At 67.7% G+C, this 56,782-nt stretch carries 52 protein-coding genes (2 of these 52 only partly in view); 38 read left to right on the top strand and 14 right to left on the bottom strand.

All coding sequences use genetic code 11. The features are described from left to right. On the top strand, positions 1 to 68 hold the end of the coding sequence (locus AC0KUR_RS26750) for a flagellar transcriptional regulator FlhD (RefSeq protein WP_226104033.1). The gene continues 205 nt to the left of window position 1, outside the view; only the last 68 of its 273 coding nucleotides appear in the window; its start codon lies off the left edge, out of view; the stop codon is at positions 66 to 68. A 105-nt stretch (positions 69 to 173) separates the two neighbouring features. Beyond that, the gene (locus tag AC0KUR_RS26755; RefSeq protein ID WP_175027328.1) at positions 174 to 482 is read left to right on the top strand and encodes an H-NS histone family protein; all 309 of its coding nucleotides are present in this window, start codon (positions 174 to 176) and stop codon (positions 480 to 482) included. A 397-nt stretch (positions 483 to 879) separates the two neighbouring features. Here AC0KUR_RS26755 and AC0KUR_RS26760 read toward each other — a convergent pair whose 3' ends face one another. Further along, positions 880 to 1,119, bottom strand: a complete 240-nt coding sequence (locus tag AC0KUR_RS26760; RefSeq protein ID WP_473376647.1) for a winged helix-turn-helix transcriptional regulator — start codon at positions 1,117 to 1,119, stop codon at positions 880 to 882. A 234-nt stretch (positions 1,120 to 1,353) separates the two neighbouring features. On the opposite strand from AC0KUR_RS26760, the gene AC0KUR_RS26765 reads away from it, so the two are divergent. Then, positions 1,354 to 2,253: a DMT family transporter gene (locus AC0KUR_RS26765; RefSeq protein ID WP_473376613.1), complete on the top strand. Its 900-nt coding sequence runs from the start codon at positions 1,354 to 1,356 to the stop codon at positions 2,251 to 2,253. A gap of 414 nt (positions 2,254 to 2,667) precedes the next feature. On the opposite strand, the gene AC0KUR_RS26770 is transcribed toward AC0KUR_RS26765, so the two are convergent. Next, positions 2,668 to 5,076 (bottom strand): hypothetical protein, encoded by a 2,409-nt coding sequence (locus AC0KUR_RS26770; protein WP_473376614.1) that lies wholly within the window; start codon positions 5,074 to 5,076, stop codon positions 2,668 to 2,670. Positions 5,077 to 5,115: 39 nt separating this feature from the next. After that, entirely contained in the window at positions 5,116 to 6,678 is a 1,563-nt protein-coding gene (locus tag AC0KUR_RS26775; RefSeq protein ID WP_260435822.1) for an SLC13 family permease, read from the bottom strand. Positions 6,679 to 6,837: 159 nt separating this feature from the next. On the opposite strand from AC0KUR_RS26775, the gene AC0KUR_RS26780 reads away from it, so the two are divergent. Further along, positions 6,838 to 7,578: a GntR family transcriptional regulator gene (locus AC0KUR_RS26780; protein ID WP_034190923.1), complete on the top strand. Its 741-nt coding sequence runs from the start codon at positions 6,838 to 6,840 to the stop codon at positions 7,576 to 7,578. A gap of 214 nt (positions 7,579 to 7,792) precedes the next feature. Then, positions 7,793 to 8,878 carry a sigma-54 interaction domain-containing protein gene (locus AC0KUR_RS26785; RefSeq protein WP_034190924.1) on the top strand — a complete coding sequence of 362 codons (1,086 nt, stop codon included), beginning with the start codon at positions 7,793 to 7,795 and terminating at the stop codon, positions 8,876 to 8,878. A 47-nt stretch (positions 8,879 to 8,925) separates the two neighbouring features. Here the strand turns inward: AC0KUR_RS26785 and AC0KUR_RS26790 are convergent, their stop codons facing one another. Genes AC0KUR_RS26790 through AC0KUR_RS26815 form a run of 6 tightly spaced genes read right to left on the bottom strand, consistent with a single transcriptional unit; the run spans position 8,926 to position 16,564 of the window. Then, complete coding sequence (locus tag AC0KUR_RS26790) at positions 8,926 to 10,035, bottom strand: LLM class flavin-dependent oxidoreductase (RefSeq protein ID WP_473376615.1); 1,110 nt, start codon at positions 10,033 to 10,035, stop codon at positions 8,926 to 8,928. Then, a complete protein-coding gene (locus tag AC0KUR_RS26795) occupies positions 10,032 to 10,757 on the bottom strand; it encodes an LLM class flavin-dependent oxidoreductase (RefSeq protein WP_051701064.1) in 726 nt (241 codons plus the stop codon). Before AC0KUR_RS26795 ends, AC0KUR_RS26790 begins: the two co-directional genes overlap by 4 nt. Next, the gene (locus AC0KUR_RS26800) at positions 10,754 to 11,809 is read right to left on the bottom strand and encodes an LLM class flavin-dependent oxidoreductase (RefSeq protein ID WP_051701065.1); all 1,056 of its coding nucleotides are present in this window, start codon (positions 11,807 to 11,809) and stop codon (positions 10,754 to 10,756) included. The genes AC0KUR_RS26795 and AC0KUR_RS26800 overlap by 4 nt, the downstream gene beginning before the upstream one ends. Next, on the bottom strand, positions 11,806 to 12,828 hold the full coding sequence (locus AC0KUR_RS26805; protein WP_473376616.1) for an LLM class flavin-dependent oxidoreductase: 1,023 nt from the start codon (positions 12,826 to 12,828) through the stop codon (positions 11,806 to 11,808). Before AC0KUR_RS26805 ends, AC0KUR_RS26800 begins: the two co-directional genes overlap by 4 nt. Then, positions 12,825 to 14,198: an LLM class flavin-dependent oxidoreductase gene (locus AC0KUR_RS26810; protein ID WP_034190927.1), complete on the bottom strand. Its 1,374-nt coding sequence runs from the start codon at positions 14,196 to 14,198 to the stop codon at positions 12,825 to 12,827. Before AC0KUR_RS26810 ends, AC0KUR_RS26805 begins: the two co-directional genes overlap by 4 nt. 11 nt (positions 14,199 to 14,209) lie before the next feature. Next, entirely contained in the window at positions 14,210 to 16,564 is a 2,355-nt protein-coding gene (locus tag AC0KUR_RS26815; protein ID WP_473376617.1) for a TonB-dependent receptor, read from the bottom strand. Positions 16,565 to 16,950: 386 nt separating this feature from the next. Between AC0KUR_RS26815 and AC0KUR_RS26820 the strand changes: the two genes are divergently transcribed. The 24 genes from AC0KUR_RS26820 to AC0KUR_RS26935 all read left to right on the top strand — a co-directional run bounded on the left by AC0KUR_RS26820 (position 16,951) and on the right by AC0KUR_RS26935 (position 44,695). After that, positions 16,951 to 18,192 carry an SfnB family sulfur acquisition oxidoreductase gene (locus AC0KUR_RS26820; RefSeq protein WP_124609288.1) on the top strand — a complete coding sequence of 414 codons (1,242 nt, stop codon included), beginning with the start codon at positions 16,951 to 16,953 and terminating at the stop codon, positions 18,190 to 18,192. Continuing rightward, entirely contained in the window at positions 18,192 to 19,823 is a 1,632-nt protein-coding gene (locus tag AC0KUR_RS26825; protein ID WP_226230077.1) for an ABC transporter substrate-binding protein, read from the top strand. The genes AC0KUR_RS26820 and AC0KUR_RS26825 overlap by 1 nt, the downstream gene beginning before the upstream one ends. Positions 19,824 to 19,827: 4 nt before the next feature. After that, on the top strand, positions 19,828 to 20,829 hold the full coding sequence (locus tag AC0KUR_RS26830; protein WP_034190928.1) for an ABC transporter permease: 1,002 nt from the start codon (positions 19,828 to 19,830) through the stop codon (positions 20,827 to 20,829). Further along, on the top strand, positions 20,826 to 21,656 hold the full coding sequence (locus AC0KUR_RS26835) for an ABC transporter permease (protein WP_034190929.1): 831 nt from the start codon (positions 20,826 to 20,828) through the stop codon (positions 21,654 to 21,656). The genes AC0KUR_RS26830 and AC0KUR_RS26835 overlap by 4 nt, the downstream gene beginning before the upstream one ends. Then, positions 21,653 to 23,350, top strand: a complete 1,698-nt coding sequence (locus AC0KUR_RS26840; protein ID WP_034190930.1) for a dipeptide ABC transporter ATP-binding protein — start codon at positions 21,653 to 21,655, stop codon at positions 23,348 to 23,350. Before AC0KUR_RS26835 ends, AC0KUR_RS26840 begins: the two co-directional genes overlap by 4 nt. After that, entirely contained in the window at positions 23,347 to 24,252 is a 906-nt protein-coding gene (locus AC0KUR_RS26845; RefSeq protein WP_034190931.1) for an alpha/beta fold hydrolase, read from the top strand. The genes AC0KUR_RS26840 and AC0KUR_RS26845 overlap by 4 nt, the downstream gene beginning before the upstream one ends. Positions 24,253 to 24,297: 45 nt before the next feature. Beyond that, on the top strand, positions 24,298 to 24,843 hold the full coding sequence (locus AC0KUR_RS26850) for a GNAT family N-acetyltransferase (RefSeq protein ID WP_034190932.1): 546 nt from the start codon (positions 24,298 to 24,300) through the stop codon (positions 24,841 to 24,843). Positions 24,844 to 24,847: 4 nt separating this feature from the next. Further along, positions 24,848 to 26,386, top strand: a complete 1,539-nt coding sequence (locus tag AC0KUR_RS26855) for an MFS transporter (protein ID WP_034190933.1) — start codon at positions 24,848 to 24,850, stop codon at positions 26,384 to 26,386. A gap of 220 nt (positions 26,387 to 26,606) precedes the next feature. Further along, positions 26,607 to 27,164, top strand: coding sequence for a GNAT family N-acetyltransferase (locus AC0KUR_RS26860; protein ID WP_185732904.1), 558 nt, complete (start codon positions 26,607 to 26,609; stop codon positions 27,162 to 27,164). A gap of 3 nt (positions 27,165 to 27,167) precedes the next feature. Next, a complete protein-coding gene (locus AC0KUR_RS26865) occupies positions 27,168 to 28,136 on the top strand; it encodes an ABC transporter substrate-binding protein (protein WP_124609292.1) in 969 nt (322 codons plus the stop codon). Between the two features lie 117 nt (positions 28,137 to 28,253). Beyond that, positions 28,254 to 30,731 (top strand): TonB-dependent receptor plug domain-containing protein, encoded by a 2,478-nt coding sequence (locus AC0KUR_RS26870; RefSeq protein WP_034190936.1) that lies wholly within the window; start codon positions 28,254 to 28,256, stop codon positions 30,729 to 30,731. A gap of 151 nt (positions 30,732 to 30,882) precedes the next feature. Next, positions 30,883 to 31,884, top strand: a complete 1,002-nt coding sequence (locus AC0KUR_RS26875; protein ID WP_034190937.1) for an LLM class flavin-dependent oxidoreductase — start codon at positions 30,883 to 30,885, stop codon at positions 31,882 to 31,884. 43 nt (positions 31,885 to 31,927) lie between these two features. Continuing rightward, positions 31,928 to 33,250: an LLM class flavin-dependent oxidoreductase gene (locus tag AC0KUR_RS26880; protein WP_124609293.1), complete on the top strand. Its 1,323-nt coding sequence runs from the start codon at positions 31,928 to 31,930 to the stop codon at positions 33,248 to 33,250. After that, positions 33,250 to 35,061, top strand: coding sequence for an amino acid ABC transporter permease/ATP-binding protein (locus tag AC0KUR_RS26885; RefSeq protein WP_124670552.1), 1,812 nt, complete (start codon positions 33,250 to 33,252; stop codon positions 35,059 to 35,061). The genes AC0KUR_RS26880 and AC0KUR_RS26885 overlap by 1 nt, the downstream gene beginning before the upstream one ends. A 78-nt stretch (positions 35,062 to 35,139) precedes the next feature. After that, positions 35,140 to 36,189, top strand: coding sequence for an LLM class flavin-dependent oxidoreductase (locus AC0KUR_RS26890; RefSeq protein WP_473376618.1), 1,050 nt, complete (start codon positions 35,140 to 35,142; stop codon positions 36,187 to 36,189). Positions 36,190 to 36,297: 108 nt separating this feature from the next. Then, positions 36,298 to 36,993 carry an energy transducer TonB gene (locus AC0KUR_RS26895; protein ID WP_034190938.1) on the top strand — a complete coding sequence of 232 codons (696 nt, stop codon included), beginning with the start codon at positions 36,298 to 36,300 and terminating at the stop codon, positions 36,991 to 36,993. A 69-nt stretch (positions 36,994 to 37,062) separates the two neighbouring features. Next, positions 37,063 to 38,001 (top strand): MotA/TolQ/ExbB proton channel family protein, encoded by a 939-nt coding sequence (locus tag AC0KUR_RS26900; protein WP_034190939.1) that lies wholly within the window; start codon positions 37,063 to 37,065, stop codon positions 37,999 to 38,001. A 12-nt stretch (positions 38,002 to 38,013) separates the two neighbouring features. Beyond that, entirely contained in the window at positions 38,014 to 38,436 is a 423-nt protein-coding gene (locus AC0KUR_RS26905) for an ExbD/TolR family protein (RefSeq protein ID WP_034190940.1), read from the top strand. Positions 38,437 to 38,448: 12 nt separating this feature from the next. Continuing rightward, positions 38,449 to 38,880, top strand: a complete 432-nt coding sequence (locus tag AC0KUR_RS26910) for an ExbD/TolR family protein (RefSeq protein WP_034190941.1) — start codon at positions 38,449 to 38,451, stop codon at positions 38,878 to 38,880. Positions 38,881 to 39,040: 160 nt separating this feature from the next. Next, on the top strand, positions 39,041 to 40,384 hold the full coding sequence (locus AC0KUR_RS26915) for an LLM class flavin-dependent oxidoreductase (protein WP_473376619.1): 1,344 nt from the start codon (positions 39,041 to 39,043) through the stop codon (positions 40,382 to 40,384). Between the two features lie 363 nt (positions 40,385 to 40,747). Beyond that, a complete protein-coding gene (locus AC0KUR_RS26920; RefSeq protein WP_027785913.1) occupies positions 40,748 to 41,674 on the top strand; it encodes a TauD/TfdA dioxygenase family protein in 927 nt (308 codons plus the stop codon). Positions 41,675 to 41,722: 48 nt separating this feature from the next. Beyond that, complete coding sequence (locus AC0KUR_RS26925) at positions 41,723 to 42,754, top strand: ABC transporter substrate-binding protein (RefSeq protein WP_473376620.1); 1,032 nt, start codon at positions 41,723 to 41,725, stop codon at positions 42,752 to 42,754. Positions 42,755 to 42,821: 67 nt separating this feature from the next. Beyond that, entirely contained in the window at positions 42,822 to 43,811 is a 990-nt protein-coding gene (locus tag AC0KUR_RS26930; protein ID WP_200086203.1) for an ABC transporter ATP-binding protein, read from the top strand. Next, positions 43,808 to 44,695, top strand: coding sequence for an ABC transporter permease (locus AC0KUR_RS26935; protein ID WP_049036684.1), 888 nt, complete (start codon positions 43,808 to 43,810; stop codon positions 44,693 to 44,695). Before AC0KUR_RS26930 ends, AC0KUR_RS26935 begins: the two co-directional genes overlap by 4 nt. 274 nt (positions 44,696 to 44,969) lie before the next feature. On the opposite strand, the gene AC0KUR_RS26940 is transcribed toward AC0KUR_RS26935, so the two are convergent. The 4 genes from AC0KUR_RS26940 to AC0KUR_RS26955 form a co-directional block, all read right to left on the bottom strand. Beyond that, on the bottom strand, positions 44,970 to 45,494 hold the full coding sequence (locus tag AC0KUR_RS26940) for a c-type cytochrome (RefSeq protein ID WP_034190946.1): 525 nt from the start codon (positions 45,492 to 45,494) through the stop codon (positions 44,970 to 44,972). Beyond that, positions 45,487 to 46,743: a sulfite dehydrogenase gene (soxC, locus tag AC0KUR_RS26945; protein ID WP_473376621.1), complete on the bottom strand. Its 1,257-nt coding sequence runs from the start codon at positions 46,741 to 46,743 to the stop codon at positions 45,487 to 45,489. Before soxC ends, AC0KUR_RS26940 begins: the two co-directional genes overlap by 8 nt. Positions 46,744 to 47,064: 321 nt before the next feature. Further along, on the bottom strand, positions 47,065 to 47,235 hold the full coding sequence (locus AC0KUR_RS26950) for a helix-turn-helix domain-containing protein (protein WP_080287969.1): 171 nt from the start codon (positions 47,233 to 47,235) through the stop codon (positions 47,065 to 47,067). A 29-nt stretch (positions 47,236 to 47,264) separates the two neighbouring features. Continuing rightward, the gene (locus AC0KUR_RS26955; RefSeq protein WP_257786220.1) at positions 47,265 to 47,393 is read right to left on the bottom strand and encodes a hypothetical protein; all 129 of its coding nucleotides are present in this window, start codon (positions 47,391 to 47,393) and stop codon (positions 47,265 to 47,267) included. Between the two features lie 370 nt (positions 47,394 to 47,763). Here AC0KUR_RS26955 and AC0KUR_RS26960 point away from each other — a divergent pair, with 370 nt between their 5' ends. From AC0KUR_RS26960 to AC0KUR_RS26970, 3 genes are all read left to right on the top strand, one after another. Further along, positions 47,764 to 48,462, top strand: a complete 699-nt coding sequence (locus tag AC0KUR_RS26960; protein ID WP_473376622.1) for a hypothetical protein — start codon at positions 47,764 to 47,766, stop codon at positions 48,460 to 48,462. A 175-nt stretch (positions 48,463 to 48,637) separates the two neighbouring features. Further along, positions 48,638 to 49,747: a DNA alkylation repair protein gene (locus AC0KUR_RS26965; protein WP_034190947.1), complete on the top strand. Its 1,110-nt coding sequence runs from the start codon at positions 48,638 to 48,640 to the stop codon at positions 49,745 to 49,747. Between the two features lie 89 nt (positions 49,748 to 49,836). Beyond that, positions 49,837 to 50,367 carry a GNAT family N-acetyltransferase gene (locus tag AC0KUR_RS26970; RefSeq protein ID WP_226253839.1) on the top strand — a complete coding sequence of 177 codons (531 nt, stop codon included), beginning with the start codon at positions 49,837 to 49,839 and terminating at the stop codon, positions 50,365 to 50,367. 40 nt (positions 50,368 to 50,407) lie between these two features. On the opposite strand, the gene AC0KUR_RS26975 is transcribed toward AC0KUR_RS26970, so the two are convergent. Continuing rightward, positions 50,408 to 51,286 (bottom strand): LysR substrate-binding domain-containing protein, encoded by an 879-nt coding sequence (locus tag AC0KUR_RS26975; protein WP_034190949.1) that lies wholly within the window; start codon positions 51,284 to 51,286, stop codon positions 50,408 to 50,410. 125 nt (positions 51,287 to 51,411) lie between these two features. Between AC0KUR_RS26975 and argH the strand changes: the two genes are divergently transcribed. The 6 genes from argH to AC0KUR_RS27005 form a co-directional block, all read left to right on the top strand. Continuing rightward, positions 51,412 to 52,845: an argininosuccinate lyase gene (argH, locus tag AC0KUR_RS26980; protein ID WP_034190950.1), complete on the top strand. Its 1,434-nt coding sequence runs from the start codon at positions 51,412 to 51,414 to the stop codon at positions 52,843 to 52,845. After that, positions 52,839 to 53,735, top strand: coding sequence for an amino acid ABC transporter permease (locus tag AC0KUR_RS26985; protein WP_473376623.1), 897 nt, complete (start codon positions 52,839 to 52,841; stop codon positions 53,733 to 53,735). The genes argH and AC0KUR_RS26985 overlap by 7 nt, the downstream gene beginning before the upstream one ends. Continuing rightward, on the top strand, positions 53,732 to 54,535 hold the full coding sequence (locus tag AC0KUR_RS26990) for an amino acid ABC transporter ATP-binding protein (protein ID WP_080287970.1): 804 nt from the start codon (positions 53,732 to 53,734) through the stop codon (positions 54,533 to 54,535). The genes AC0KUR_RS26985 and AC0KUR_RS26990 overlap by 4 nt, the downstream gene beginning before the upstream one ends. A 92-nt stretch (positions 54,536 to 54,627) precedes the next feature. Then, positions 54,628 to 55,461: an ABC transporter substrate-binding protein gene (locus AC0KUR_RS26995; RefSeq protein WP_124609303.1), complete on the top strand. Its 834-nt coding sequence runs from the start codon at positions 54,628 to 54,630 to the stop codon at positions 55,459 to 55,461. Positions 55,462 to 55,468: 7 nt separating this feature from the next. Next, positions 55,469 to 56,338, top strand: coding sequence for a polysaccharide deacetylase family protein (locus AC0KUR_RS27000; RefSeq protein WP_034190952.1), 870 nt, complete (start codon positions 55,469 to 55,471; stop codon positions 56,336 to 56,338). Beyond that, positions 56,335 to 56,782, top strand: partial view of a polysaccharide deacetylase family protein gene (locus tag AC0KUR_RS27005; RefSeq protein ID WP_124609304.1) — the start only. The gene runs 461 nt beyond the window's last position; the window shows 448 of its 909 coding nt (coding positions 1-448); its start codon is at positions 56,335 to 56,337; its stop codon lies off the right edge, out of view. The genes AC0KUR_RS27000 and AC0KUR_RS27005 overlap by 4 nt, the downstream gene beginning before the upstream one ends.

A 56,782-nucleotide genomic window follows, 5' to 3' on the forward strand; every position in this document is an offset into this window, starting at 1 on the left:
ATGAACTCGCGGCCGGCGGCGAACTGGTTTGTGAATTTCGCGCCGAAAACGCGCCGGGCCGCGCTTGATCCGTTTTCAGGCTTTATCGGATGGATGTTCCGGTCGCGCCGTTTCACGAGATCGCATCGTCGCGGCCGTTCGTTTTTTTCACCAACAGAATGTGGAGAAGTTGCATGCCCGGTTATCGCGAATTGAAGGCGCAAGCCGATGAACTGCTGAAGCAGGTCGAGGAAGCCCGGCTCGCCGAACTGGAGGCCGTCATACAGGAGATTCGCACTCGGGTCGCCGAATATGGCCTGACCGCCGGACAGATATTCGGGCGCCGCGGCGGCGCGTCGAAAGCGGCGCCGCGAAAGCGCGCGTCGGCGCCGCGCTATCGCGACCCGAAGACCGGCGCGACGTGGAGCGGGCGCGGGCGCGAGCCGGCCTGGATCAAAGGCGGCCGTCGCGACCGGTTCCTGATCGAGCGCAGTGCCGGTTGAGCGTGAAGACTTTCGACTTTCACTTCGCGGCGGTGGAGCAGTCGCTTGCGAAGTGTTGGCCCGGGGATTCCGCGACGTATGCATAGGAGACCGGCGTTGCCGGTCTTCTGATACATGCTGTCATCGAATATTTGAACACCGGCCTTGGCGGTGTTCGCGCTCGCGTCACCTGCTGAGTGCGAATTCGCAGGACAGGATTGTTTTTCCCGATCACAATCAGTCTTCCTGTGTCAGCCGAAACAAGACGCCAGCGATAGCGCGAATCTTGGACTGTGCGGCTAGCTGGAATGGATAGGCGACGAAGTACGACAGGTGCGACCGCCATAAGCCGCTCACTCAGAGACTCGAACCCGTCTCCCGCCAGGAAAATAAGCAATACAAATCAATAACCGGAAAGCTACGAGTTCGCGTCGCGGTGATGGCTGTCGAAAATCCGCCTTGCTTCTCGGAAGCGGTCCGCATTCTCGGCGATCCAGGTCCACGGCGGGACCACGCGAACGAGCAGGTCCATGCCCATGTCGGATAACTCGTATTCGACTCTAGCGGGCACTTCATCGAAATCGTGACGGAGCACAAGACCGTCACGTTCGAGTTGTCGTGACGTGCGCGTCAACATCGGCTGAGTCACCCCGTGCATGCGCCTGCCGTACACGCCGAGCGTGTGAAAGCAATGTGGCAGCTGCCAGGAGTGACTTGTCGGCGGTCGCTGACGGCGCGGAGGATGAGATAACGGGTTAGGGGCGGCATCAGCCGGTCCGACGCTACCGCGATGCCATTCGACCGGGTTCGGCCAGAACCGGCTCTTGGACAAGCAACGCCGAATCGTTGACAATTCGCTTTCTCACATTGGACTTACCACTGCCGAGATAATATGCGCATCAACGTTGCAGTCTCCGATCGCACCGCCCAGTATCAAACAATTGCGCTGATACTGGTCTCGATGTTTTGTTTTGCGGTCGTCGATGCACTGGGCAAAGCGGTAGCCCTCAACTATCCAGCTAACGAGGTGACATTCTTCCGAATGCTGTTCGGGATTGTGCCGGCTGTTCTCGCCAGTCTTCATGGTGGTTCGCTTGGCCCTCGGATCCGAAGGATCGACCTTCGCGGACAGACAATTCGTGCACTCACGCTTCTCGGCGCCTCAGGACTCTTTTTCGCGGGCTTGCCGTATCTGCCGTTGAGCGAGGCCGTGGCAATCGTCTATTCGGAGGCTATTTTTGTTGTTGTCCTCGCCCCTTTCTTGCTTGGGGAACGCTTACTCGCGCGAAATGCCGTTGCCGCGTCCGTAGGCTTTGTCGGGGTCCTTCTAGTAGTCCGACCTCAGGGCAGCTTGTCGAACTTCCTTGGCCCAGGTCTGTTGCTACTGAGCGCTTTGTGCGGTGCTCTTTCTATGATTCAGATTCGCAAGCTCAAAGCTGGCGATGACTCAAGCATTACGGTGCTTTTCTTCACGGCCTTCGGGACTGCCGTTACGGGTGTTTCTTTATTGTTTGCCTGGAGGACTCCGACACTCAAAGACTTATTTATCTTAGTGCTGCTTGCAATATTTTCGACAGTCGGCCAGATTTTATTTACGGTGGCAGTCCGGCGTGACAGCGCTGCGAAACTGGCGCCCTACACTTACACAAGTATCATTTGGGCAACGCTTTTCGGCTTCTTCGTATGGGGCGAAAAGCTAGATGTCGTTCCAGTCGTCGGAATCATTGGGATTGTCGGGAGTGCAATCGCTGTCGCCATCCGGGAAGAGCCACCGGAGGGACCCGCAGTCTAGTCTGACAAGCAGGCTTGGCTGTGATTGGCCGATACGAGTCGATGCACACGCGACAGAACTGTGTCGACCGCGAACGACCGGGATCGAGGAAATTGAAGGCCCCCTATGGGTCGGCTACAGCCGATCGTGTTGGGCGGAAACCGGCCAAACGCGGAAGTTCGCTATGTCAACGTCAACGTCCGATGCAGCCTGCCAAGAGAAGTTGAGCTCAGGCCATCCGGCGTCCTGTCAGGATAAGTGCATTATCCGAATCATTGAACAAGATTAACGCGCGAACGGACGCCGTTAGCCGTATCTGCGAACTTCAACACCCGCCGCGCGGCTAGCCGGATCGGCAATGCTGGCGTCGTGACAGCTTGACCGGCCCAATGCGATCGAGTTCGAGGCGTCAGATGACCGACGCCTGCAAACGCCTCACTCGAACGTGATGAACTGTGCCGACGACCATACCTTGCTGTCGTTGCGCTGCCGCCCGAAGAAATAGACGGGGCGATACCCGAACGATGCGTTGTCGGGCGCCACGTCGATGCTGCCCGCGAGATCGACGGGCAGCGGCTTGTCTGTCAGCCGTTCGACCGCGACGAAAAGCTCCGTGCCGCCGAGTGCGTGTGTCGCCGATTCGCGCGCGAGCAACTCCGCGCCGCTGATTTCGAAGCGGAACGCAGGGGCGTGCACGAACGGATTGCGTTCCAGCGGGTCGCCGACCTTCGCGAAGCTGTCGATCGTGCCCTCGACCACGATCGTCGCGGCGGCGAGATTGCCGACGTCGAGTTCGATGCTGTCCGCGTCGCCGTAGGTGTCGCTGCGGAACTCGATGTCGGTCGCGCCGGTGCGCCATGCCGACTCCTCGACATGCTCGAACCCGTTCGACCCGAAACGGTGAATCGTGCCGTTGACGATCCGGATCCGGCCGCGCCACGCAGCCCAGCGATAGCGGTCGCGGATGCGTGCACCGCCCCAGCGGACCCGGACCAGCCGCTCCGCGTAGCCGAGTTCCGCGTGCAGGTTGCGTTCCCACAGCAAGCCATCGTGATCATACGCGGCCACGTATTCCCAGCCCGACTGGCCGAGCAGCCGATAGTCGAGCCGCGCCGGCCCTTCGTGCGCAAACGCGTCGCCTTGCCGGTGATCGCCGCAGCGCACCAGCAGCGCACTGTGCTCGCCGGTCGTCGCCCACGTGCGGCGCGCGCGCAGCGCTGCGCCGACGTGCTTTCGATCGAGCCCGGGCGCCAGCACGCCCGTCAGCCCGCCATGCACGCCGAAGACCTGCACGCCGGGTGCGCCGCCGCCGGGCCGGCCGCGATGTTCGTCGCCGCTGGCCGCGACGCCGAGCTGATAACCCCGTGCGATCACGTCCTGGTACAGCCAGCCGAAATGGCCCCACGACGATGCGATCTCGACGAGCCGCTCGAGCTCCGGATGATGCCAGTCGGGGATATAACGACGACCGCCCACGTGCGGCATGACCAGATGTTGCGCGGCATTGTCCGCATACGCATCCCACAGTTCCTCGACGGGCCAGCGGCCGAGTTCGACCGCATGACCCTTCATCTCTTCGTTCCAGACCAGCGTGCGATTGTGCTCGCCGCGCGCGTTGTACGGGAAATCCGGTTGGTCGTCGCCGAGGAACACCACGTTGTGGTCGCCCCCTGCCGTCGAGCTGCCGCACCATTCCTGCACCGGATACACGACAAACCGGCCCGGTTCGTTGAAGCGCTCGACCGCGTCGACGCCGAGCCGCCAGTTCTCGTCGGTGATCTGGAAGTCGTTCGCGGTGTAGCCGAGCACGTCGATACCGCCGATGTCGCGTGCGTAGCGCGCGTTGTACTCCGGACTGTTGGTACCGACGGTGTCATGTGCGTGCACGTGAAGGTCCGCATACAGCGCCCGCGGCACGGGCAGCGACGCGTCGACCGTCAGCCACGCTTCGGCCGCACGCACGTCCGGGTGCCCCGGTACGTCGGCGACGATGCGCAGCGTGCCCGCGTCGACCGGCAGGTCGTCCACCGCCCAACTCGCAAAGCCTGTATCGGGCAGCGCGTGTTCGCGCCGGTAAACGATCTCGCCGCGGGCATCGTACGCGACGACCCTGGCATGACCGCCGACATCGCGGCACGCGTTGCCCCAGCGGTCCTGAAGCGACAGCCGGAACGGTGCGCGCGTGCCGGGCTGCACGAAGCGCGGGCCGTTCAGCAGCACGTCGGACGGCGCACCGGCACGGATGTCGATCGACACGTCGCCGGGCACGGCGACGAAGCGCGACGTGCCGAGCGGGTCGACGTAGAGCCGGAAGCGGAAGTTGTCTTCGGCGAAGGTCTGCACGCGCGTGCCGGGGCCGCGGCGGCGGTCGCCAAGACGGATCACGATCCGGTCGCCGGCATTCACGTAGCCGTCGACGATGTCGACGATCACGGCCTTCTGGAACGGCCGCTCATGCCCCTTCTGGTCGAAGCGCACGTTCAGCGCCTGCACGGTGGCCGGGCTCTGGCCCGGCACGAGCGGCGCCGCGTGGTACTCGGCGCTGATGTAGTTCGCGGCGCTCGGGTCGCTCGTCTGGAACAGCGCCCAGTCGGAATAGAACTTGAAGGTCGCCTTTAGCCAGCCGCCGTCGGCGATGCCGGACGAGCCGACTTCGTAGTCGAGCACGATTTCGCTCCACTCGCCGGCGTCGAGCCGCGTGAGGTTGCATTGCACGCGTCCGGCGAACGGCAGGCGTTTGTGGCGTTCGTAGAGCCCGTCGGGCGCAACGTGCGGGCCCAGGCGGTCGCGCAGCGCGGCGGCGCGTGCGTCAATGGTATCGATGGCGTCGTGGGATGCGTTCATTGTGGAATGCAAAATGATGTCGAGGGAAGGCGGCGCGCGTCAATGCGCGAACGGCCAGGGCGCGCTCGCGTCCCAGACGGGAATGCCCATGTATGCGTACCACGGTGCGATCACGCAGAGGCCGTAGACGATCGCGATCAGCACCGACACCGCGCCGACCTTCGCGTAATCGGCCGTCGAGAACGCGCCGCTGCTGTACGCGATGACGCCGGCGGTGATCTGCGTCGGCAGCAGATAGGCGAAGCTGTCGGTATCGCTGACGAGCATCGTGAACGCGACCGGATGCAGCCCGAGGCGCGGTGCGAGCGCGAGCGCGATCGGCGCGATCATCGTGACGGCCGCGACGTTGGACAGCATGCCGATACGGATCACGTGCGTGCCGAGCATCACGATCGCGATGGCGAGCCACCAGCCGTGCCCGCGCGCGGCGACGTAGACGTGATCGGCGGCCCAGCTTGCGAGCCCCGACGCACTGATCGCCGACGACAGCGACAACGCACCGGCGAGCAGGAACAGCGTGCCCCAGATCGTGCGCTGTTCGACTTCGGCCCAGCCGAAGCGCAGCACGCCGGGCGCGAACAGCAGCGCCAGCGCGATCAGCGCGACGATTTCCGACGGCAGGTGATGCAGCGGCTCGGTCGCCCACAACACGGCGACGGCCGCGAACAGTGCGAGTACGGCCCAGTCGTTGCGCGCCGCGGGTGGTTGCGTCCCGCGCATCGCCGCGATCGCGTCGGGGCCGCCCGGAATCGCGACGGCGCGCGAGCGGAAATGGAATTGCACCCAGGCTTGCGTGATCGCGAACATCCCGAGGTACGGCCACTGCAGCTTCAGCCACGTCAGGTACGAGATCCGGATGCCGAGCTGTTTCTCGAGCAAGCCGGACACGACCATGTTCGGCAGATGAGCCGTCAGGATGCACATGCCGCTGATCATCGCGCCGTACACGAGCGTCTGGATCACGATCGCCTTGCGCGCGGCGCGTTCGCGCGGCGATTCGCCGAACAGCCGGACGATGCCGTTCGTGACCGGCAGCAGCGTCGCGGCACGTGCATTCGCGGCCGGCACGACGAGCGCCATCACGCAGTTCACCGCGAACATTGCCCAGATCACGCCGTTGGCCGTGCGGACCTTCAGCCGGTCGAGCAGCAGCAGCGCGACGCGGCGGTCGAGCCCGCTTGCCTGCATGATCGCGGAAAACAGGAACGCGGCGAGGCAGAGGAACACGACCGGCGCGGCGAAGCCGCTGGCCGCCTTCGGGAACGACGGGCTCGCGTGCGACAGCACGAGCAGCATCGGCAGCAGGATGCCGCTTACGCCGACGGGAATGGCTTCGGTGATCCATACGATCGCGACCCAGGCGACGACGGCAAGCGTCGCCTTCCCTTCGGCCGACAGATGCGCAGGCGCGGGCAGCCACCATGCGATCGCGAAGAACGCGAGCCACGCGGTGGTGAAGCCGATCGCCGCACGCCACCGTGCACCGCGCGACCGACCCGTCGCGTGCGGATCGATGCGCGGCGCAATGGCCGGTTCGGTTCGTGTCGGCCGGCTGGCCTGCGCGCCATCGAGCGGCGGCGTGCCGATTGCGTTTTCAGTCACTGGTATGCTCCCCGGGCGTCGGGACCGCGAAACGCGGCCCCCGAACGTCTGTCGAGATGTGATAATACGTATTAATACAAGTTGGGCGTTCCAATTGCTTTTCATATCGATATCGGGAGACGCGCATAGCGCGGACCCAGCACGACGAGGAAGGACCAGATGACGCTGGTGCGTGACGACACGACATCGCTTTACGAGCAGCTTGCGACGACACTGCGCGACGAGATCGAACGCGGTGTGTACGAGCCGAGCGGCAAGCTGCCTTCGGAGGCACAGTTGAGCGAGCGTTTTCAGGTCAGCCGCGTGACCGTCAGGCTCGCGCTCGATCGGCTGAGCGACGCGCGCATCGTCGAGCGCAAGCAGGGCAAAGGGACGTTCGCCGCGAAGCAGCGGCTGCGGCATCGGCTCGACGTGCTGCGCGGGCTCCACGATTCGATCGCCGATCAGGGCGCCCGCGCCCGGATGACGTTGCTGCGGTTCGAGGCATGCGACGTGCCGCCGGGCCTGCGCCACGTCTTTGCCGACGACGTCGCGCGTTGCGTCTATCTTGAACGCGTGCATTGGGTCGACGACGAGCCGATCGCGCTCGCGCAGACCTGCCTGCTGCCCGACGCCGCGACCGTCACCTTCGAGCAGGCCGAGCGGATGTCGACCTACGAGGTGCTGGAAAGCGTGCTTGGCTGGCGCATGACGGACGCCGACATGTCGGTCACGGCCGTGGGGGCGCCCGAAGACGTTGCGGAGCGCCTCCGGGTCGGCGCGCATTCGCCGCTACTCGTGCTGCGGCGCACGTCGCGCCTGGCGGACGGCCGTACCTGCGAATCGACGGTGTTCCACATTCGGCCGGAGCGTTTCGACCTCCTCGTGCACAGCGGGGTGGAGGCTAGATTCGTCGGCTGACGGGGTATGCGGCCGCCCGTTCGCCGGCCGCCGTGACGCGCACGGCGTTCCGTACGGTACGCCGGCCGCGTTGTGCGACATGCACGGGATTCGTTATCTGCGCGTGACAGCGAAGCATCACAGCAATCGGTATTTTGCGCGCGCCCGAGGTTGACTAAGATCAAACCCTTGGGCGGATGCCAGTATCGTCAACCGTTCCGCCCGCGCCCGGACCATGGATAACCGCACAGATTCCCCTCCGCTCATTGCGCTGCCGGAAAGCGAGCATCGCCCCCTGTCGGTGCGCGCGAAGGCGCTCGTGTTCGCCGATCCCGCGTCGCGTGCGGTACTGCGCTTCGTCGAACAGATCGGGCCCAGCGCCGCGCCCGCGCTGATTCTCGGCGAGACGGGCACCGGCAAGGAACTGGTCGCGCGCCATATCCACCATGTCAGCGGCCGCACGGGCGCGTTCATCGCGGTCAACTGCGGCGCGATCAACCCGCAGCTTGCGGAGAGCGAGCTGTTCGGTCATGAGGCCGGCGCATTCACGGGCGCGCAGGGGCGCCGCATCGGCTATTTCGAGGAAGCGCACGGCGGCACGATCTTTCTCGACGAGATCGGCGATCTCGCACCGCCGCTGCAGGCGAAGCTGTTGCGCGTGTTGCAGGAGGGCGAGGTGACACGCGTCGGCGCGACGCGTGCGCGGCCGGTCGACGTGCGCGTCGTCGCGGCAACCAACGTCGATCTCGAACAGGCCGTGCTGGCCGGCAATTTCCGGATGGACCTGTTCTACCGCATCAATCTCGCCCGCGTGCGCCTGCCGCCGCTGCGGGAGCGGCCGCAGGACATCCTGCCGCTCGCCGAGCACTTCCGCGGGCGCTATTGCGCGCAGTTGAAGCGGCCGCAGCCGATGCTGTCGGAGGGCACGGTCCAGGCGCTGCAAGCATACCCGTGGCCCGGTAATATCCGCGAGCTGGAAAACGTCATGCACCTGGCGCTGCTCGTGTCGAACGGCAACCTGATTCGGCCGGAGCACCTGAAGTTCTCGGAGGCACTCGCCGGCTATGCGCGCGCGGACGACGCGGCGGCGCTGCCGCAGGACGACATCCGCGCGGGCGTGCGCCGCCTGTTTCGCGCGCCCGGCGAAAGCCTGTTGCGCGACATCGAGGAACTGGTCGTGTGCGAGGCGTTCGAGCACTGCCGGTTCAGCCAGGTGCGCACTGCGGCGCTGCTCGGCGTCACGCGCAATACGATGCGCACGTTGCTCGCGCGTCACGGGCTGCTGAACGAGCCGCGCTCCGAATCGGCGTTCGACGACTGACCGGGCGGCGCCGGCGGCCTCCGTCGCCCCGGCGGCGTTCCCGCCGGTTACGGCAGGCTCGCGCGTGCCAGGCGCGTGCGGACGCGCGGCAATACATCCTCTCCCACGCGCGCCGCTTCCTCGAGGTTCGCATAGGACGACAGCAGGAACGTCTCGATGCCGAGCGCGCGGTACTCGTGGATGCGCGCGGCGACCTGGTCGTAGCTGCCGACGATCGCGGTGCCCGCGCCGCCGCGGATCAGGCCAACGCCGGCCCACAGGTTCGGATACACCTCCAGCTCGCGCAACGAGCGCAGCGCGCCTCGGCTTAGCGCGGTCTGGCGCTGCTGGCCGACCGACTCGTAGGCGGCCAGCTTGCGCTGCGCGTCGACATAGGTCTGGTCGGAAATCTCGCTCAACAACTCGTCGGCGCGCGCCCATGCGGCGCGTTCGGTCTCGCGGGCAATCACGTGCACGCGCAGCCCGAAGCGCAGCCGGCGGCCGTGCATCGCGGCCAGCGCGCGCAGCCGCGCGACCCGCTCGCGCACGGCGTCGGGCGGCTCGCCCCACAGCAGGTATGTATCGGCCTGGCTGGCGGCCACCTGCTCAGCGAGCGTCGACGCGCCGCCGAGATAGAGCGCGGGCGGGGTCGCGAGCGGCACGCCGGCATGCGCGGGGCTCAGCATGTAGTAGCGGCCGGCGACGGAATGCCCGCCGCCTTGCCACAGCCGCCGCAGCACCCGGAGGTATTCGGAGGTCCGCTGGTAGCGCGCGTCGTGATCGAGAAAATCGCCGAGCGCGCGCTGTTCGTAAGCGCTCGAGCCGTTGACCGCGAACAGGCGCAGGCGCGCGCCGCTCATGTGCTGCAGGGTCGCGGCCTTGCGCGCGATCTGTTCGGGCTGCTCGAGCCCGGGCCGGAACGTGACGATCAGCGCGATGCGCTGCGTCGCGCGCGCGAGCTGCGCGCTGACGAGCCACGGATCCTCGAAGCCCGCGGCCATCGGCAGCAGCAGGCTGTCGAAGCCGGCCGACTCGGCCGCGCCGGCGACGCCGCGCAGGTATTCGGGCGTCGCCGGCCGATAGTCCTGCATGAAGGTCGACGGGCGCGGCAGCCCGCTGTTGGCCAGATGCGGCCCGTCGCCGTTGGTGGGCAGGAACCATGCGAAATCGACGCTCATGCATCGCCTCGCCCGTTCGCCGGCTGCGCGGCGCGCGCGCGCCGCGCAGCGTCGAACCGGATCATGCGCCGGAGCACGATGCCGGCCGGTGGCGGCGCGAGGCCGCGTGCGCGATACGCGTGTTCGACGGCCGCCGCGAGCGGCGGCGCGCTCGCGGGCATCAGCAGCCCGTCGCACCACGACGCGACGAACGCGATCTCGTGCCGCTCTGCGACCGACCAGTAGACGGGCGGCCGCTTTGCGACGAGATCTGGCAGGCGCGCATGCTCCGCGCGGTAGTAGGTGCCGCGATACTGCAGCGGCGACTCGGCCGCCCACAGCGCCCGCAGGATCGACAGGAATTCGGCGCTGCGCGCGAGCCGCTGGTCGCGGTTCAGGTGCATCGCGCGGTCGGTCGCATCGACGTCCGGCGCATCGGCTTCGAGTGCGAGCCACGCGCGGCCGCGGCTCAGCGACTGCAGGCTCTGCGCGAGATGCGCGGCGGCGACGGGCAGTATCGCGCCCGCCTGGAGCGTCACCATCACGCGCAGAGCCGGCAGCGCGTCGACGAGCGCCGCGGCTGCCATCCACGGATCGGGGCCGGCGCGCTGCACGGGCAGCAGAATCGCATCGCAGCCGGCCGACACGCCGGCCTCGGCGATCGCGATCCAGTCGGCCGCCGGGTCCGGCCGCGCGGCGTTGGCGCTGATGTCGAGCCGCAGCAGCAGACGCGGCACGCTCATGCCGCGGCCCGCGCCGGCTGCCAGCCGAGCGCCGGCGCAATCGTTTCCGCGAGCGTGCGCAGCCGGGCCAGCGCGTCGTCGAGCGACGCGCTTTCCGATTGCACGACCGGCAGGAAATAGTCGGCGAACGGGAACAGCGCCGGGTCGCCGCGCAGGCTTTCGATCACGTCGTCCGGATGCCCGTAATGGACGTTCAGCAGCCGCACGATCTGCTCGGGCTCGGTCACGTCGGGATGACCGCTCGCCGCGAGCCACGGAATGTGCCGCACGACGTCGGGCGCGAGCGCGGCGAGCGCGGTGCGCCGGTCCCGCGCGGGAAACACCGCGCGCACCACGCCGATGCGGGGCCGCGCTGCGTCGGCGTGCGCGCGTTCGCGCCAGGCGTCGAGATACGCGTGCGCGAGCGGCAACTGCACGGTGCGCGGATCGTGCACGGCGGTGCCGAGCAGCAGGCCGTTGCCGTGCCGTGCGGCGAACCGTGCGCCGTCGGGCGATGCATGCGAATGCCACAGGCGTTCGCGCAAGCCCGGCGCCGCGGGCTGCAGCACGAGCGGCGGCGCGTCGGCGGTGCCGCGCGCGACCGGCTGGCCGGCGAGCGCATCCTGCAGGCGTTCGAGCGCGGCCGCGAAGCGCGCCTGGCGCGTGTCGACGTCGAAGCCGAACGCGGCGAACGCGTCGAGGTTCGCGCCGCCGCTGCCGAGCCCGAGTTGCAGCCGGCCGCCGGCCAGCGCATCGAGCACCGCCGCATCCTCGGCGAGCCGCAGCGGATCCTCGAGCGACAGCGTGACGATGCCGGTGCCGAGCTCGATGCGGCGCGTGCGTTGCGCGACGGCGGCCAGCAGCACGAGCGGCGACGGCAGCCGGCCGTACTCCGCGCGGAAATGATGCTGCGCGACGAAGCCGCCGTCGAAGCCGAGTTGTTCCGCCGCGACGAACAGCGTCTCGAGATCCGCGTAGACGCGGCGCGCGTCGCCGGCGCCGTGCACGTGCGTGAGAAAACCGAGCTTGAACGGCCGGCGCGCGGCCGGTGCGGGAGAGGACGAATGGGTCATGTCGGGATCGGATCGGAGGTGAGCGAAGCGGCTTCGGGCCCGGCGGTGGCCGGCGTCCAGCCGAGCGCCGGTGCGATCGCTGTCGCGACGGTTTCGAGTTGCCGCAGCGCATCGCGATGCGAGGTGCTCGCGGTCTGCACTTGCACGACGAGTTCGGTCGCGCCGGGCAGAGCGGGGTCGGCATGCAATGCGGTCACGACGTCGGCGGGCGTGCCGCGCAGCACGCCGAAGCGGTCCAGCAGCGCCGGCACGTCGGCCGGCGCGGGCGCCGGTACGCCGCCGGCCCGCGCGAGCCGCGCGGCGTAACGCAGGATGTCGGGGCCGAGCGCGGTTTCGACGCTCGCTGCATCGTCGCCGGGTACGACCGCTCGTACGAGTGCGACGCGCGGTGCGTGCGGATGCGTCCACGCGCCGCGATAGCGCGCCACGAGTGCCGCTTCGCCGTCCTGATCCGGGCGCGTACGCGCGACGATCAGCCCGTGACCGTTGCGTGCGACCGCCTCGGCCTGGCCGGTCGCCTGCCATAAACGGGCGGCCAGCGTGGGCGCGCCCGGCTGCAGTGTCACACCGGCCGGCCCGAGCGGCGCACCGGCGAGCGCATGCTGCAACGACGCGAGCGCCTCGGCCTGCAGCGCCGCGCGCGCGTCGAAATCGCGGCCGAACGCGGCGAACACGTCCGGCTCGAAGCCGGCGCCGACGCCGAGCTGCAGGCGGCCGTCGGCCAACGCGTCGAGCACGGCCGCATCTTCGGCGACGCACAGCACCGATTCGAGCGGCAGCACGATCACGCCGGTGCCGAGCGCGATGCGCCGCGTGCGGCGTGCGGCGGCCGCCAGCAGCACGAGCGGCGACGGCAGGCGGCCCGTTTCGCTGCCGAAATGGTGCTGGGCGACCCACGCGCTGTCGAAGCCGAGCGCTTCCGCCGCGTCGATCAGCGCGAGCGTGTCGTGCAGCACGCGCGGCGACGGGTCGGGCGCGTACACGCGCGTGAGCACGCCAAGACGAAACAGGCGCGTCATGCGGCACCTCCGCCGACGGGGGCGACCGTATCGCCGCGCAGCGACGACGGGCGACGAAAGAAGGGAGGGCGTGGCAGCCCGAGCTGATCGCGCAGCGTCGGGCCTTCGTACTCGGTACGGAACAGCCCGCGGCGCTGCAGTTCGGGCACGACGAGGTCGACGAAATCGTCGAGGCCGCCGGGCACCCATGCGAACGCGACGTTGAACCCGTCGGCGCCGTACGACCGGAACCATTCCTCGAAGCGATCGGCGATGGTCTTCGGCGTGCCGGTCACGACTCCCGCGCTGGCAAAGCGCTCGTATAGCTGGCGGATCGTCAGATTCTCGCGGCGCGCGAGATCGACGATCAGCTGCTGGCGGCTCTTGCTGCGATTGCTCGGCGGCAGCTCGGGCAGCGGGCCGTCGAGCGGATAGCCGGACAGGTCGAAATCGCCTGCGTTGTCGGCGAGCAGCCGCAGCCCGAGCACCGGGTCGATCAAGTCCTGCAGCGCGCGCAGCTTGTCGCGCGCGTCGGCCTCGGTCGCGCCGACGATCGGCATCACGCCAGGCAGGATCTTCAGGTGCTCGGGGCGGCGGCCGTAATGCACGAGGCGGCCCTTGACGTCCGCATAGAACGCCTGCGCGTCGTCGAGCCGGTGCTGCGCGGTGAAGATCACTTCCGCGCAGCGCGCCGCGAGCTCGCGGCCCGCGTCCGACGAGCCGGCCTGCACGAGCACCGGATGCCCCTGCGGCGCGCGTGCGACGTTCAGCGGGCCGCGCACGCTGAAGTGCGGCCCGTGATGATCGAGCACGTGCAGCTTGCGATGATCGAAATGGAGGCCGGCCGCCTTGTCCTCGATGAATGCATCGTCTTCCCAGCTGTCCCAGAGCCCGGCCACGACGCGCTGGAATTCGTCGGCGCGCGCGTAGCGGTCGGCGTGCGCGAGGTGTGGCGCCGCGCCGAAGTTCGCCGCTTCGTCGGGCACCACCGACGTGACGAGATTCCACCCGGCGCGCCCGCCGCTCAGGTGGTCGAGCGACGCGAACTTGCGGGCGATGTGGTAGGGCGCGTTGTAGGTCGTCGTCGCCGTTGCGATCAGGCCGATGTGGTGCGTGACCGCCGCCAGTGCGGCGAGCAGCGTGAGCGGTTCGAAGGTGTCGGCGCGCGCGCTGCGGCGGAGCGAGTCGATGTGGCTGCCCTGCGTGGCGACCACGTCCGCGACGAACAGCGCATCGAGCTTGCCGCGCTCGGCTGTCTGCGCCATTCGGCGGAAATGGGCGAAGTCGCGGTTGCCGTTCGGCTGCGCGAGGGGATGGCGCCAGCCGACGACGTGGCTGCCGCCGCCGTTCAGCATCGCGTTGAGTTTGAGGGTGTCGGTGCGGTGCGTCATCCGTCGGCTCCTCAATACGTGTAGGTCACGCGCACGCCGACGGTGCGCGGCTGGCCCGCGGCGGCGACGTTGGTGCCGGGCAGGAAGAAGTTCTTCGTCAGGTCGTACTGGCGGTTGAACAGGTTGCGCGCCCACAGTGCGACGTCCCAGTGCCGGTCGGGCGACGTGACGGTCAGGCTCGCGTTGACGAGCCAGTAGCTGTCGACCGTGTAGTTCGGGCCGAGCAGGAGCAATTGCGAATACGCGTCGCGGTAGCTGTAGTTGGTCTCCGCACGCAGTCGGTAGCCGCCCGCGAGCCAGCTGTAGGCGACCTGCCCGCCATAGCTCAGGCGCGGGAAGCTGAGCGTGGTGCCGTTGTAGTCGGTGAACACGTTATGGCCGCTGGCCGCCGACGCCTGCGTGTTGTACGTGACGAACGGCGACGTGTACTTGCCGCTCTTGTAGCCGACGTACTGCGAGATTTCCAGCCCGCGCACCGGCTGCCATTTCAGATCGGTCTCGAAGCCGTCGATGCGCGATTTCGGCGCGTTGACGAACGTGCCGATCAGCGATTGCGAGTTCGGATCGAAGGTGGCCGACAACACCTGCTGGTCGTGATAGTCGTAATGGAACGCCGACGCGTTCCAGCGCAGCGAGCGCGTGAGGTCGGCCTTGAAACCTACTTCGTATGCGGTCAGCGATTCCGGCTTGAACGGTGCGAGCGCGTTCGAATTGCCGGTGTTGTGCGCGGTGAAGCCGCCCGACTTGTAGCCGCGGCTGACGGTCGTGTAAAGCATCGTCGCCGGGGCCAGGTCGAACTCGAGGCCGACCTTGCCGGACGTGCCGTTCGACGTCAGCGACTGGTTCGCGTCGCCGCCCTGGAAGCCCGCGAACGGCACGAACGACGGCGTCAGCATGCCGGACGCGAAGCCGCGCAATTCGCGCTTCTCGTGTTCCTGGCGCACACCGACGATGCCCCGCAGGCGTTTCGTGATGTCGTAGGTCGCCTGGCCGTAGACGCCGAGCGTATCGACCGACTGCCGGTAGCGCGTGAGCGCGATGAAGCCGAGCCGGTCGCTGAAGTCGGAATAGAACTTCTCGTCGAGATCGTCGTGCGAGTAGAACAGGCCGGTGACCCAGCGCAGCCGCGTGTCGCCGCGCGACGACGCGCGCAGCTCCTGCGTGACTTCGTTGACGGTGTCGTCGAAGTATTCGTCGGAGTCGTGGTACTGCGTCGCGTCCCAGTCCGAATACTCGCGGCGGTGCAGGTAGTTGTATGCGGTGATGCTCTTCAGCTCGACCGGGCCGAGGTTCCACGTCGCGGTCAGGTCGACGCCGCCGTTCACGTTGTTGCGCCCCGGCTTCGCGTCGGTCGACAGGCCCGTCACGCGCGAAAACGCGGGACTCACGCCCCAACCCGTCTTCGTGTGATCGGCATCGGCAGGGATCACCTCGCCGGTCTTGGCCGACGTGTACGGCGTAAACAGGTAGAGCCCCGTGTTGTCCGACTTGTCGAAGCCGCCGTGCGCGCCGAAGTGCAACTTGAAATCGCGCGCGACGTCCCAGTCGAGCTGCGCGCGCGCGGCGGCGCTGTCGTGGTTGCCGAGCGTCTGGTTGGTCGCGCGATTGTTCTGCCACGCGCCGAAATCCTGCGTCGTGAACGCGAAACGGCCGCGCACGCGGTCGCTCAGCGGCCCGGACACGTAGCCTTCGGTCGTCAGCAGGTTGTGCGTGCCGTATTCGACGCTCCCGCCGGCTTCGAAATCGCGGGTCGGCTGGTTCGTGATGAAGTTCACCGTGCCGCCCGTCGTGTTGCGGCCGTACAGCGTGCCCTGCGGGCCGCGCAGCACTTCGACGCGCGCGATGTCGAACAGTTGCCCCTGGGTCTGGATCGGCAGCGCGTACGCGACGTCGTCGACGTTGATGCCGACCGTCGACGCGTTGTTCGACGTGTAGTCGTTGAAGCCGACGCCGCGAATCCGGAACTGCGGCTGGCCGCCGCCGAACGCGGGTTCGACTTCGACGCTCGCGGTCGCGTGCTGCAGGTCGTTGACGGTTTCGACGTTCAGTGTCTTCAGGTCGCTGCCCGACAGCACCGACATCGACGTGCCGACGCGCTGCGCCGATTGCCGCCGCCGCTGCGCGGTGACGATCACGTCTTTCAGCTGGGCCTCGGCGACCGGCGCACCGCCGGTCGCGCGCGTCGCGCCGGTTGCCGCCGCCGGGTCGGTCGATGCGGCCGGTGCAGCCGACGCGGCCGGTGTGATCGGTGCAGCCCCGGCCGCCGATGCAGCGACCGGCGCATCGGTCACGGCCGGTTGCTGCTGCGCGTGCAGCGCCGGCGATGCGGCCAGCAGTGCCGACGCGCCGAGGGAGGCGCTCAACATTCTGTATTTCATCCGTAGATCCCCAAATCGAAGCGTTGTTGTGCGTGTGGTCCGGCGCGGTGCCGTGCATCGGATCGATGCCGCCACGGCTCGGCAGTGCGTGAGCGGGCTTTGCAACAGACGTGCCAAGGGGCGGCCGGGCACGACCCGTAAAGGCTCGACGCCGAATGCACCGGCCGGACGACGCAGCGCGCGCGCCTGCGTTCCAGTCGTTTTGCTGGATTTCCAGCAGCGCCGCCGCGCCGCGCGCCGCATGCTGCATTTGCGGCATCTCGCTGGAAATCCAGCGCGCCGCGTGCCGTGCGAAGGCCGCACAGGCCGACAGGGCGGCATTGGCATGGCGCTTGCTGTCGACGGAAGCCATGCTTCTGTCCACGAGGATCTTCATGAACGCTTTCACGTCCGCCGACACGCCGGCCCGCGCGTCGTCCCCGCTGTCCTCCCGTCCACCCGCGAGCCGCATCGCCGACGACGCGCACGCGCTCGAAACCGCGCGCCGGCTCGCCGACGAGCTGGCGCGCGACGCGGCGTTGCGCGACCGCGAGCGGCGCCTGCCGTTCGCGGAGCTCGACCTCTTCTCCGGCAGCGGGCTGTGGGGTATCACGGTGCCGCGCGCGTTCGGCGGCGCGGAGGTGTCGCTCGCGACGCTCGGCGAAGTCGTGCGGACCATCGCGCAGGCGGATCCATCGATCGGTCAGTTGCCGAAGAATCACTTCCACGCGCTCGACGTGATCCGGCTCACGGGCGACGAGGCGCAGCGCCGCAAGTTCTTCGGCCTCGTGCTCGACGGCGCGCGGATCGGCCATGCGGCGTCCGAACGCGGGACCAAGAACGCGCTCGAGATCGGCACGCGGCTGTCGCGGCGCGACGGGCGGCTCGTGCTCGACGGCCAGAAGTTCTATTCGACCGGTGCGCTGTTCGCCGACTGGATCGCGGTGCTCGCGCTCGACGACGACGGCCGCTACGTGCAGGCACTGGTCGAGCGTGACCGGCCGGGGCTCGACATCGTCGACGACTGGAGCGGCTTCGGGCAGCGCACGACGGCGAGCGGCACGCTGACGCTGTCGGGCGTGGAGGTCGACGAACACGACGTGGTCTCGATCCAGGCGGCGTTCGAGCGGCCGACGCTCGCGGGCCCCGTGTCGCAGTACCTGCACGCCAACATAGACGTCGGCATCGCGCGCGCGGCGCTGGCCGACACGCTGGAGTTCGTGCGGACGCGCAGCCGGCCGTGGGCCGACAGCGGGATCGCGCGCGCGTCCGACGATCCGTACGTGATCCGCGACGTCGCGGACGTGCAGGTGCGCCTGCTTGCGACCGAGGCGCTGCTCGACCGTGCCGCCGCGGCGCTCGACGCATTGCCGGCCGAACTCGACGACGCGCAGGTCGCGCACGCCTCGGTGCAGGTCGCGGCCGCGAAAGTGCTGAGCACCGAGCTCGCGATCCTCGCGACCAACAAGCTGTTCGAACTGTCGGGCACGCGCTCGGTGCTGAGCGAATACAACCTCGACCGTCACTGGCGCAATGCGCGCACCCACACGCTGCACGATCCGGTGCGCTGGAAATACCACGCGATCGGCAATTACGTGCTCAACCACGTGAACCCGCCGCGCCACGGCTACCTGTGATGACCGACACGCTCCAGACTCCCTCGCCGTTCGCGCCGAAGGACCCGGCGCGGCGCCGCTATGCGCTCGCCGCCGCGTGGGCCGCGGCCGGGCTCGGCGGCGCGGCCCGCGTGTTCGCGGCGGACGCCGCCGCGGTAGCGCCGGTGCGCGGCGGCACGCTGTCGCTGTTCGCGCAGCCGGAACCGCCGTCGCTCGTCAACGCGCTGACGCCGCACGTCGCGTCGCAATACGTCGGCGGCAAGATCTTCCAGGGTCTGCTCGGCTTCGACCCGCAACTGCGCGCGGTGCCGGTGCTCGCGCGCAGTTGGCGTGCGTCGGCGGACGCGCTGACGTACACGTTCGACCTGCAGCCGGGCGTGCGCTGGCACGACGGGCAGCCTTTCGGCGCGCGGGACGTGGTCGTCACGCTGAAGGAAATCGCGCCGCAGGCGCTGCCGCGCACGAAGGTGACGTTCGACAAGTACGTCGCGTCGATCGACGCGAGCGGCCCGCTGCAGGTGACGATCCGCCTGAAGAAGCCGTACGCGGGACTGATCAATCTGCTCGGCAGCGGGCTCCTGCCGATCCTGCCGGCCCATCTGTACCAGGGCAAGGATCCGCGCGGCAATCCCGCGAACCAGCATCCGGTCGGCACCGGGCCGTTCGTGTTCCGCGAATGGAAGCGCGGCGCATACATCCGTGTCGCGCGCAACCCGGATTACTGGAAGAAGGGGCTGCCGTATCTCGACGGAATCGTGTTCAACGTCGTGCCCGACGCGGCCGCGCGCTCGATCGCGTTCGAACGCGGGCAGATCCATGCGCTGCGCGCGGGTGACGTCGACTACGCGGACATCGCGCGGCTCGCGAAGCTGCCGGGCGTCGCGATCACGACGCAGGGCTGGGAGCTGTTCACCGGGATGGCCTTTCTCGAACTGAACCAGCGCAAGCCGCCGTTCGACAACGTGCTCGTGCGCCAGGCGGTGCTGCACGCGCTCGATCGCCAGTTCATCGTCGACCGGATCTTCTTCGGCTACGGGAAGGTCGCGAACGGCCCGTTCGTGTCGTCGTCGCCGTTCTACGATCCGAACGTGCCGCGCTTCGCGTACGACCCGGAGCGGGCGCGCGCGCTGATCCGGCAGTCGGGCATCGACGTCGGCAAGTTCCCGCTCGTGCTGCTCAACGGCGAGAAGGGCGGCGCGTGGGAGCGGGTGGCCGAATACACGCAGCAGGCGCTCGGCCAGGCCGGTTTCCGGCTGCGCGTGCAGACGACCGACGCGGCCGGCTGGTATGCGCGCGTCGCGAACTGGGATTTCGACCTGAGCTACAACTTCCTGTTCCAGAACGCGGACCCGGATTTCGGCGTCGCGCCGCTGTACCGGATCGACGGCATCTCGAAGGGCTCGCCGTTCGGCAACGTCGAGGGTTACCGCAATCCGCAGGCCGACGCGCTGTGGGACGCGGCCGCGCTGGATACCGATCCGGCCGCGCGCCGCGCGCGCTACGCGCAGCTTCAGACCACGCTCGCGAACGACGCGGCGATCGCGAACATCTTCGAGATGGTGAACCCGACGGTGTACCGGCGCAACGTCCACAACCTGCTGCGCACGGCCACCAGCGTGAACGACAGTCTCGAGGACACGTGGATCGGATGACGCGATGAACACGGCGCTGCGTTTGACGTCGACGGTGCTCCGGGGCCTTGCGGTCGTGCTGGGCGTGCTGGTCGTGAACTTCTTCCTGGTGCGGCTCGCGCCGGGCGATCCCGCGCTGATGCTTGCCGGCGACGCGGGCTCGGGCGATGCCGCGTACGTCGAACGGCTGCGCGCGCAGCTCGGATTGAGCCGGCCGCTCGTCGAGCAGTTCGGGTTGTATCTGCGCGATCTCGCGCACGTCGATTTCGGCTTCTCGTACCGCAACCAGCTGCCGGTGCTGCAGCTCGTCGTCGAGCGCCTGCCCGCGACGCTGCTGCTGATGGCGGCCGCGTTCGTCGTATCGGTCGTCGCGGGCGTGACGGCGGGTGCGATCGCCGCGTATGGCGAGTCGCGAGGCGGTCCATGGGCGCGTCGCATCGCGCGCACGATCGGCGCGCTGGCGGTGATCGTCTATGCGACGCCGCTGTTCTGGCTGTCGCTGATGAGCGTGATCGCGTTCTCGGTGGTGCTCGGCTGGCTGCCGTCGTTCGGGATGGAAAGCGTCGGCGCCGGCTATACGGGGTGGCGCCACGCGCTCGACGTCGCCGCGCACCTGGTGCTGCCGGCCACGACACTCGGGCTCGTGTACGGCGCGATCTACGTGCAGCTCACGCGCGCCGCGATGCTCGAGGTGATCGAACGCGAATTCGTGCGTACTGCGCGCGCGAAGGGCGCATCCGAGCCGCGCGTGATGATCCGCCACGTGCTGCGCAATGCGCTGTTGCCGGTCGTCACGCTCGGCGGGCTGCAACTCGGGCAGCTCGCGGGCGGCGCGCTCGTGACCGAGATCGTATTCGCGTGGCCCGGCCTCGGTGGACTGATGTACGACGCGCTGCTGCAGCGCGACTATCCGGTGCTGCTCGGGCTGCTCGCCGTGGTCGCGGCGCTCGTGGTGCTGTTCAATGCATTGACCGACCTGCTGTACGGGATCGTCGACCCGCGCATCGATCGGCGGGGGGCGCGATGACGAGCGGCATCCTGCGCCGTTTCGTGCGCGCGCGCGGTGCGGCGGCCGGCGTGCTGTTTCTTGCCGTCGTCACGCTTGTCGCGCTGAGCGCGCCGCTGTGGCTGCCGTCGCCGTGGAGCATGGCGGGCGAGCCGTTGCTGCGGCCGCTGCAGGCCGGCCATCCGCTCGGCACCGACATGCTCGGGCGCGACGTGCTGGTCGCGCTGCTATGGAGTGCGCGCGTGTCGCTGTTCATCGGACTCGCGGCGACCGTCGCGACCTTTGCGCTCGGCGTGTCGATCGGTGCGCTCGCGGGCTGGTGCGGCGGCTGGGTCGACCGGGCACTGATGGCAGTCACGACGCTGTTCCAGACCGTGCCGCAATTCGCGGTCGCGGTCACGATCGCGGCCGTGCTCGGTGCGTCGCTCGAATCGACGATCGTGGCGATCGCCGCCGTGTCGTGGCCGGCGATCGCACGGCTCGTGCGCGGCGAATTCATCGGGCTCGCGCAACGGGAGTTCGTGCTCGCGGCGCGGCTTGCCGGCGAGTCGCCGGCTGCGCTCGTGCGGTGCCAGATCCTGCCGCACGTCTGGCCGCCGCTCGCGGTGCTGGCCGCGCTGATGGTCGCGACCGCGATCCTCACCGAATCGGCGCTGTCGTTTCTCGGACTCGGCGATCCGTCGCAGATGAGCTGGGGCTTCATGATCGGCGCGGCGCGCAACGTGGTGCGCGACGCGTGGTGGCTGAGCATCTGGCCGGGGCTCGCGATCGTCGCGACCGCGCTTGCGATCAACCGGGTCGGCGAGGGGTTGCGCCATGCGTCGGCGGTTGCGGAGCAGGGGCGATGAGCGGCGCACCGCTGTTGTCGATCGAGCGGCTCACGCTCGCGTTGCCGCCCGGCGCCGAACGCCGCGACGCGGTGCGCGACGTGTCGCTGACGGTCGAGCCCGGCGAGGTGCTGTGCGTGGTCGGCGCGTCGGGATCGGGCAAGTCGCTGCTCGCGGCCGCGATCGCCGGCCTGTTGCCGCGCGGCGTGCGGCAACAGGCCGGGCGGATCGTGCTGCGGGGCCGGGACCTCGCGCAGTGCGGCGATGCCGAACGGCGCGCGGCGCGCGGCCGCGACGTGTCGATGGTCTTCCAGGAACCGCTCGCGGCGCTGAATCCGCTGATGACGGTCGGCGCGCAGGTCGACGAGGTGCTGCGCGTCCATCGCGTGCTGAGCGGCCGCGGCGACGGTGCGGCGCGCGCCGCGCGCGTGACGGCGCTGTTGCGCGACGTCGGCCTGCCGGAACCCGAGCGGCTGCGGCATGCGTATCCCGATGCGCTGTCGGGCGGCCAGCGCCAGCGTGTGCTGATCGCGATGGCGCTCGCGCTCGAACCGGCGCTGCTGATCGCCGACGAACCGACCACCGCGCTCGACGTCACCACGCAGGCGCGCATTCTGGCGCTGATCGAGCAGGCGGCGCGCACGCGGCGAACCGGCGTGCTGCTGATCACGCACGACTTCGGCGTGGTCGCGCGCATCGCCGATCGCGTCGTGGTGCTGCGCGACGGCGAGCCGGTCGAGAGCGGTCGCGCGGCCGACGTGCTGCGCGCGCCGCGCCATCCCTACACGCGCGCGCTGCTCGATGCGGTGCCGCACGGGCGCGTCGAGCAGCGCACCGTCATTCGCAGCGGCGTGCCGCTGCTGGACGTGCACGGCTTGCGCAAGCGCTATGCGCCGCGCCGCGCGTTGCCGTTCCTGCCGGCGCGAGGGCGACGCGGCGTCGATGCGCTGATCGACGTCGGCTTCACGCTGCATGCCGGCGAGACGCTCGGCATCGTCGGCGAATCGGGTTCGGGGAAGTCGACGCTCGCGCGGGCGCTGGTGCGGCTCGCGCGAGTGGATGCGGGGCGCATCGTGCTGCGCGGCGAGCACGATCTCGCGCGTCTGGCGGACCACGCATTGCGGCCGCTGCGCCGCGACATCCAGATGGTGTTCCAGGACCCGTATGCGTCGCTGAATACGCGTCAGACGATCGCGCAGATCGTCGCGACCGGCCTGCTTGCGCACGGTGTCGGCCGTGGTGCGGCGTATCGGCGGGCGGCCGAACTGCTCGCGCAGGTCGGTTTGCCGCCGGATGCGCTCGACCGGTATCCGCACGAATTTTCCGGCGGGCAGCGACAACGGATCAGCCTTGCGCGTGCGCTGGCGCTCGACCCGTCGATCCTCGTGGCCGACGAGATGGTCTCGGGGCTCGACGTGTCGGTGCAGGCGCAGGTGCTCGAACTGCTCGCGTCGGTGCAGCGGCGCCGCGCGATGGCGATCGTGTTCGTCACGCACGACCTGCGCGTCGCCGCGCAGATCTGCGACCGAATCGCGGTGATGCAGGCGGGGCGGGTGGTCGAGCTGGGCGACACCGCGCAAGTATTCGGCGCTGCGCGCCACCCGTACACGCGCGCGTTGCTCGACGCGATGCCGGTATTGCCGGAGCGCGTGGTCGCGATCGGCACGGCGGAGCCCGCCATGCGTGCTCGTCGCATCAACGAGGAACAATCATGACCTCCGATTCGAACTTCGCGGCCGATGCTTCAGCCGTCGTGGCCGGCGTGCCGGTCGAGGTGCGCGCCGGGCGCACGCTGAGTGTCGCGCATCACGCCGCGCCGCGCGGCTCGCCGCATGCGGGGACGGTGCTGTTCTTCGCACACGGTGGCGGCGGCAACAAGAATCAGTGGCGGGCCCAGTGGCGCACGTTCGCCGACGCGGGCTACGCGCTCGTCGCATGGGATTTCCTTGGCCATGGCGATAGCCCTCGGCCATCCGCGCGAAGCGGCGCTTACCACGGCGACGAAACGCTTCGCGACTATCTCGCGCTGTTCGACCGCTACAAGGGCACGCACAACGTGCTGGTCGCGCATTCGCTCGGTACCGGCAGCACGCTCGCGCTGCTCGAGCGGCTTGCGGCGCTCGGGCGGCTGCACGAAGCAAGCGGCGCGCTGCTGCTCGGCACGCAGCTCGCGCGCCCGGTGACACGGCCGCCGGCATTGCCGGGCTGGCTGCTCGAATGGATCAAGCCGATATTCGCGCGGCGGTTCCGGCGGCTCGCGTGGCATCCGCGGGCCGATCCGGCGCTCGTCGCGTACGAGTCGCGCGTGGCGCGCCGCAACCGGATGACGACGTTCCAGGCCGTGCTGCGCGCGGCGCCGTGGCCCGATGCGCAGCGGCTGGCGGCGCTCGACCTGCCGGTCGCGGTGCTGGCCGGCGATGCCGACGGGCTGACGCCGCCGGCCGGCGGGCGTGCGCTGGCCGATGCGTTGCCGAATGCGACGTTCGACGTGCTTTCGGCCTGTGGGCATCAGTTGATGCTCGAGCGGCCCGATGGGGTCGGCGCGGCATTGCGTGCGCTGCTCGAACGCGCGGTTCAGCCGGCGCCGTCGGCGTGGGTGCCGGCGGATGGACCATGACAGACCGGGCCTCGATGCGGGCAACGGTTCGTGAGGAGACGTTTGATGTCTGAAGTCGAAGCTTCGTTGGATCGGCAGGACCGGTTCGTCTATGTGTCGGCCCGAGACCCGCTCACGCGGCCGTTGTTCGACGAGCTGGCATACGAATACAGCAGCCGTTACGCCGCTTACATTTCCGAGGAAGAACTCGAAAAGGAGCTCGTGCGCTACCCGGTCGAGGCGTTCGCGCCGCCCCAGGGCGCGTTTGTGCTGCTGTTGCGCGCGGGTCGGGCCATCGCGGGCGGTGCCTTCATGCGCCATCACACCCCGGCCACGGCCGAGTTCAAGCGGATCTGGGTCAGTCGCGCGCATCGCCGGCAGGGGCTGGCCCGGCGTGTGCTGGCCGAGCTCGAGGCGCAGGCTGCGCGGCAAGGCTACACGCGCGTGCATCTGGGAACCGGGCCGCGACAACCCGAAGCGGTCGGCCTTTACCGATCCTCCGGCTACACGCTGCTGTCGTCGCACGATTTCGGCGAGGATGCGCCTCCCGGCGTGTTGTTCGAGAAATATCTGTTGCCGGTTCAGCTGGCGCACGCGAGCAGCCCGGATTGAATCGATGACACGCGACGAGCCGCACGCGTCCGTGCACGCCGAGCCGGCAGATACCGTAGCTCAGGTGCGACCGTCCGGCCGGTTCGGCTGGCCGTCTCGCCGACGCCATGCAAGCGGTGCGTCGCGCGATGCGCGTGTCCGCGCGGACATCGTGCTGGGCATTTGCGTCGCGATGGGCTTCACCACGCTGCTCGATCAGGCGATCTTCACGCTCGCGGTGCCGGCGCTCAGAAGCGGCTTGCGTGCGTCCACAGCCGAAATACAGCTGATCACGTCGGTCTATTCGATCGCGTTCGGCATCGCGCTCGTCCCCGCCGGCCGGCTCGGCGACGCGATCGGGCGCCGCCGGTTGTTTCTGGTCGGGCTCGCGATGTTTACCGGTTTCAGCGCACTCGGCGGGGTGGCGGACGATGCGCGCACGGTGATCGCGGCACGTGTGCTGCAAGGCCTTGGCGCGGGAATGATCAATACGCAGATATTCGGCTTGATCCAGGATTTGTTCCCCGGTGCGGCCCAAGCCAGGGCACTCGGACGATACGCGATGGCCGGCGGATTGTCGGGCCTCGTCGGACCGATTCTCGGCGGCCTCGTGCTCGCATCGGTTCCGTCGGACATCGGCTGGCGGCTGCTGTTCCTCGTCAACGCGCCGTTCGGAGTGGCCGTGTTCTGTCTGGCGTTTCGGTATTTGCCGCGCCAGCGGCTGTCGGATCGGCGGTTTTCGATCGACCTGATCGGGTTGATTCTTCTGTCCGCGATCACGCTCGCGCTCATGCTCGCCACGTTGATCGGGCGTGCCGCCATGCCGTCGCGGCGCGTGTGCCTCGCGGTCGCGCTGGCCGGGCTGCCGTTGTTTCTCGCGTGGGAGGCGGCGTATCAGCGTGGCGGCGGCACGCCGATTCTGTCGCGCGGTCTGCTCGGTTCCAGCGGCTATGTCCTCGGTACGATCGTCGCGATGTGCCAGTTTGCAGCGAGCGTCACACTTGGGATGGTCAGTGCGTTGTTCTTTCTCGATGGTTTGCATCTCGATCCGCTGCTGTATGCCGCGCTGTCGATTCCTGCGGCGCTTGCATCGACTGCATCGGCGATGTGGAGCTGGCGTTTCGTCCGGCGCTTCGGCCGTGGCGGGACGGTGTTCGCGATAGCCTGTCATGCGCTTGCGGTCGCCGCGCAAGGTGGGGCGGCCGAATACTTCGAGGTTCGCTGGGTCGTGCTCACGTATCCCGCGATCGTGTTGCTGCAGGGCGTCGCCGGCGGCCTGATTCATGCGCCGAATCAGGCGATGACGCTCGCGGAAATCGGCCAGGATGAAGGGCGTGGGCTGGCCGCGGGGTTTCTGCAGTTGTCGCAGCGGCTGGCGTGTTCGATCGGCATGTCGTGGGGAACGGGAGTGTTCCTGATGCAGGCATCGTCTTCATCGGATTTGGCGGCATACCGCGATGCGTTCGTCGAAGTGTTGATGCCGATATTGCTGCTGGTCGCCGGTGCGTTCGCGGCGGCATGCGCGGACTGGGCCAGCAGGCGAGAGCAGCATCCGGCGGCGTGAGCGGCAGGGCGAATGGCATTTTCGACGCATTTATATCTTTACGATATGTAATCCTGATTATGTGTATCTGTGTGCATAACGATTTCAAAAATGCTTGGTTTGCACGCGAATGGTTAACGCGCACTATTGGGCCACGCGACACGGGAAATTAACCGTGTCGAACAAATCGATTCAATCCGGAAAAATCAGAGGCAGATGGCTTGAAGCATCTGGCGTATCAGTGACAGACGAAGTATTCGACACATCCCCGCTTGACCCGCTTGCGCTGCCCATGTTCGCCGAGTTGTCGGTCGAGTATGCCACGCGCTATCAGGACTTTCGCGCCGTGCCCGCGGCAGTCGTGCGCGATGAACTCCTGACGTATCCGGCCGCCCTGTTTGCGCCGCCCGACGGAGCCTTCGTGCTGATTCGCCGAGGTGGCGAAGTCGTGGGCGGCGGCGCATTCCAGCGCTACGACGATACGACTGCCGAGCTCAAGCGCATCTGGGCGCATTCCGGCGTGCGTCGCCAGGGCGTTGCACGTCGCGTGGTGGCCGAGCTCGAATCCCGTGCGCTGCAGCAGGGATACCGGCGTGCTTATCTGACGACCGGATTTCGTCAACCGGAGGCATCGGCGCTTTATGCCGGTATCGGCTACACACCACTGTACGATCCGGCGATCGCGCTGGAAGTGCATTGGCGACTGCCTTTTGCGAAGGATCTGCTCGAACCGGGTCGTACCGATCGCTTGCAGGATTTGAAGCCGGACAGGCCGTTGGGTCGGCCGTTCGGCGCATGACGGATGAATACTTCCAAGGGATATCGAAAAATGAATCGTCGTCGCGGAATCGGTCTCGCATTGTCCGGTGCGTTTGCCCTCTGGGCCCTCGGCGTGGCTGGCATCGCACAGTCGGCGCCATCGTTGAATCTGAGTCCGGATCAGCATGATCGCCCGCGCGTCACGCCGGATCCGGCGGCCATCAAGCTGATTCCGGAGAACTTCCGCTTCGTCGAGAAGGGTGTGCTGACCGTCGGGATTTCGGTGGGCGTTCCGCCGATCAGTGTGTATGCAACGGATGCGAAAACGATCGTCGGGGCCGATCCGGATCTCGCGCAACTGGTGGCGGACGAACTCGGCCTGAAGCTCAAGCTCGTGCCGCTCGCATGGGCGGACTGGCCGCTTGCCGTCGCGTCGGGCAAGGTCGACGCGGTGCTGTCGAACGTGACCGTGACCGAAGCGCGCAAGCAGAAGTTCGACTTCTCGACCTATCGCCGCGACGTGCTGGGTTTCTATGTCGAGCAGAACAGCGCGATCAAGCAGATCCGCGAGCCGAAGGATATCGCCGGATTGCGAATCATCGGCGACTCCGGCACCAATCAGGAAAAAATCCTGCTGGCATGGGACAAGGAAAATGTCGCACGCGGATTGAAGCCGATTCACGTGCTGTATTACGACGACCCGTCCGTACGCGCGCTGGCGCTGGCATCGGGACGTGCCGACGCGATTTTCAGTGTCAACGCGGTGTTGGCTTACCAGGTGAGTCAGGGCGTGAAGATCAGGCAGGTCGGCACGGTAAGCGGTGGATGGCCTCACACCGCCGAGGTGGCTGTCACGACCCGCAAGGACGGCGGGCTTGCAGCGCCCGTCACCTATGCAATCAACGACCTGATTCAGAACGGTAAATATCGCCAGGTACTGAGCCGCTGGAATCTCGACAGCGAGTCGATCACGAAGGCCTCGACCAATCCCCCAGGACTTCCCGATCTCTGATCGGGTCTTGAGCGGCTGAAACAAGCTGTCGCCTGGAACGACATTTCATTAATCATACGGACTACTACTAAAAGGCATCGCATCGCGTGCCTTCAATCGGCAAAGAGCGGAGAAATCATGCGGCAAACACGGGGCGAAGGGGTTTCGCCGAAGACGCGCAGGACAGTGATATCGGTGGCGGTGGCGGCGGGTGTTTTCCATGGCGCGGCCTGGGCGCAGGAAGCGGGAGCGGTGGACGGCGCGGCGGTTGTCGCGGCGCCGTCCAGTGGAGCTGCCGCACCGGCATCGTCGGCTTCGGCCACGCCGGACGGCAAGGTACAGGTTCAGGACCGCGTCGTGATCACGGGTTCGCGCACCGAGACACGAGCAAGCAAGAGCCTGACGCCGATCGACGTGATCGGCGGCGATCAGTTGCGTGCGACGGGGCAGACGAACCTGCGCGACGCGCTGGTGAAACTGTCGCCGTCGATCACGAAGACCTCGTACTCGGGCGATACCGGCGTGCTGACCGACACGCTGTCGCTGCATGGCCTGACGCCCGACCACGTGCTCGTGCTGGTGAATGGCAAGCGCCGCCATACGACCGCGAACATCACGCTGGATCCAGGCCTGAATCAAGGCTCGACCGGCGTGGATATCGATACGATCCCGGTGGGCCTGATCGACCATATCGAAGTGCTGCGTGACGGCGCATCCGCGCAGTACGGTTCCGATGCGATCGCGGGCGTGATCAACATCATCCTGAAGCGCAACGTGCGCGGCGGTGAGCTCGCGACGACCAACGGACAGACGTACTCGGGCGACGGCTTCAAGACCAGCGAATCCGCCACGATCGGCCTGAATCTCGCCGACAAGGGATTCATCGATCTGAGCGCCGGATTCGACCGGCAGAACCATACGATCCGCACGGGGCCCGACGACTATTTCGGACGGTTTCCGCAGGGGCAGGGCTATTACAACCCGATCCTCGGCGACCCGGCCAGTTCGCGCGAAACGGTGGGCTTCAATGCCGGCTACTACCTCGGCGACGACGTCGAGCTCTACGGGTTCGGCACCTATGCGCACCGCAATGGCGAGGCGTACCAGAACTATCGTCCGCCGTCGGTCCTGCCGCAGGTCTACCCGAACGGGTTCGTGCCGGTCGAAACGATCAACGAGAACGATTACTCGGTGACGGCCGGCGTGAAGGGCAAGAACCTGTTCGGCTGGGCATGGGATCTGAGCACGACCTATGGCGGCGACTACAGCGTGTTCGGGATGCGCAATTCCGCCAACACGGGCTTGTACGCTGCCTCGGGCTATACGCCGTCCACCTTTCATCTGTCGACCGTCAGCAACACCCAGCTGACGAACAACCTCGACCTGTCGCGGGCGTTCAATGTCCCGCTGCTGCCCGCACCGCTGAATGTCGCCGTGGGTGTCGAACAGCGTCGCGAAACCTATACGATCCGCAATGGCGAACAGGCGTCGTGGATCGACGGCGGCTCGGCCGCGTTGCCGGGCCTGGCGCCGGTCAGCGCGAGCGATATCTCGCGCAACGTGATCGGCACGTACGTCGATCTGTCGACCTACCTGACACCGAAATGGCAGGTGAATCTGGCCGGCCGTTACGAGCACTACAACGACGTCGGCGACACGACCAACGGCAAGATTTCGACCCGCTACCAGTTCTCGCCGGCCATCGCGGTTCGCGGCAGCGTGAGTTCCGGCTTCCGCGCGCCGTCGCTGGCCCAGGAGTCCTACACCAGCGTGACCACGTCGCCGGCGTCCGTGGGCGGGATCCTGGCAACGACATCGCCCGGCGCGCGCCTGATCGGTGCGCAGGCGCTGAAACCCGAGCAGTCGACCAGCTACAACTTCGGGCTGGTGCTCAACCCCGTTCGCAACCTGCAGCTGACGATCGATGCGTACCAGATCAATATCCGCAACCGGATCGTGCTCGGCGGTACCGCGTCGGGCGCCGCGGCCATCGCCGCGCTCGAAGGGGCGGGCCTGAGCGTGCCGGGCTCGGTGCCGGCGTCGGCGGTCAGCGCAAGTTACTTCACCAACGGCGCCAACACGCGCACGCGCGGGATCGACCTCGCGGGTACGTATCACACCGGTTTCGGCCGCTACGGCCAGGTGGACTGGGATTTCGGCGTGAACTTGAATACGACGTCGGTCACGCACGTGGCGAACGGATCGAACGGGAAGCCGTCGCTGAACGGACAACAGATCGCGTCGCTGTCCACCACGACACCGAAGAACAAGATCATCGTCGGCGGCACCTGGCGTCTCGACAAGTGGGCGGTGACGTTGCATGAAACGCGCTACGGGAAGACTTCGGGCGAGGGGACGTACTTCGTCGGCCCGAACGCATTCTCGACCTCGCAATTCGTTCACTACGAGGAAGCCGCGCGGTATGTGACCGACCTGGAAGTGCGTTATGACGTGACCAAGCAGTTCCAGATCGCCGCGGGTGCGCAAAACCTGTTCGACGTTCGCCCGAGCAAGCTGCCCTTCGAGACGCAACTGGAAGGTATCCAGTACAGCGGCGGCAGCACGATCGGCGTCAACGGCGGATTTTATTATCTGCGCGCACGCTATCTGTTCTGATCGAACGACCATATCCATAGCAGAAATGACCGTAACGGAAACATGCTCCGTTATCCATAATGAATGACCTGTCCGGCACGTTCAGCTGTATCGGCACTTGCCGGACGCCGCCTGGTTCCGGCGGGTCAGCCGTTCTACAAGGTTGAGCTTCATGTCTTATTCCCTTTCGATTCTCGACAAAAGCCCGATTGCAGAAGGGGCGAGCGCACACGACGCACTGAGTTTCACGATCGCGCTCGCGAAGCGCGCCGAAGCGCTCGGCTACAAGCGCTACTGGATTGCGGAACACCACGGCGCGTCGGGGCTGGCGAGTTCGGCGCCTGAAATCGTCGTGTCGCATGTGCTCGCGCATACGTCCCGGATTCGTGTCGGGTCGGGCGGTGTGATGCTTCAGCATTACAGCCCTTACAAAGTCGCCGAATCGTTTCGCGTGCTGGCTTCCATCGCCCCCGGCCGTGTCGACCTCGGCGTGGGCAAGGCGCCCGGCGGGCTGCCGCTCGCCACGCGCGCATTGCAGTGGTTTCACGACAAGTCGAAGAAACCGGATTTCGCCGGACAACTCGCCGAGCTCGATGCATTTCTCGGCGACGGCGTCGCGCCGGATCATCCGCTCGCCGGTGCGATCGCGCTGCCCGCACCCGCGGAGCCGCCGCAGCGGATCCTGCTGGGCGGCAGCCCGGAAAGTGCCGAACTGGCCGCGCGGCATGGCTGGCAGTTCTGCTACGCAGGCCATTTCAACGGCGAGATTGCCAATATCGAGCGGTCGATCGACGTTTATCGCCGTGCGACGGGCCAGGTGCCGCTGCTCGCGCTGTTTGCGGTGGCCGCGCAATCGTCCGAGGACGCGAAACGGCAGGTCGGCGCGTTGAGGATCTTCAAGCTGCGTTTCGGGAGCGGGCAGAGCGTCAACCTGCCGAGCGCGGAGGCGGCGGCCGACTTCGCGCGCCAGATTGGCGTGACCGACTACCGGATCGACGAGCTGCATCCGCAGGTGCTGGCCGGTACGGCGCAAGAGGTGCATCGGGAACTGGATGCGCTGCATGAGCGTTTCGGCGTCGACGAGTTCGTGATCGACAACCCGGTGACGGACCCGGCGAAACGTCTTGCGTCGGTCGAAGCGCTGGCACGCGTCGAGCAACCGATCGCCGTTTGACCGCGATTCGCGCCTTTCCCCTTTCTTGCATGCGGATTTGAACATGACCCAACGTAACCTGACATTCGGACTGATGCTTCACGGCGCCGGCGGCCACATGAATTCGTGGAAGCATCCGGCCGGTCCCGCCGATGCGAGCGTCAATATCGATTTCGTCACCGGCATCGCGCAGAAGGCCGAAGCCAACGGCGTGGCATTCGTGTTCGTCGCGGACGGCCTCTACATCAACGAGAAATCGATCCCGCATTTCCTGAACCGCTTCGAGCCGATCTCGATCCTGTCCGCGCTTGCGACGGCGACCTCCAGGATCGGGCTGGCCGGCACACTGTCCACGTCGTACAGCCATCCGTTCACGGTGGCGCGTCAGTTCGCATCGCTCGACCTGATCAGCGGCGGGCGAGCCGGGTGGAACGTCGTGACGTCGCCGCTCGAAGGGTCCGCGAAGAACTACGGCGGCGAACATCCGGATCACGCGCTGCGTTACGAGATCGCCGACGAATATCTGGAGACGGTGCAAGGCCTGTGGGACAGCTGGGACGACGATGCGTTCGTGCGCGACCGCGCGAGCGGCCGCTTCTTCGACCGCGACAAGCTGCACACGCTGAACCACCAGGGCCGCTTTTTCAACGTGGCCGGGCCGCTTAACATCCAGCGCTCGCCGCAGGGACAACCGGTGATTTTTCAGGCGGGTTCGTCGGATGCGGGCATCGCACTGGCCGGCAAGTATGCCGATGCCGTGTTTACCCACGCGCCGTCGCTCGACGAGACGCGCGAATTCGCCGAACGCGTGCGCGACAGCGCAGTGGCGCACGGTCGGTCGCGAACCGACGTGAAGATATTTCCCGGTATCGGGCCGATCGTCGGCGCGACGCGCGAAGAAGCCGACGCGAAGTACCGTGCGATTCGCGATCTGCTCACGATCGACGAAGCGTTGGCGTATCTCGGCCGCTTCTTCGAGCATCATGATTTTTCGCAATATCCGCTCGACGCGCCGTTTCCGGAGCTGGGCGAGCTCGGCAGGAACAGTTTCCGTTCCACGACCGATCGCATCAAGGAAGAGGCCAGGAAAAACGGCTCGACGCTCAGGGAGGTGGCGCTTGAAGTGGCGACGCCGAAGCCCGGGTTCATCGGCACCGGCGAGGAAGTCGCGGACGAGCTGATCCGCTGGTTCGATGCAGGCGCGGCTGACGGCTTCATCCTTGGCTTCCAGGTGCAGACCGAAGGGCTCGAGGATTTCATCCGGTATGTGATCCCCGCCCTTGAGGCACGGGGCCGCTACCACCGCGCGTTACCGGGCGTCACGCTTCGCGAACACCTTGGCCTGCCGCGTCGCGCGAGCCGCTACGCCACCGCCGAGACTGCGTGATGAACGATATTTCCCGGATTGTCGGCCACGCGCCGTTCGCACCGGATGCCGCGACGGCGCCGGTGCCCGACTACGCGGATTACCGGGTCGTGCCCGCACGCTATCCGGCGAGAACGGCCGGCACCGTCGCGGCGATCGTGCTGATCGCCGCCGTGCTCTATTCGGTGCTCGGCAATCCGCGCTGGGGCTGGAACGTCTTTGCTCACTGGTTTTTCTCGGAGGCGGTGCTCGCGGGCCTTGGGCAAACGTTGCTGTTGACGGCGCTCGGTGCCGTGCTCGGCTTCGCGCTGGCCATTCCGCTCGCGCTCGCGCGGCTCTCGCGTTCGCCGCTGCTGTCCTCTTGCTCATGGGCGTACATCTGGCTGTTCCGCTCGATCCCGACCATCGTCCTGCTGCTGTTGCTGAACAATCTCGGCTATCTGTACGACACGGTCAGGCTGGGTATCCCGTTCACGGACATCGTGTTCCTGCACGGCCCGACCACGGACCTGATCACGCCGTTCATGGCGGCCATTCTCGGGCTCACGCTGACCCAGGCCGCGTTTGCGGCAGAAGCGATCCGCGGTGGCGTCCTGTCGGTCGAACACGGGCAACGCGAGGCCGCGGCCGCGCTCGGCCTGCCGCGCGCGCGGCAGACCTGGCGCATCGTGCTGCCTCAGGCGATGCGCGCGATCCTGCCCGCCGCGTTCAATGACGTGATCGGCCTGGCAAAGGGGACGGCGGTCGTCTATATCCTCGCCATGCCGGATCTGTTCTACACGGTGCAGATCATTTACCACCGCAACCTCGAAGTGATCCCGATGCTGATGGTGGCGACCGTCTGGTATCTGGTCATCCTGACCGCGCTGTCGGCGATCCAGGTGCATATCGAGCGCCACTACGCGCGCGGTGCGACGCGCGACCCAGTCGCCGCATCGGGCCTCTCCCGGGTGTTGCGCAGAGGCCGTCTCGCGGTCGACGCGCTGCTGTCATGGGGTGCGGCGGCTGCCGCGCGGCCGGACGCCGCTGCCGCGCCGGGCGCCGAGGCGGCCGGGTGGGCGAAACAGCGTGTCGGTGCGGCCGTCGGCATTCATCGCGTATCGAAGAGCTTCGGGCCGCTGAAGGTGCTCGACAACGTGTCGCTGGCGATCCCGTCGGGGAGCGTGACGGTCGTGCTCGGGCAGTCGGGATCGGGCAAGTCGACGCTGTTGCGCACCATCAACCATCTGGAGCGCGTGGAAGAGGGATTCGTCGACATCGACGGTGAACTGGTCGGCTATCGCCGCGACGGGCGCACGCTTTACGAGCTCAAGGAAAAGGACATCCTGCGCCGCCGCGCCGAAGTCGGCATGGTGTTCCAGAACTTCAACCTGTTCCCGCATTTGACCGTGCTCGAGAACATCGTCGAGGCGCCGGTCGCGGCCGGCCTGTCGCGTGCGCAGGCAGAAGCGGAAGCACGCACGCTGCTTGCCCGGGTGGGCCTGGCCGGCAAGGCCGATGCATGGCCGCGTCAGTTGTCCGGCGGGCAGCAGCAGCGCGTCGCCATCGCGCGCGCGCTTGCGCTGAAGCCCAAGGTGTTGCTGTTCGACGAGCCGACTTCCGCGCTCGATCCGGAACTCGTGAACGAAGTGCTCGACGTGATCCGCCAGCTTGCCCGTTCCGGGACCACGCTGATCATCGTGACGCACGAAATCGGATTCGCGCGAGAGGTGGCGGACACGATCGTTTTCATGGACGGCGGGCGCGTCGTGGAGTCGGGGCCGCCGTCGGCGGTGCTGGCGGCCCCTGCGCATCCGCGTACGCGCGAGTTTCTGTCGAAGGTGCTGTCGTAGTGGTGCCGTGCACGGCGAGCGTCTCGACCGGCGTGTGGCGTGGGCGACATGCACCGGAATCACGGCAAATGACGAAGGATGAAAATGGTGAGCAACGTACGCATTGATCATATTGCGTTCCTGACACCGGGAAATTATCCCGACGAGGACGCGCGCGCGGGATTCGAGCGGACGCTCGAACTGTTCCGCGTCGGTGAGGTGCTCGGTTACGACAGCGCGTGGGTTCGGCAGCGCCATCTGGAGCGAGCCGTATCGTCGGCCACCACGTTTCTCGCGGCGGCGAGCCAGCGCACGACCCGGATCGGACTCGGCGCGGCCGTGATCCAGATGGGCTACGAGAATCCGTTCAGACTGGCCGAGGATCTCGCGACCGTGGACGTGCTGTCGCACGGCCGGCTTAACGTCGGACTCAGTGCGGGCGCACCGAATCATGGCGCGCTGCTGGGCGAGCGGTTGTTCGATACCGACCCGAATCTGGTCGACTTCTCGCATGCGCGCGTGGCGCGCCTGCGTCGCAATCTTGCCGGCGACTGGCTCGGCGACGACGACACGTTCGTGGAATCGGCCGCCGGCCGTGTGCGGCCGCGCGTGAGCCCGTATGTGCCCGGATTGACGGGCCGGCTCTGGTACGGTGGCGGCTCGAGGCGTTCGATCGAGTGGGCCGCCAGAAACGGCTTCAACCTGCTGATCGGCAATCTGACCACGGGCGAGGGGACGGACAGTTACGCCGATGCCCAGCTCCGGCAGCTTGAGCTGTACCGCGCGCACTGGAGCGAAGCCGTCGCTCCCCGCATCGCGCTGGGGCGCGTGATCGTGCCGACCGATGGTGCGAATGCCCGCGAGCGCGAACGTTATCGAGCGTTTGCCGATGCCCGCCATGCGCGCACGCTCGCGCCGCAGGGCGAGCGGCGCACGCTGTTCGCGCCGGATCTCGTTGGCCCCTCCGACGAGATCGTGGAGCGGTTGCTGGCCGACCCGGTGGTCGGACAGGTGCGAGAGCTGCGGCTCGAATTGCCTTACGACCTGCCGTTCGAGAACTACCGGCAGATTCTCGAGGACTTCATCACGCATGTCGCCCCGGCGCTCGGGTGGCAGCCGGTTGGACGGCGAGCATCCGCCGCGGCCTGACGCGATCGACATGACATTCCATCGGATGGCGCACGTGACCGAAGTCGGCGATGAACCGGACGCCGCCGGGCACGCCGCCCCTTCGACTTCGTTGCAACTGGACCGAACATGACAACCGTCTCTCAATCCCGGCTCGCGGCAATCGGCCGCCCGCGCCGCTTCGGCAACAAGCAGACTCATCCGGTACGCCGCTTCGGCGGCATCGCGATCGCCATCGTCCTGCATCTCGTCCTGGTCTGGGCGCTCGTGAACGGCCTCGCGACCCGGGTCGTCCAGATCGTCCAGCAACCGATCGAAACCCGGATCATCGTACCGGTGAAACCGCCCCCGCCGCCCCCTCCGCCGAAGCCGGTCGAGAAGGTCGTGTCGAAGCCGCGCGTGGCACCGCCGCCGCCGCCGTTCGTGCCGCCGCCGGAGGTGCGCGTGCAGGCACCGCCGCCGCCGACCATCACGCACCAGGACGTGCCGGCGCCAAGCGCCCCCGTGCACGAGGCGCCGCCGGCGCCGGCGCCGGTGCCGGTCGCGAAGCCGGTGAACCACGAGATCGGCGTGGTCTGCCCGAATTCGGACGAAGTCCGGTCGTCGATCGTCTACCCGACGGAGGCGCAGGACAACAACATCACGGGCGATGTCACGGTCGAATTCACGGTGGACCCGGACGGCCGCGTCACGAACCTCCGGGTCGCGCAGCCGGCCGACCCGGTGCTCAATCGTGCGGCGCTCAACGCGGTCAAGCGGTTTCACTGCATTGCGCAGGGAGAATCCGTGCGCGTGCGCGTACCGTTTTCCTTCAACCTGAATTGACGCGGGCCACGGCAAGCCGTTCGGCCGGGCCGGTTTTTCGAATCGACACATGACGCATACGGAGTCCTTATGAACAAGCGCTTTCGCGCCGCAGTCGCGGCAAGTCTGATGATCTCGGCCGGCATCGGCGGCACGCTGATCGCACCGCAAGCCGTGCTTGCACAGCAAACGGCGGCATCCGCGCCGAGCCAGGCCGCTCCCGGCGCGGCACCGACCTCGGCGGCACCGGCTGCCGCAAGCGCGGCCGATCGTGCGGTGCCGCCGCCCGAGCCCGCGACGTCGGCAACCGTCGAAAATCCGTACGGGCTGGGCGCGCTGTGGGCGAACGGCGACTTTGTCGCCCGCTTCGTGCTCGGGCTGCTCGTGGTCATGTCGCTCGGCAGCTGGTACATCATGATCACCAAGTTCGTCGAGCAGGCACGGGCGAACAGCCGGGCGAAATCGGCCGACCAGCAGGTCTGGAATGCGCCGACGCTGGCCGAGGGTGCCGCCCAGCTCGACGATGCGTCGCCGTTTCGCTTCATCGCCGAGAATGCGATCGAGGCGGGCGAACACCACGACACCGCATTGCTCGATTCGGTCGACCGCAATACCTGGATCGACCTGAACATCGAGCGTTCGATCACGAGCGTATCGAACCGGCTGCAGGACGGCCTGGCCTTTCTGGGCACGGTGGGTTCCACCGCGCCGTTCGTCGGCCTGTTCGGCACCGTGTGGGGCATCTATCACGCGCTGACCGCCATCGGCATCGCGGGCCAGGCATCGATCGACAAGGTCGCGGGGCCGGTGGGCGAGGCGCTGATCATGACCGCGATCGGCCTCGCGGTCGCCGTGCCCGCGGTGCTCGGCTACAACTTCCTCGTGCGCCGCAACAAGTCCGTGATGGAACGCGTGCGCGATTTCGGCGCGCAGTTGCACACCGTATTGCTCGCGGGCGGCAGGCGCGCGGCGGGCGGCATCGCGACACCGGCGGCACGGGCGCCGCAGGCGCTGGCGGCTCAGTCGTAAGCGGGGCGCGTCATGGCAATCAGTGTCGGCAGTGACGACAACGACGAGGTCATCTCGGCGATCAACACGACGCCGCTCGTGGACGTGATGCTGGTGTTGCTGATCATCTTCCTGATCACGATCCCGGTGGTGACCCATACGGTCCAGGTGCAGCTGCCGGCGGAGCGCGTCCAGCCGCTGCAGACGCAGCCGAAGAGCATCGAGATCGCGGTGAACCGGCAGGGCGACATCTTCTGGGGCACGGAGCATGTGGATTTGCCGACGCTGGTGGCGCGGCTGAAAGACGTGTCGGCGCAGGCGCCGCAACCGGATGTGCACGTGCGCGGCGACCAGGCCACGCCGTATCAGTACATCGGCAAGGTCGTGACCGCGTGCGAACGGGCCGGGATCGGCAAGGTCGCCTTCATCACGCAACCGCCCGCACGCGGCAGCTAAGGAGTTCGAACGATGGGTATGAACGTAGGCGCAGGCGCAGGCCGGGACGACCCCGAAGTGATGGTCGACATCAACACCACGCCGTTGATCGACGTCATGCTGGTGCTGCTGATCATGTTGATCATCACGATCCCGATCCAGATGCATTCGGTGAAGATGAACCTGCCGGTGGGGAATCCGCCCGTGCCGCCGCATCCTCCCCAGGTCGTACAGATCGACATCGGCGCCGACGGCACGGTCAACTGGAACGGCTCGGCAGTGGGCGGTGTGGCCGCGCTGGACGCGAAGTTTCGCGCGGTGGCGGCCGAGGCCGACCAGGACGAGATCCGGTTGCGTCCGGACAAGTCCGCACCCTACAAGGCGGTGGCCGAAGTGCTGGCCTCCGCCCAGCGCGAAGGGGCGACGAAGATCGGGTTGATCGGCAGCGAGCAGTTCACGCAATGAGTCATTCGATGGCGTCGGCGATCGAGCGGGCTTCAGGGCTCGGCGATTGATCGCCGCACGTCGGGCAGTCGCTCTTTCCGCAATCTCGGCACCGATGAAACCGAGGGAGGAGAGGAAGCGCCTTGACATCCAATTTCTGTACAACCAACGAATACCCATCATGAGCGAAACGCAGGCAGTGCGTCAGAACGGACGTGCCAGGCAGATTCATCTTGGCGCGACGATCCACGGTCCGGGCGGACACTACGCCGGGTGGCGCCATCCGGACGCGGTGATCGACGCGAGCATCAATCCGGATTTCGCGAGGCGCGTCGCCCGCGAGGCCGAGGCCGCGAAATTCGATTTCGTGTTCGTGGCGGACGGCCTGCATATCAACGCGAAATCGATCCCGCACTTCCTGAATCGTTTCGAGCCGCTCACGCTGCTGTCGGCACTGTCGGCCGTCACCGAACGGGTCGGGCTGGTGGGAACGCTGTCGACGTCGTACAGCGAGCCGTTCACGGTTGCCCGGCAGTTCGCGAGCCTGGATCACCTGAGCCGGGGGCGTGCAGGCTGGAACGTCGTGACGTCGCCGCTTGAAGGTTCCGCACGGAATTTTTCGCGCACCGAGCATCCCGAACATGACGAACGTTACCGGATCGCCGACGAATATCTCGAGGTGACGAAGGGGCTCTGGGATTCATGGGAGGAAGACGCGTTCGTGCGCGACCGCGCGAGCGGCGTGTTCTTCGATCCGGCCAAGCTCCATACGCTCAATCACAAGGGCAAGTATTTCTCGGTCGAGGGGCCGCTGAACGTCGGGCGTACGCCGCAGGCTCGGCCCATCCTGTTCCAGGCCGGCGCGTCCGACGCCGGCAAGCAGCTCGCGGCCACGCATGCGGATGCCGTCTTCACTCATCACGATACGCTGACCCAGGCACACGAATTCTATGTGGATCTCAAGCGGCAGGTGATCGAACAGGGGCGTCAGCCCGACGAGCTGAAGATTTTCCAGGGGATCGGCGTAATCGTGGGGCGGACGGCCGACGACGCGGAGCAGCAGTACCAGGAGAGCCTGAAGCTGATCACGGTCGGGAGCGCACTCGACCATCTCGGGCGATTTTTCGAACATCACGACTTCGGCCAATATCCGCTCGACGCGCCATTTCCGGAGCTCGGCGACCTCGGCAGCAACAGTTTCCGCAGCGGGACCGACGAGATCAAGCGCAACGCGCGCGAGCGCGGACTGACGCTGCGCCAGGTCGCGCTCGAAGCGGCTGCACCGCGGCCGCGTTTCATCGGTACGCCCGAGCACATCGCGGACGGCTTGCAGGAATGGTTCGAAGCCGACGCCGCGGACGGTTTCATCGTCGGTGGCGGTACGCCGACGGCATTCACCGATTTCGCGGAGCAGGTGGTGCCGATTCTGCAGGAGCGCCGTCTGTTCCGTGCCGAGTATCAAGGAGCGACCTTGCGGGACCATCTCGACGTGAGTTACCCGCGCAATCGCTACGTCGCGGCGTAATCCCGCCCGGAATCCGGCCGCCGGTTTCGTCCTCTTCGGGGCAGTCGTCCTGTTCGTGCCCTGCTTCGGAAGCCTTTTGGCGAAACCGCCGGATTTGGCGCGAAATGGACGATTGCGGCCATTCATGGCCCGTCGGCTGGCGCGGCGCGGCCTCGGCCCGCTCGTGGCGCGGGCCGGCGCGCTCGAACGCGCTCGGAATCCCGGGTCATGGGCATCGGTGGCGCGATCCCGCCCCCGATCGGCCCCGTATGCGCGAGCAGCGATCTTTATCACCGCAGCAGATAAACGTATCCGAATCGCTTCGTTGACGCGTGCCGGCAAGGCCTCGTAGATTCGCGTTTTGACCGAATCAGAGGCCGTGCCGTGACGACTACCGCCATCCGCGATGCCGCAACGCTTTCCGCCGGGCATCCCGCCTTGCGGCCGGACGGTGCGGCGCAGCATTTCGACATCGTGCCGTTCGACGCGCCGCTCGGCGCCGAGGTCATTGGCCTCGACCTGTCGAAACCGCTCGACGCCGACGATTTCGCGCGCATCCATCGCGCGCATCTCGATCACCACGTGCTGGTGTTTCGCGATCAGCGCATCACGCCGGACGAGCACATCGCGTTCAGCCGCCGCTTCGGCCCGTTGCAGATTCACGTGCTCCACCAGTTCGCGCTGGCCGGCCACCCGGAAGTGCTGATCGTGTCGAACATCGTCGAGAACGGCAAACCGGTCGGGCTCGGCGACGCCGGCCATTTCTGGCATTCCGACCTGTCGTACAAGGAAAAGCCGAGCCTCGGCTCGCTGCTGCACGCGCAGGAGCTGCCCGCCGAAGGGGGCGACACGCTGTTCGCGAACATGCACCTCGCATGGGACACGCTGCCGGCCCACTTGCGCCGCGCGGTCGAAGGGCGGCGCGCCGAGCATACGTACCTCGCGCGTTATGCGGAACTGCAGGCGCGCAGCCCGTGGCGGCCGAACCTGTCGCCCGAGCAGATCGCGCAGGTCGCGGCGGTCGTTCATCCGGTCGTGCGCACGCATCCGGAAACGGGCCGCAAGGCGCTGTTCGTCAGCGAGCATTTCACGACGCGCATCGTCGGGCTGCCCGACGACGAAAGCCGCGCGCTGCTCGACGAACTGTTCGCGCACAGCGTCCGCGCCGAGCACCTGTATCGGCACGCATGGCGCGACCACGACCTGGTGTTCTGGGACAACCGTTCGCTGATGCATCTGGCCGCCGGCACGCCCGACCACCTGCGTCGCAAGCTGTACCGCACGACGATCGAAGGCGACGCGCCTTTCTGAGCCGCGCGCCGCGTCATTCATTCCTGCCCCATCCCGACCGGAGTTCCGATGTCGTTTTCGTTCTTGCCGGCGCGTCGCGCGCTGGTGGTCACGCTCACCGCCGCGCTCGCCTTCGCGGGCGCGGTGATCCCGCAAGCCGCGCAGGCGGAGGGCCGCATCCGCATCGCCGAGCAGTTCGGCGTCGTCTACCTGATGCTGAACGTCGCGCGCGACCAGCAACTGATCGAGAAGGAAGGGCGCAAGGCCGGCCTCGACATCAAGGTCGACTGGGTGCGGCTGTCGGGCGGCGCGGCCGTCAACGACGCGCTGCTGTCCGGCGCGGTGGACATCGCGGGCGCGGGCGTCGGCCCGCTCCTGACCGTGTGGGACCGCACGCGCGGCCGGCAGAACGTGAAGGGCGTCGCGTCGCTCGGCAATTTTCCGTACTACCTCGTGAGCAGCAACCCGAACGTGAAGACGATCGCCGACCTCAGCGCGAAGGACCGCATCGCGGTGCCGGCGGTCGGCGTGTCGGTGCAGTCGCGTGTGCTGCAGTACGCGGCCGCGAAGCAGTGGGGCGACAAGCAGTTCGACAAGCTCGACCCGCTCACGCAGGCGATTCCGCATCCTGACGCGACGGCCGCGATTCTCGCGAACAGCAACGTGATCACCGGCCACTTCGGCAATCCGCCGTTCCAGGAGCAGGAACTTGCCGGCAACCCGAACGCGCACATCGTGCTGAATTCGTACGACGTGCTCGGCGGCCCGAGTTCCGCGACGGTGCTGTACGCGACCGAGAAATTCCGCGACGACAACCCGAAGACCTATCGTGCGTTCGTCGCCGCGCTGGCCGACGCCGCACGGCAGATCGCGGCCGATCCGGAGCGCGCGGCCGACACCTATATTCGCGTGAACGGTTCGAAGATCGATCGCGCACTGCTGCTGAAGATCCTGCGCAATCCGCAGGTGCAGTTCAAGACCGCGCCGCAGAACACGCTGCCGCTCGCGCAGTTCATGCATCGCACCGGCGCGATCCGCAACGAGCCGAAGTCGTGGCGCGACTACTTCTTCGACGATCCCGCGACCGCCGGCGGTAGTTGAGCGGAGTCGACGCTGCGACGCCGCGATCGACGCTTATGCGTCGGCGCGGTTTCGATATGCGCAATCGATGGTTGGTCCGCGCGACGCCCGGCCGTATGTTGATGTTTTTCCCGCAAGAGATTCGATCGTGAACGCCACTTCTCCCCGAACCTGGTTGCCGCCGTATGCGGCACGCGGCGGCGCGTCGCCGGTCGCATCCGCCGCCCCCGATACAGGCGCCGCCGGGCAGCCGGCAGGGAATGCCGCGCAGGCCGGTGCGCACAGCGAACGCCTGCTGGCCATCGACCAGGTCAGCCTCGAATACCGCAGCGGCGCGCGGATCGTGCGCGCGACGCATCAGGTGAGCTTCGACGTGTACGGCAGCGACCGCTTCGTGCTGCTCGGCCCGTCGGGATGCGGGAAGTCGACGCTGCTGAAGGCAATCGCCGGCTTCATCGAGCCGGTCTCGGGTTCGATCGCGCTCGACGGCCGGCCCGTGCGCGGGCCGGGGCCCGACCGCGTCGTCGTGTTCCAGGAATTCGACCAGTTGCCGCCGTGGAAGACGGTCGTCGAGAACGTCGCGTTTCCGTTGCGTGTCGCCGCCAAGCTGTCGCGCGCCGAAGCACGCGAGCGCGCGCTGCACTATCTCGACAAGGTCGGCCTGGGCGCGTTTGCCGACGCCTATCCGCATACGTTATCGGGCGGCATGAAACAGCGCGTCGCGATCGCGCGGGCGCTGGCGATGCAGCCGCGCGTGCTGCTGATGGACGAACCGTTCGCCGCGCTCGATGCGCTCACGCGCCGCAAGATGCAGGAGGAACTGCTGCGGCTGTGGGACGAATTCCGCTTCACGCTGTTGTTCGTCACGCATTCGATCGAGGAGGCGCTCGTGGTCGGCAACCGGATTCTGCTGCTGTCGCCGCACCCGGGCCGCGTGCGCGCGGAACTCAACAGTCACGAGCATTCGCTCGACAACGTCGACACCGGCGACTTCCGCGACAACGTCGCACGGATCCATCGCCTGCTATTCGACACCGACGCCCCCCATGTACCGACGACGGAGGACGCCGCATCATGAGTACGATCGATCCGGTCCTGCCGCCGCTGCCGCCCGTGCGCGACGAATACACCCGCACGCTCGTCACGCCGCCCGAAGCCGAGCGCGCGGCGCCGGCACCGCTGCTGCGCCGCATCGCCGGGGCCGCGTGGTTTCGCCGCGGCGTCATCGCGCTCGTGCTGATCGCCGCATGGGAGATCGTCGCGCGCATCGTCGCGAACGATCTGCTCGTCCCGACCTTCGGTGCGACGCTGGCCGCATTCGTGCAAGGCATCGAGTCGGGCGAACTGCTGGTCAAGACCGGCATCTCGATGTCGGTGCTGCTGCGCGGCTATGCGCTGGGCGTGCTGCTGGCGTTCGCGCTCACGTCGCTTGCCGTGTCCACGCGCATCGGCCGCGATCTGCTGACGATGCTCACGTCGATGTTCAATCCGCTGCCGTCCATTGCGTTGTTGCCGATCGCGCTGCTGTGGTTCGGGCTCGGCACCGGCAGCCTGCTGTTCGTGCTCGTGCACGCGGTGCTGTGGCCGCTCGCGCTGAGCATGTATACCGGCTTCGCCGGCGTACCGGTCACGCTGAAAATGGCCGGGCGCAACTACGGGCTCACGGGCCTGCGCCAGATCGCGCTGATTCTCGTGCCTGCCGCGCTGCCGTCGATCCTGTCGGGGTTGCGCGTCGGCTGGGCATTCGCGTGGCGCACGCTGATCGCGGCCGAGCTCGTGTTCGGCGCGAGCGCGGGCCAGGGCGGGCTCGGCTGGTACATCTTCCAGAACCGCAACGAGCTGTATACGGATCGCGTGTTCGCGGGCCTCGCGGCCGTCATCGTGATCGGGCTGCTGGTCGAGAACCTCGTGTTCGATACGCTCGAACGCGCGACCGTGCGGCGCTGGGGCATTCAGCACTGAGTATTGACGCGTCCGGACGCGATCAATCCCGGCGCATGCGGAACGTAAGCTGAAGTCGGCTTTTCGCGCGCGGCGGGTGGGTCCCTGTACTTGCGGGCGGCGTGTCACGTACGCCGCATAACGGATGCCGCGTCGTGCGCTGCCGCGATGCTCTCCGATCTACGCGAACAAGGATCTGCCGAATGACTGCCCGTGATGCGCTCGATCCGCGCGACGCATGGCGCGACGCGCGCGGGTGCACTGCCCGATGCGGCGGCAAGCGGAGCGAGACGGGTCATAGCTTGCCCGGCCTGGGGTCGGGCACGAAGCCGTCGCGGTTCGGCATCTTCACGCGCGGCAGCGTGCGCGCGTCGAGCCGGGCGTCGCCGGGCACGATGCCGTTCAGGTGGAGGACGTACGCGGTGACCGCGTAGACGTCGTCCGCGCTCAGCGATTGCGGTGCGTTGTACGGCATTGCCCGGCGAATATAGTCGAACAGCGTCGTCGCGTAGGGCCAGTAGCTGCCGACCGTCTTTTTGGGTTTCGCGCTCGCGAGCGATCCGATGCCGCCCACGAGCGGATCGCCGACACCGCCTTCGCCGCCGGCGCCGTGACACATCGCGCATTTGTCGGCGAACACGTGGCCGCCGCGTGCGACCGTGCCCGCGCCGGGTGGCAGGCCGGTGCCGTCCGGCGCGACGTCGATGTCCCACGCGGCGAGCGCCGCGCGATCGACCGGCTGTCCGAGGCCGAAGCCGGCGCCGAACGCGCCCGACGTCATCGCGCAGCCCGCCAGCAGGCAAATGAGCACCTTACGCATTGCGCACCTCGCCGTCCGTGCCCACGCGCCAATTCTGGATGCCGTTGTAGTGGTACTGCGAGTTCAGGCCGCGTGCGGCGACGAGCGCGTCGCGGGTCGGCTGCACGTAGCCGGTTTCGTCGGTTGCCCGGCTTTGCAGGTCGGCCGGCTCGCCGCGCCATACCCAGTCGGCCTCGAAGCGTGTCAACGCACGATCGCGTACGTCGCCGGCGAGCCGTGCGGGTTGCCACGTGCGACCGCCGTCGGTCGACACGTCGACGGCGCGAATCCGGCCGCGGCCCGACCACGCGTAGCCGCTGATCGGGTAATAGCCGTGCGCGGCGAGCCGATGGCCGGCCGACGGCCGCGTGATCACCGATTTCGCGTCCATCTCGAACACGAACTGGCGCGCGCAGCCGTCGGGCAGCAGATTCGTGTATTTCGACGTTTCCTCGCGCGTCATCTCGGGCGCACGCACCAGCTTCAGCCGTCGCAGCCACTTGATGTTCGTGTTGCCTTCGAAACCCGGCACGATCAGCCGCACCGGGTAGCCGTTCTCGGGGCGCAGCCGTTCGCCGTTCTGCGCATAGACGACCAGCGCGCGCTCGAGGATCCGGTCGAGCGGCAAGCTGCGCGTCATCGCCGCGCCGTCCGCGCCTTCGGCGAGCAGCCAGCGTGCGTCGGGATCGATGCCCGTCTCGTCGAGCAGCGTCGACAGCCGGACGCCGGTCCATTCGCAGCACGACAGCAAGCCGTGCGTGAACTGGACCGGCAGCCCGCTCGGGCCGTTCCATTCGCTGCCCGTGTTACCCGAGCATTCCAGGAAGTGGATCCGCGATTCGGACGGAAAACGCAGCAGGTCGTCGAGCGTGAAGACGCGCGGCTCGCGCACGAGGCCGTGCACGACGACCCGATGGCGTTGCGCATCGATGTCCGGCACGCCCGCGTGATGACGCTCGTAGACGAGCCCGTTCGGCGTGATGTCGCCGAACAGGTCGGCGAGCGGCGTCATCGACGAGCCGGAACCGGGCAGCGCAGGCGTGCGGGCGCTGCGGCGAATCACGTCGTGCTCGTGCTGCCCCGGCATGCCGTAGGGTGGCGACAGCAGTGGCGCACCGGGCGCACGCGTCCATGGCGGCACCTCGAGCGGCTGGCTCGCGAGCGCGCCGCCGGCAGGCAGCATCGCCGCCGCCCAGCCGCCGGCGAGCTGGCGCAGCGCGGCGCGCCGGCCGGGGCGCGAAGCGCGGGGAGGAAAGCGGGAATCGGTCATGGTCGGGCACGGGTTGCACGCGGGAGCCGCGCGCGGGGAAACGCACATTCTCGGCAACCGGGCGCGGCGCGGCAAACAACGATTCCCGCTTTGCTTATCGCGACTATTTCGCGGGCGTATAACGCGTGATCGCAGCGGCTGGACGCTGCAACACCATCGCAGGGAGTTGACACGGTTTTCGCGATGCCACGCACGATGACAACCTTATTTTTGTCTACGTCTACGAAGCGCCGAATTGCCAGCCAGCAGACGAGTATGTCGATCCGGGACCGGTTCGGCGGTCGCACATCATCGCCTTCGTGTGGGACGACCTGACGAGCCTCATATGTGACGACCATCGCGGGGACTTTCACGTGGGGCGGCGTGCGTCAACCGCAAGCGCCGGATGCCCTGGCCGACCGCGGAGCGGGTGACGCCCATCCGGTCTGCCGCCGCGCGGAAATTCCGTTCTTTCGCGGCCGCAGGGAGCAGCGGCAGAAGATTCGGGTCCATATCATTGTCCAGTTACGCTGACCAACCTGTCACAGCAGGCACACGCGACGCAGCGCGACCGTCCTCAGATACAGCGATTTGCCGAGCCACGGCACGAACACATACTCGTCGTATGCGTCGCAGCCGATCAGGATCCAGTGCGACAGAACGTTGGACATGATGGTCTCCTCGGACCCGCTCGCCGCGAGGGGAAGCGGGGCGGGACGTCGCGAGCGCGATCCGTCGTGCCCGCACACGGTATACCCTGCGCACACGGCGTCTATTCCCGCCGCCGCGCGAGGTGCTTCGCGCGCGGGATGTCGCAAGTTGCCGGAATAAACCGGCCCGCGCCGCGGTATGCGGATCAAGTGCCGGACGCATCGACAGGGAGGAGCCATGAGCGACGGGGAGCAGCTACGCGGGGACGTTCCGGACCAGTCATCGTGCGATCGCGGGTCCGCCTCGACGACGAACGACGGGCCACGGTCGCCGGCGTTCCGGGACCGCGTGCGCGGTGCCGCGCGAAGGCTGCAGCTCGGGTCCGGCATCATGTTGTGGATCTATATTTCCATTCACATGATCAATCACGCGCTCGGCATCTGGTCGATCGACGTCGCCGAGCGCGGCCTGCATCTGGCGATCGGCGTCTGGCAAAGCCTGCCCGGAACGATTCTGCTGTACGGCGCAGCCGGCCTGCATTTCGCGCTGGCGATCCGCACCATCTACGGCCGCCGGCACTGGGCGCTGCCGCCCGCCGAATGGCTGCGTCTGTGGGCCGGACTCAGCCTGCCGCTGCTGTTGATCCGTCACGTCGTCGGCACACGCGTCGCGACGTCGTTCTACGGCTTCGAACCGAACTATGCGCGGGTCGTCGTGGCGTTGCTGACGAGCGGCACGCAGGGCTTGCAGATCGCGCTGCTCGCGCCCGGGTGGGTGCACGGCAGCCTCGGGCTATGGTTTCATTTGCGCCGGCGCGCGTTTTTCCATCGCGCGCGGTTCGTGCTGCTGGGCATGCTCATCCTGCTGCCCGTGCTGTCGGCGGCCGGATTCGTGCAGATGACGCGCGCGGTCGTGCCGGGCAGTCTCGCCGCGCCGGCCCCCGACGCCGCGCTGGTGGCCCATCGCGCCGCGCTCGACAGCTGGCGGCATCTGCTCGTCGCCGGTTACCTGTCGCTGATCGTCGTTGCGTTCGCCGGCGGGCAGTGGCGAAACCGGTTCGCCGGAGGCGTTTCGCGCGAGCAGCCGTGAACGGCGGCGCGCCCGTGGTGCCGTCGCCAAAGAGGCGATCCACGTGTGCCGGCCGCGTCCCGCGCAAGAGGGTTCCGGCCGTACCTAGTCTACTGACAGGAATTGACACGAGCTTCGGCGATACTGTGCGCTTTCGTATCCGTTGATCCGCGGCGCACATCGGCGCCCTTCCGTCATGACCACTACTCAGGCTTCCGCCCCGCTGAAAGATTCGTTGGGCGAGCAACAATTCCGAACACTGTCCGACCTGCTGCATGCGATCGAACCCGGCTTCGATCGGGCGGCATTTCTGACGACGGCGCTCGACGGCCTCGACGACCTGACGCTGATGGCGCGCGTCAGGCGCGCCAGCGTGGCGATCGATGCGGCGGCGCAAGCATTGCCCGGCGGCTACGACGCCGTGCTGGCGTTGCTGCAGGAGGCGGCGCCACGATTGGGCCGCGGATTCGTGTCGCTCATCGCGCCCGATTACGTCGGGCAGTACGGTCGGCATGCGTTCGACCGTTCGATGGACGCGCTGAAAGGCTTCACGTCGTTCGGTACGTCGGAATTCGCGGTGCGCGAATTCCTGCGCATCGATACCGCGCGTGCGCTCGCCACCATGGAAGCCTGGTCGCACGACGCGGACGATGCCGTGCGACGGCTGGCCAGCGAGGGAAGCCGCCCGCGTCTGCCGTGGTCGTTCCGCCTGCGCGACATCGAGGCCGACCCGGCGCTCGCGGCGCCGATTCTCGACACGCTGCGCGCGGACCCGAGCGCCTACGTGCGCCGCTCGGTCGCGAATCACCTGAACGACGTGGCGAAGTCGCATCCGGCCTGGGTGCTCGACCGTGCGGAACGCTGGGGCGGTGACCATCCGCATACGCGCTGGATCGTCCGGCATGCGCTGCGCACGCTCGTGAAGCAGGGCGATGCGCGCGCACTCGCGATACTCGGTGCCGAACGCGCGCCGCGGCTTGCCGTCGGCCCGTTCGGCGTGACGCCCGCGCAGGTGGTGCTCGGCGAATCGATCACGCTCGACTGCGAGCTGCATTCCACGGCCGACACCGCGCAGCGGCTCGTCGTCGATTACCGGATCGCGTACGTGAAGCAAAATGGCGAGGCGTCGCCGAAGGTGTTCAAGCTGAAGGGGCTGACGCTCGAGCCCGGCGCGCGCGTCGCGCTGCGGCACAGCCGGGCGATCCGCGATTTCACGACGCGGCGGCACTATGCGGGCCGGCACGAGGTCGAGCTGATCGTCAACGGCCAGGTCGTCGCGCGGTCGTTCTTCGAGCTCGCGATGTGAGGATGGCCGTTCGACATCGCCGACCGGATCGTCGACAATCCCCCGCGTGTACCGCATCCGCGCCTGCCTGGCCGCCGAGAGAATCTGCCATGACCGGAATATCCATCAGGACTGCCCATATCGACGATGCGCAGGCGATCGCCGATTTTCACGTGAAGGTCTGGCGGCATACCTATCGGGACCTCGCGCCTGAGCAGGCCCATGCGATTCTCGACGAGCATTACCGCGGCAAGACATGGCGGGAAAAGCTGATGTCGAACGACGGCCGTCAACGGGTGCTCGTGGCACACGCCGGCGGCAGGATCGTCGGCATCGGGATGGCTGGCGCGCCGTCGGAGCCCGTATTCGGCGGCCGCGGCGAAATCAAGTTCCTGTACGTCGATCCCGAATTCAAGCGCCGCGGCATCGGCCGCCAGCTGCTCGCACGACTCGCGACGCATTTGAGCCGCTTGCATTATCCGGGCGCCGCGTTGAGCGTGGTCAAGGGCAACGATGCCGCGCTCGCCTTCTACGCGGCGCTGGATGGCCGGCTCGCGGGCGAGTACGTCGATGCGGGGCCGGTCTGGCGGTCGCACAACGTCGTCATCGTATGGGACGACCTGGCGCGCCTCGCGTCCTGATCGCACCACGGCCGCCGCGGTACCCCGCCGGCGGCACGCGTCACGCCAGACGGGCGCGCAGCCACGACGTGAACGCGGTCACGAGCGGCGCCTCGGTCAGCTCGTGACGCGTGACGAGATAGTACGCGTGGCGTGACGGCACCGTCTCGCTGAACGGCCGCACGAGCGTGCCGTCGATCAGGTCGTCGCGCACCGACAGGCTGTCGCCGAGCGCGACGCCTTGTCCGTGTACCGCGGCCTCGACGCCGATGTGCGCGTTGCCGATCTCGAGGATGCGGATGCCCGGCAGCCTGTCGGCGTTCGCTTCGGCCAGCCAGCGCATCCACGAGCCCGCATGTTCGCAGAACAGCGTGCGCCCGGCGAGATCCTGCACCTTGCGGATCGCATCGCGCCCGTTCATCAGCGCGGGGCTCACGACCGGGAACAGCGCCGGATGCGCGAGCAGCTCGACATGCCGGTTGCGCCAGTTGCCCTCCCCGTAGCGGATGCAGACGTCGACGTCCGGCGAATGGATCTCGCGCTCGTCGTTCGACGGAATCACTTTCAGATGAATGCCCGGGTAGCGCTCGAGAAAATCGCCGATGTGCCGGGCGAGCCAGCGCGACGTCAGCGACAGCGGCGTCGATACGGCGAGATCGCCGACGGCGGCCGGCGATTCGAGCCTGACGGTGGCGTTCGCGATCATGTCGAACGCGGCGCTGACCGGTTTCAGCAGCCCCTCGCCTTCGGGCGTGAGCTTCACGCGCGCCTTCGATCGGACGAACAGCGCGATGCCGAGCGTGCTTTCGAGAATGCGGATCTGGTGGCTGACCGCGCTCGCGGTCACGTGCAGCTCGTCGGCGGCGGCCGCCACGCTGCCGCGCCGGGCAGCGGCCTCGAAGGCGCGAAGCGGATTCAGCGGGGGCAGGCGGTTGCGCATCGGGGGAGCGTCGGTGGCGACGATACTGAGAAAAATTTCATTTAAGCGGATTCAATTTCTCGCTACAACAAAAAAAATTGAATGCCTACAGTTGAGGGCATCCAACCGAGTCGAGGTCGACCGCAATGAGCCTTACCGAACCGATCGAACGCCTGTGGGGCGGCCGTTTCCAGTCCGAACCGTCCGACGCGTTGCAGAACCTGTCGCGTTCCGATCCGAGTTTCTTCCGCCTCGTGCCGTACGACCTGGCCGGCTCGCGCGCGCATGCGCGCGAGTTGAACCGCGCCGGCATCGTGAACGACGACGAACTCGCGCAACTGCTGGCCGCGCTGGACGGCATCGCACGCGATTACGCCGCGGGCGCGATCGCGCCGTCGCTCGCCGACGAGGATGTCCACACGTTTCTCGAACGGGTGCTCACGCAGCGGCTGCCGGCGCTCGGCGGCAAGCTGCGCGCCGGGCGTTCGCGCAACGACCAGGCGGCGAACGACCTGCGCCTGTATCTGCGCGACCACGCACGCCGGCTCGTGCGCGGCGTGCTCGACCTGCAGGATGCGCTGGTCGGCCAGGCGAGCCGGCACGTCGACACGGTGACCGCCGGCTTCACCCATCTGCAGCCCGCGCAGCCGATCGTGTTCGGGCATCAGTTGCTCGCGCATGCGCAGGCGCTGTATCGCGATGCAGACCGCCTGGTCGACTGGGACCGTCGCACTGCGCGTTCGCCGCTCGGCGCCGCTGCGCTCGCCGGCTCGGCGATCTGCGTGCGGCCCGAGCTGTCGGCGCGGGAGCTCGGTTACGACGCACCCTGCGAGAACTCGATCGACGCGGTGGCCGCGCGCGATCACGTCGCCGAATTCGTGTTCGTCACGAGCATGCTGGCCGTGAACCTGTCCCGCCTGTCGGAAGAAGTGATCCTGTGGACGTCGCGGCAATTCCGCTGGGTGGAACTCGACGACAGCTACGCGACCGGCAGCTCGATCATGCCGCAGAAGAAGAACCCCGACATCGCGGAGCTGACGCGCGGCAAGGCGGGGCGCCTGATCGGCAACCTGTCCGGCCTGCTCGCGACGCTGAAATCGCTGCCGCTCGCGTACAACCGCGATCTCGCGGAAGACAAGATCGCCGCGTTCGATTCGATCGATACGCTCGGACTCGTGCTGCCCGCGATGGCGGGGATGATTCGCACGATGCGCGTGAACGTCGACGAGATGCGCCGTCAGGCGCCGCTCGGCTTCACACTCGCCACCGAGGTCGCGGACTGGCTCGCGCTGACGGGCGTGCCGTTCAGCGAGGCACACGAGATCACCGGCGCGCTCGTGCGCGTGTGCGAGCACGACGGCATCGAACTGGCCGACGCGAGCGCGGAGCAGCTGCAGGCCGTGGATCCGCGCCTCGCGCCGGCGGTGCGCGCGCATCTGACGCTCGACGCGGCCGTGGCGGCGCGCGGCGGCGCGGGCGGCACGTCGCCCGCACGCGTGCGCGAACAGATCGGCCGCCTGAGCGGCGCGATCGAACGCCAGGCCGCGTGGGCGGCCGACTACCGGGGGCCGTCATGCTGAGTGCATCCGATTCGCGGCGCCTCGATGGCGCATCGCCGATGCCGGCCGGCGCCGCGGCAGACGAGACCGCCGGCCTCGTGCGCGTGCGCCGGCGCTACTGGGGCCGTTATGCCGCCTCGATCGCGATCATCGTCGCGCTCGCCTACGTGGCCGTCGCGTTCGCGCGCGGGCAGATCGAGTGGCGCGTCGTCGGCCAGTTCCTGACCGCGCGCTCGATCTTGACCGGGCTCGGCAACACGATCGTGATGACCGTCCTCGCGATGACGCTCGGCATCGTGCTCGGCGTCGTCACCGCGGTGATGCGGCTGTCGTCGAACCCGGTGCTCGGCGCGATCGCGCAGGGTTACATCTGGCTGTTTCGCGGCACGCCGATCATCCTGCAGCTGCTGCTGTGGTTCAACCTCGCGCTGGTGTTTCCGACCCTCGGCATCCCGGGCATCGCCGAATTCCGGACCGTCGACGTGATGACGCCGTTCCTTGCCGCGCTGCTCGGGCTCGGCATCAACCAGGGCGCGTATACGTCGGAAGTCGTGCGCGCGGGGCTGCTGTCGGTCGATACCGGCCAGTACGAGGCCGCGAAATCGATCGGCATGCCGCACCTGCAGGCGCTGCGCCGCATCATCCTGCCGCAGGCGATGCGCGTGATCGTGCCGCCGATCGGCAACGAGCTGATCGGCATGGTCAAGCTGACCTCGCTCGCGAGCGTCGTCCAGTACGCGGAGATGCTGCACAACGCGCAGAACATCTACTACGCGAACGCCCGCGTGATCGAGCTGTTGATCGTCGCGGGCATCTGGTATCTCGCGGTCGTCACCGTGCTGTCGCTCGCGCAGGCCCGCGTCGAACGGCGCTTCGCGCGCGGCGCGGGCCGTGCGGCAGGCCGCGCATGAGCGACGCGACCGTCAACCATCGGGAGAACGTCATGACGAACGCAGTCGTTCGCGCCGTGGACGTACGCAAGGCGTACGGCGATTTCCAGGCGCTGCACGGTATCACGCTGGACGTCGCGCAGGGCGAAGTGCTGTGCATCATCGGGCCGTCGGGCTCGGGCAAGAGCACGTTCCTGCGCTGCATCAACCAGCTCGAGACGATCAGCGCGGGCGCGCTGTGGGTCAACGGCGAACTGGCCGGCTACCGGCGCACCGGCAACCGGCTCCACGCGCTGTCGGAGCGTCAGGTCGCACGCCAGCGGCTGGCGACGAGCATGGTGTTCCAGCGCTTCAACCTGTTCCCGCACAAGACGGCGCTCGAGAACGTGATCGAGGGCCCCGTGCAGGTGCTCAAGCGCCGCCGCGCGCAAGCCGAGGAGGAGGCGCGCGCGCTGCTGGCGCGCGTCGGGCTCGCGCACAAATGCGACGCGTTTCCGGTCGAGCTGTCGGGCGGCCAGCAGCAACGCGTCGCGATCGCGCGGGCGCTGGCGATGCATCCGCAACTGATCCTGTTCGACGAGCCGACGTCGGCGCTCGATCCCGAACTCGTCGGCGAAGTGCTCGCCGTGATGCGCGATCTCGCGAAGAGCGGCATGACGATGATCGTCGTCACGCACGAGCTCGGCTTCGCGCGCGAGGTGGCCGATCGCGTCGTGTTCATGGACGGCGGCCGGATCGTCGAGAGCGGGCCGCCGGAACAGGTGCTGTCCGCGCCGTCGCATGCGCGCACGCGCGACTTCATCTCGGCCGTGATCGCATGAGCGGGCCGGGCCGCCCGGCCCGCCGCACCCGAGCGAGCCGGCACGCAGACCGGCGCAGCACTTCACTACTCACCATGACAAGGCGACATCCCATGAAAGCATCCGTCCTGACCCGCACGCTGGCCGCTGTCGCGTTCGGCGCACTCGCGCTGCATGCGTCCCACGCAACCGCGCAGGCCGCCGGCGCGAAGCGCACGCTGAACGTCGCGATCGTGCCGAACTATCCGCCGTTCGAATACAAGGATCCGGCCACCGACAAGCTGGCGGGCTTCGACGTCGATCTCGGCGAAGCGCTCGCCGCGAAGATGGGCGCGAAGCTGAACTGGGTCGAGACGAGCTTCGACCAGATGATGAGCGCGGTCGCGACACAACGCGTCGACATGATCCTCTCCGGCATGACCGACCTGCCGACGCGCCGCGACGCGGTGACGTTCGTCGACTACATCGAGACGGGGCCGCAGTTCTACACGCTGAAGACACGCGCCGGCGAGTTCGCGCAGATGAGCGCGCTGTGCGGCAAGCGCGTGGGGTCGAGCCGGCGCACGTCGTTCCCGGACAACACGACCGCATGGAGCGCGGAGAACTGCGTGAAGGCCGGCAAGCCGGCGATCGTCGTGGTCGGCACCGACGGCTCGTCGGACGCGCGCATGCAGCTGCGCCAGAACCGTATCGACGCGGCCGTGCAGGGCGGCGAGACGCTGCCGTACCAGAACAGCCTCGAGCAGAACGCGTACGCGCCGGTCGGCAAGCCGTTCCTGTCGCAGTACACGGGCATTGGCGTCGCGAAGGGCAATACCGCGCTGAGCGGTGCGCTGAGCACGGCGCTCAACCAGATGATCGCGGACGGGTCGTACCACAAGCTGCTCGCGAAGTGGGGGCTGCAGGAACACGCGGTGGCGAAGGCGATGATCAACGGCACGCACTGAGCGCGCGATGACGGATCTGGCTCCCCGCTGGCCGGACGCGAAGCGTGCATGCGTCGCGCTCGCGTTCGATCTCGACGGTCCGACCGGCGACGCGATGCTCAACGGGTCGATCTGGCGCAACCCCGCGTATTTCACGCTCGGCAGTTACGGGCCGTGGCGCGCGCTCGGCCGGCTGCTCGACGTGCTGGCGTCGTTCGAGGTGCCCGCAACCTTCTTCGTGCCCGCCTGGGTCGCGCGGACGTGGCCGGATCGATGCGCGGCGATCGTCGAGCGCGGCCACGAGATCGGTTATCACGGCTACCGGCACGAAGCCTTCTGGACACTCGAACCGGATCGGCAGCGCGAGATCATGGCGCAGTCGGCCGAGATCCTCGTTCGGATGCTCGGCGTGCGGCCGGTCGGATTCCGCACGCCGTCCGGCGACTGGAGCGCGGCGACGGTGGACGTGCTGCGCGAGGCCGGTGTGCGCTATTCCAGCTCGATGCGCGGCGACGACCGGCCGTATCTTCTGCACGGCGCGGACGGCGAGCCGCCGCTCGTCGAGATACCGGGGCGCTGGGAAACCGACGACTACGCGTCGCTCGCGTACCACCGCAACCCCGACTATCCGGCCGGGCTCGATCGGATCGCCGGCTACGAGGCGACGCTCGACAACTGGATGCGCGAGTTCGACGGCGTCTACCGGGAAGGGCTGTGCCTGACGACGCTGCTGCACCCGAAAGTGTGCGGCAAGCCAGGGCGCATCGCGCTGCTCGAGGCGTGGCTCGGCCATATGCGCGCGCGCGACGGCGTATGGTTCGCGCGTTGTCGCGAAGTGGCCGATTGGTGGCTCGCGCAGCATGCGCGAGAGGCGCAAACGCAACGGAGCGGCCGATGACGACCCTTCCCGCGTGGCCGGGCGGCGCGCGCTGCGCGGTCGCGATCACGGTCGATTTCAACGACATTCACGGTATCCAGGCACGCGAGCCGCGTATCGCCGGTCGCGAGAAATCGCTGTCGGTGTGGCGTTACGGCGCGACGCGCGGCGTCGAGCGGTTGCTCGACACCTTCGATGCGTTCGGCGTACCCGCGAGCTGGTTCGTCCCGGGCATCGTCGCCGAGACCCACGCGGCAGCGGTGCGCGAGATCGGCGCGGCGGGCCACGAACTCGGCGTGAGCGGGTATCGCTGCGAAGACTTCGATGCGCTGCCGCTCGCCGCGCAGATCGATGCCTGCCGTGCCGGGCGCGCGGCGCTCGCGGATGCGACCGGCCGCGACGCGGAAGGGTTTCGCTCGTTCACCGGCAACTGGGCCGGCGGCTTCGCGGACTGGCTCGTGGCGG

This window comes from Burkholderia sp. YHN3-13 (assembly GCF_055810675.1).

Coding starts and splice junctions, on each gene's coding strand:
- AC0KUR_RS26755 (WP_175027328.1), top strand. CDS start 174: ATGCCCGGTTATCGCGAATTGAAGGCGCAAGCCGATGAACTGCTGAAG.
- AC0KUR_RS26760 (WP_473376647.1), bottom strand. CDS start 1,119: ATGCACGGGGTGACTCAGCCGATGTTGACGCGCACGTCACGACAACTC.
- AC0KUR_RS26765 (WP_473376613.1), top strand. CDS start 1,354: ATGCGCATCAACGTTGCAGTCTCCGATCGCACCGCCCAGTATCAAACA.
- AC0KUR_RS26770 (WP_473376614.1), bottom strand. CDS start 5,076: ATGAACGCATCCCACGACGCCATCGATACCATTGACGCACGCGCCGCC.
- AC0KUR_RS26780 (WP_034190923.1), top strand. CDS start 6,838: ATGACGCTGGTGCGTGACGACACGACATCGCTTTACGAGCAGCTTGCG.
- AC0KUR_RS26785 (WP_034190924.1), top strand. CDS start 7,793: ATGGATAACCGCACAGATTCCCCTCCGCTCATTGCGCTGCCGGAAAGC.
- AC0KUR_RS26790 (WP_473376615.1), bottom strand. CDS start 10,035: ATGAGCGTCGATTTCGCATGGTTCCTGCCCACCAACGGCGACGGGCCG.
- AC0KUR_RS26795 (WP_051701064.1), bottom strand. CDS start 10,757: ATGAGCGTGCCGCGTCTGCTGCTGCGGCTCGACATCAGCGCCAACGCC.
- AC0KUR_RS26800 (WP_051701065.1), bottom strand. CDS start 11,809: ATGACCCATTCGTCCTCTCCCGCACCGGCCGCGCGCCGGCCGTTCAAG.
- AC0KUR_RS26805 (WP_473376616.1), bottom strand. CDS start 12,828: ATGACGCGCCTGTTTCGTCTTGGCGTGCTCACGCGCGTGTACGCGCCC.
- AC0KUR_RS26810 (WP_034190927.1), bottom strand. CDS start 14,198: ATGACGCACCGCACCGACACCCTCAAACTCAACGCGATGCTGAACGGC.
- AC0KUR_RS26815 (WP_473376617.1), bottom strand. CDS start 16,564: ATGTTGAGCGCCTCCCTCGGCGCGTCGGCACTGCTGGCCGCATCGCCG.
- AC0KUR_RS26820 (WP_124609288.1), top strand. CDS start 16,951: ATGAACGCTTTCACGTCCGCCGACACGCCGGCCCGCGCGTCGTCCCCG.
- AC0KUR_RS26825 (WP_226230077.1), top strand. CDS start 18,192: ATGACCGACACGCTCCAGACTCCCTCGCCGTTCGCGCCGAAGGACCCG.
- AC0KUR_RS26830 (WP_034190928.1), top strand. CDS start 19,828: ATGAACACGGCGCTGCGTTTGACGTCGACGGTGCTCCGGGGCCTTGCG.
- AC0KUR_RS26835 (WP_034190929.1), top strand. CDS start 20,826: ATGACGAGCGGCATCCTGCGCCGTTTCGTGCGCGCGCGCGGTGCGGCG.
- AC0KUR_RS26840 (WP_034190930.1), top strand. CDS start 21,653: ATGAGCGGCGCACCGCTGTTGTCGATCGAGCGGCTCACGCTCGCGTTG.
- AC0KUR_RS26845 (WP_034190931.1), top strand. CDS start 23,347: ATGACCTCCGATTCGAACTTCGCGGCCGATGCTTCAGCCGTCGTGGCC.
- AC0KUR_RS26850 (WP_034190932.1), top strand. CDS start 24,298: ATGTCTGAAGTCGAAGCTTCGTTGGATCGGCAGGACCGGTTCGTCTAT.
- AC0KUR_RS26855 (WP_034190933.1), top strand. CDS start 24,848: ATGACACGCGACGAGCCGCACGCGTCCGTGCACGCCGAGCCGGCAGAT.
- AC0KUR_RS26865 (WP_124609292.1), top strand. CDS start 27,168: ATGAATACTTCCAAGGGATATCGAAAAATGAATCGTCGTCGCGGAATC.
- AC0KUR_RS26870 (WP_034190936.1), top strand. CDS start 28,254: ATGCGGCAAACACGGGGCGAAGGGGTTTCGCCGAAGACGCGCAGGACA.
- AC0KUR_RS26875 (WP_034190937.1), top strand. CDS start 30,883: ATGTCTTATTCCCTTTCGATTCTCGACAAAAGCCCGATTGCAGAAGGG.
- AC0KUR_RS26880 (WP_124609293.1), top strand. CDS start 31,928: ATGACCCAACGTAACCTGACATTCGGACTGATGCTTCACGGCGCCGGC.
- AC0KUR_RS26885 (WP_124670552.1), top strand. CDS start 33,250: ATGAACGATATTTCCCGGATTGTCGGCCACGCGCCGTTCGCACCGGAT.
- AC0KUR_RS26890 (WP_473376618.1), top strand. CDS start 35,140: ATGAAAATGGTGAGCAACGTACGCATTGATCATATTGCGTTCCTGACA.
- AC0KUR_RS26895 (WP_034190938.1), top strand. CDS start 36,298: ATGACAACCGTCTCTCAATCCCGGCTCGCGGCAATCGGCCGCCCGCGC.
- AC0KUR_RS26900 (WP_034190939.1), top strand. CDS start 37,063: ATGAACAAGCGCTTTCGCGCCGCAGTCGCGGCAAGTCTGATGATCTCG.
- AC0KUR_RS26905 (WP_034190940.1), top strand. CDS start 38,014: ATGGCAATCAGTGTCGGCAGTGACGACAACGACGAGGTCATCTCGGCG.
- AC0KUR_RS26910 (WP_034190941.1), top strand. CDS start 38,449: ATGGGTATGAACGTAGGCGCAGGCGCAGGCCGGGACGACCCCGAAGTG.
- AC0KUR_RS26915 (WP_473376619.1), top strand. CDS start 39,041: ATGAGCGAAACGCAGGCAGTGCGTCAGAACGGACGTGCCAGGCAGATT.
- AC0KUR_RS26925 (WP_473376620.1), top strand. CDS start 41,723: ATGTCGTTTTCGTTCTTGCCGGCGCGTCGCGCGCTGGTGGTCACGCTC.
- AC0KUR_RS26930 (WP_200086203.1), top strand. CDS start 42,822: ATGGTTGGTCCGCGCGACGCCCGGCCGTATGTTGATGTTTTTCCCGCA.
- AC0KUR_RS26935 (WP_049036684.1), top strand. CDS start 43,808: ATGAGTACGATCGATCCGGTCCTGCCGCCGCTGCCGCCCGTGCGCGAC.
- AC0KUR_RS26940 (WP_034190946.1), bottom strand. CDS start 45,494: ATGCGTAAGGTGCTCATTTGCCTGCTGGCGGGCTGCGCGATGACGTCG.
- soxC (WP_473376621.1), bottom strand. CDS start 46,743: ATGACCGATTCCCGCTTTCCTCCCCGCGCTTCGCGCCCCGGCCGGCGC.
- AC0KUR_RS26950 (WP_080287969.1), bottom strand. CDS start 47,235: ATGGACCCGAATCTTCTGCCGCTGCTCCCTGCGGCCGCGAAAGAACGG.
- AC0KUR_RS26955 (WP_257786220.1), bottom strand. CDS start 47,393: ATGTCCAACGTTCTGTCGCACTGGATCCTGATCGGCTGCGACGCATAC.
- AC0KUR_RS26960 (WP_473376622.1), top strand. CDS start 47,764: ATGTTGTGGATCTATATTTCCATTCACATGATCAATCACGCGCTCGGC.
- AC0KUR_RS26965 (WP_034190947.1), top strand. CDS start 48,638: ATGACCACTACTCAGGCTTCCGCCCCGCTGAAAGATTCGTTGGGCGAG.
- AC0KUR_RS26970 (WP_226253839.1), top strand. CDS start 49,837: ATGACCGGAATATCCATCAGGACTGCCCATATCGACGATGCGCAGGCG.
- AC0KUR_RS26975 (WP_034190949.1), bottom strand. CDS start 51,286: ATGCGCAACCGCCTGCCCCCGCTGAATCCGCTTCGCGCCTTCGAGGCC.
- argH (WP_034190950.1), top strand. CDS start 51,412: ATGAGCCTTACCGAACCGATCGAACGCCTGTGGGGCGGCCGTTTCCAG.
- AC0KUR_RS26985 (WP_473376623.1), top strand. CDS start 52,839: ATGCTGAGTGCATCCGATTCGCGGCGCCTCGATGGCGCATCGCCGATG.
- AC0KUR_RS26990 (WP_080287970.1), top strand. CDS start 53,732: ATGAGCGACGCGACCGTCAACCATCGGGAGAACGTCATGACGAACGCA.
- AC0KUR_RS26995 (WP_124609303.1), top strand. CDS start 54,628: ATGAAAGCATCCGTCCTGACCCGCACGCTGGCCGCTGTCGCGTTCGGC.
- AC0KUR_RS27000 (WP_034190952.1), top strand. CDS start 55,469: ATGACGGATCTGGCTCCCCGCTGGCCGGACGCGAAGCGTGCATGCGTC.